58 protein-coding genes (2 of these 58 cut by a window edge) are annotated in these 54,435 nt (G+C 62.8%); 20 read left to right on the top strand and 38 right to left on the bottom strand.

The genetic code is table 11. From position 1 onward, the window contains the following. Positions 1-980, top strand: the 3' portion of a protein-coding gene (locus tag AB2B41_RS01370; RefSeq protein WP_367875945.1) for an NAD(P)/FAD-dependent oxidoreductase. 58 nt of this gene lie to the left of the window's left edge; the window shows 980 of its 1,038 coding nt (coding positions 59-1,038); its start codon lies off the left edge, out of view; it ends in the stop codon at positions 978-980. On the opposite strand, the gene AB2B41_RS01365 is transcribed toward AB2B41_RS01370, so the two are convergent. After that, positions 977-1,774 carry an HTD2 family dehydratase gene (locus AB2B41_RS01365; protein ID WP_367875944.1) on the bottom strand — a complete coding sequence of 266 codons (798 nt, stop codon included), beginning with the start codon at positions 1,772-1,774 and terminating at the stop codon, positions 977-979. The two genes, AB2B41_RS01370 and AB2B41_RS01365, sit on opposite strands and share 4 nt — an antisense overlap. A gap of 27 nt (positions 1,775-1,801) precedes the next feature. On the opposite strand from AB2B41_RS01365, the gene AB2B41_RS01360 reads away from it, so the two are divergent. Beyond that, positions 1,802-2,209: a VOC family protein gene (locus tag AB2B41_RS01360; RefSeq protein WP_367875943.1), complete on the top strand. Its 408-nt coding sequence runs from the start codon at positions 1,802-1,804 to the stop codon at positions 2,207-2,209. 92 nt (positions 2,210-2,301) lie between these two features. Here AB2B41_RS01360 and AB2B41_RS01355 read toward each other — a convergent pair whose 3' ends face one another. The 3 genes from AB2B41_RS01355 to AB2B41_RS01345 form a co-directional block, all read right to left on the bottom strand. Next, on the bottom strand, positions 2,302-2,838 hold the full coding sequence (locus tag AB2B41_RS01355) for an NADPH-dependent FMN reductase (RefSeq protein WP_367875942.1): 537 nt from the start codon (positions 2,836-2,838) through the stop codon (positions 2,302-2,304). A gap of 113 nt (positions 2,839-2,951) precedes the next feature. Further along, positions 2,952-3,620, bottom strand: a complete 669-nt coding sequence (locus AB2B41_RS01350) for a YiaD family glycine zipper/OmpA-like lipoprotein (RefSeq protein ID WP_367875941.1) — start codon at positions 3,618-3,620, stop codon at positions 2,952-2,954. Between the two features lie 122 nt (positions 3,621-3,742). After that, a complete protein-coding gene (locus tag AB2B41_RS01345) occupies positions 3,743-4,606 on the bottom strand; it encodes a methylated-DNA--[protein]-cysteine S-methyltransferase (RefSeq protein ID WP_367875940.1) in 864 nt (287 codons plus the stop codon). Positions 4,607-4,697: 91 nt separating this feature from the next. Between AB2B41_RS01345 and nth the strand changes: the two genes are divergently transcribed. From nth to AB2B41_RS01330, 3 genes are read left to right on the top strand one after another with little or no spacing between them, the layout of a single operon-like run. Then, complete coding sequence (gene nth, locus AB2B41_RS01340; protein ID WP_367875939.1) at positions 4,698-5,348, top strand: endonuclease III; 651 nt, start codon at positions 4,698-4,700, stop codon at positions 5,346-5,348. A 20-nt stretch (positions 5,349-5,368) separates the two neighbouring features. Further along, positions 5,369-6,358 carry an adenosine kinase gene (locus AB2B41_RS01335; RefSeq protein WP_367875938.1) on the top strand — a complete coding sequence of 330 codons (990 nt, stop codon included), beginning with the start codon at positions 5,369-5,371 and terminating at the stop codon, positions 6,356-6,358. Positions 6,359-6,362: 4 nt separating this feature from the next. After that, on the top strand, positions 6,363-6,953 hold the full coding sequence (locus AB2B41_RS01330; protein ID WP_367875937.1) for a GNAT family N-acetyltransferase: 591 nt from the start codon (positions 6,363-6,365) through the stop codon (positions 6,951-6,953). Positions 6,954-6,997: 44 nt separating this feature from the next. On the opposite strand, the gene AB2B41_RS01325 is transcribed toward AB2B41_RS01330, so the two are convergent. Continuing rightward, positions 6,998-7,474 carry a hypothetical protein gene (locus AB2B41_RS01325; RefSeq protein ID WP_367875936.1) on the bottom strand — a complete coding sequence of 159 codons (477 nt, stop codon included), beginning with the start codon at positions 7,472-7,474 and terminating at the stop codon, positions 6,998-7,000. Continuing rightward, entirely contained in the window at positions 7,474-7,956 is a 483-nt protein-coding gene (locus AB2B41_RS01320) for an RNA pyrophosphohydrolase (RefSeq protein ID WP_367875935.1), read from the bottom strand. Before AB2B41_RS01320 ends, AB2B41_RS01325 begins: the two co-directional genes overlap by 1 nt. A 201-nt stretch (positions 7,957-8,157) precedes the next feature. On the opposite strand from AB2B41_RS01320, the gene AB2B41_RS01315 reads away from it, so the two are divergent. The 3 genes from AB2B41_RS01315 to AB2B41_RS01305 all read left to right on the top strand — a co-directional run bounded on the left by AB2B41_RS01315 (position 8,158) and on the right by AB2B41_RS01305 (position 12,272). After that, complete coding sequence (locus tag AB2B41_RS01315; RefSeq protein WP_367875934.1) at positions 8,158-10,185, top strand: FAD-dependent oxidoreductase; 2,028 nt, start codon at positions 8,158-8,160, stop codon at positions 10,183-10,185. 102 nt (positions 10,186-10,287) lie between these two features. Further along, complete coding sequence (locus AB2B41_RS01310) at positions 10,288-11,229, top strand: zinc transporter ZntB (RefSeq protein ID WP_367875933.1); 942 nt, start codon at positions 10,288-10,290, stop codon at positions 11,227-11,229. A 137-nt stretch (positions 11,230-11,366) separates the two neighbouring features. Continuing rightward, on the top strand, positions 11,367-12,272 hold the full coding sequence (locus AB2B41_RS01305) for a LysR family transcriptional regulator (RefSeq protein WP_367875932.1): 906 nt from the start codon (positions 11,367-11,369) through the stop codon (positions 12,270-12,272). 89 nt (positions 12,273-12,361) lie between these two features. Here AB2B41_RS01305 and AB2B41_RS01300 read toward each other — a convergent pair whose 3' ends face one another. The 4 genes from AB2B41_RS01300 to AB2B41_RS01285 are packed head-to-tail and all read right to left on the bottom strand — an operon-like array spanning position 12,362 to position 15,310. After that, a complete protein-coding gene (locus AB2B41_RS01300; protein WP_367875931.1) occupies positions 12,362-13,297 on the bottom strand; it encodes an OmpA family protein in 936 nt (311 codons plus the stop codon). Then, a complete protein-coding gene (locus AB2B41_RS01295) occupies positions 13,294-13,863 on the bottom strand; it encodes a peroxidase-related enzyme (RefSeq protein WP_367875930.1) in 570 nt (189 codons plus the stop codon). Before AB2B41_RS01295 ends, AB2B41_RS01300 begins: the two co-directional genes overlap by 4 nt. A gap of 11 nt (positions 13,864-13,874) precedes the next feature. Beyond that, positions 13,875-14,594 carry a GNAT family N-acetyltransferase gene (locus AB2B41_RS01290; protein ID WP_367875929.1) on the bottom strand — a complete coding sequence of 240 codons (720 nt, stop codon included), beginning with the start codon at positions 14,592-14,594 and terminating at the stop codon, positions 13,875-13,877. Beyond that, positions 14,591-15,310, bottom strand: coding sequence for a competence/damage-inducible protein A (locus AB2B41_RS01285; protein WP_367875928.1), 720 nt, complete (start codon positions 15,308-15,310; stop codon positions 14,591-14,593). Before AB2B41_RS01285 ends, AB2B41_RS01290 begins: the two co-directional genes overlap by 4 nt. A gap of 46 nt (positions 15,311-15,356) precedes the next feature. Here AB2B41_RS01285 and sfsA point away from each other — a divergent pair, with 46 nt between their 5' ends. Together sfsA and map are read left to right on the top strand one after the other, a co-directional pair. Continuing rightward, positions 15,357-16,070 carry a DNA/RNA nuclease SfsA gene (gene sfsA, locus AB2B41_RS01280; RefSeq protein ID WP_367875927.1) on the top strand — a complete coding sequence of 238 codons (714 nt, stop codon included), beginning with the start codon at positions 15,357-15,359 and terminating at the stop codon, positions 16,068-16,070. 19 nt (positions 16,071-16,089) lie between these two features. Next, positions 16,090-16,917, top strand: a complete 828-nt coding sequence (map, locus tag AB2B41_RS01275; protein WP_367875926.1) for a type I methionyl aminopeptidase — start codon at positions 16,090-16,092, stop codon at positions 16,915-16,917. A 22-nt stretch (positions 16,918-16,939) separates the two neighbouring features. Here the strand turns inward: map and AB2B41_RS01270 are convergent, their stop codons facing one another. Beyond that, positions 16,940-17,140 (bottom strand): hypothetical protein, encoded by a 201-nt coding sequence (locus AB2B41_RS01270; protein ID WP_367875925.1) that lies wholly within the window; start codon positions 17,138-17,140, stop codon positions 16,940-16,942. Positions 17,141-17,267: 127 nt separating this feature from the next. Here AB2B41_RS01270 and AB2B41_RS01265 point away from each other — a divergent pair, with 127 nt between their 5' ends. Next, positions 17,268-18,479 carry an aminotransferase-like domain-containing protein gene (locus AB2B41_RS01265; RefSeq protein WP_367875924.1) on the top strand — a complete coding sequence of 404 codons (1,212 nt, stop codon included), beginning with the start codon at positions 17,268-17,270 and terminating at the stop codon, positions 18,477-18,479. A gap of 97 nt (positions 18,480-18,576) precedes the next feature. On the opposite strand, the gene rsmD is transcribed toward AB2B41_RS01265, so the two are convergent. Together rsmD and AB2B41_RS01255 are read right to left on the bottom strand one after the other, a co-directional pair. After that, entirely contained in the window at positions 18,577-19,131 is a 555-nt protein-coding gene (gene rsmD / locus AB2B41_RS01260) for a 16S rRNA (guanine(966)-N(2))-methyltransferase RsmD (protein WP_367875923.1), read from the bottom strand. Continuing rightward, positions 19,128-20,336, bottom strand: coding sequence for an NAD(P)/FAD-dependent oxidoreductase (locus tag AB2B41_RS01255; protein ID WP_367875922.1), 1,209 nt, complete (start codon positions 20,334-20,336; stop codon positions 19,128-19,130). The genes rsmD and AB2B41_RS01255 overlap by 4 nt, the downstream gene beginning before the upstream one ends. Positions 20,337-20,422: 86 nt before the next feature. On the opposite strand from AB2B41_RS01255, the gene AB2B41_RS01250 reads away from it, so the two are divergent. Next, positions 20,423-20,911: a peroxiredoxin gene (locus AB2B41_RS01250; protein WP_367875921.1), complete on the top strand. Its 489-nt coding sequence runs from the start codon at positions 20,423-20,425 to the stop codon at positions 20,909-20,911. A 55-nt stretch (positions 20,912-20,966) separates the two neighbouring features. Here AB2B41_RS01250 and AB2B41_RS01245 read toward each other — a convergent pair whose 3' ends face one another. From AB2B41_RS01245 to AB2B41_RS01210, 8 genes are all read right to left on the bottom strand, one after another. Then, complete coding sequence (locus AB2B41_RS01245) at positions 20,967-21,860, bottom strand: mechanosensitive ion channel family protein (protein ID WP_367875919.1); 894 nt, start codon at positions 21,858-21,860, stop codon at positions 20,967-20,969. After that, on the bottom strand, positions 21,860-22,168 hold the full coding sequence (locus AB2B41_RS01240) for a 4a-hydroxytetrahydrobiopterin dehydratase (protein WP_367875918.1): 309 nt from the start codon (positions 22,166-22,168) through the stop codon (positions 21,860-21,862). The genes AB2B41_RS01245 and AB2B41_RS01240 overlap by 1 nt, the downstream gene beginning before the upstream one ends. Further along, positions 22,165-23,352: a GNAT family N-acetyltransferase gene (locus tag AB2B41_RS01235; RefSeq protein WP_367875917.1), complete on the bottom strand. Its 1,188-nt coding sequence runs from the start codon at positions 23,350-23,352 to the stop codon at positions 22,165-22,167. The genes AB2B41_RS01240 and AB2B41_RS01235 overlap by 4 nt, the downstream gene beginning before the upstream one ends. A gap of 50 nt (positions 23,353-23,402) precedes the next feature. Beyond that, positions 23,403-24,164 (bottom strand): glycerophosphodiester phosphodiesterase family protein, encoded by a 762-nt coding sequence (locus tag AB2B41_RS01230; RefSeq protein WP_367875916.1) that lies wholly within the window; start codon positions 24,162-24,164, stop codon positions 23,403-23,405. Then, the gene (locus AB2B41_RS01225) at positions 24,161-24,619 is read right to left on the bottom strand and encodes a RidA family protein (protein WP_367875915.1); all 459 of its coding nucleotides are present in this window, start codon (positions 24,617-24,619) and stop codon (positions 24,161-24,163) included. The genes AB2B41_RS01230 and AB2B41_RS01225 overlap by 4 nt, the downstream gene beginning before the upstream one ends. A gap of 69 nt (positions 24,620-24,688) precedes the next feature. Further along, positions 24,689-25,999: an HlyD family type I secretion periplasmic adaptor subunit gene (locus tag AB2B41_RS01220; RefSeq protein ID WP_367875913.1), complete on the bottom strand. Its 1,311-nt coding sequence runs from the start codon at positions 25,997-25,999 to the stop codon at positions 24,689-24,691. Beyond that, positions 25,999-27,735, bottom strand: a complete 1,737-nt coding sequence (locus AB2B41_RS01215; protein ID WP_367875912.1) for a type I secretion system permease/ATPase — start codon at positions 27,733-27,735, stop codon at positions 25,999-26,001. The genes AB2B41_RS01220 and AB2B41_RS01215 overlap by 1 nt, the downstream gene beginning before the upstream one ends. A 113-nt stretch (positions 27,736-27,848) precedes the next feature. After that, positions 27,849-30,062 carry a transglycosylase domain-containing protein gene (locus AB2B41_RS01210; protein ID WP_367875911.1) on the bottom strand — a complete coding sequence of 738 codons (2,214 nt, stop codon included), beginning with the start codon at positions 30,060-30,062 and terminating at the stop codon, positions 27,849-27,851. A gap of 256 nt (positions 30,063-30,318) precedes the next feature. Between AB2B41_RS01210 and AB2B41_RS01205 the strand changes: the two genes are divergently transcribed. Continuing rightward, complete coding sequence (locus AB2B41_RS01205; RefSeq protein WP_367875910.1) at positions 30,319-30,657, top strand: P-II family nitrogen regulator; 339 nt, start codon at positions 30,319-30,321, stop codon at positions 30,655-30,657. 16 nt (positions 30,658-30,673) lie between these two features. After that, positions 30,674-31,987 carry an ammonium transporter gene (locus tag AB2B41_RS01200; protein ID WP_367875909.1) on the top strand — a complete coding sequence of 438 codons (1,314 nt, stop codon included), beginning with the start codon at positions 30,674-30,676 and terminating at the stop codon, positions 31,985-31,987. Positions 31,988-32,129: 142 nt separating this feature from the next. Here the strand turns inward: AB2B41_RS01200 and AB2B41_RS01195 are convergent, their stop codons facing one another. The 5 genes from AB2B41_RS01195 to smpB form a co-directional block, all read right to left on the bottom strand. Beyond that, complete coding sequence (locus AB2B41_RS01195) at positions 32,130-33,305, bottom strand: saccharopine dehydrogenase family protein (protein WP_367875908.1); 1,176 nt, start codon at positions 33,303-33,305, stop codon at positions 32,130-32,132. A gap of 233 nt (positions 33,306-33,538) precedes the next feature. Next, positions 33,539-34,723 (bottom strand): amino acid aminotransferase, encoded by a 1,185-nt coding sequence (locus AB2B41_RS01190; RefSeq protein ID WP_367875907.1) that lies wholly within the window; start codon positions 34,721-34,723, stop codon positions 33,539-33,541. After that, on the bottom strand, positions 34,723-35,577 hold the full coding sequence (gene sseA / locus AB2B41_RS01185; RefSeq protein WP_367875906.1) for a 3-mercaptopyruvate sulfurtransferase: 855 nt from the start codon (positions 35,575-35,577) through the stop codon (positions 34,723-34,725). The genes AB2B41_RS01190 and sseA overlap by 1 nt, the downstream gene beginning before the upstream one ends. 81 nt (positions 35,578-35,658) lie before the next feature. Then, the gene (locus tag AB2B41_RS01180; protein ID WP_367875905.1) at positions 35,659-36,306 is read right to left on the bottom strand and encodes a glutathione S-transferase family protein; all 648 of its coding nucleotides are present in this window, start codon (positions 36,304-36,306) and stop codon (positions 35,659-35,661) included. Further along, the gene (gene smpB, locus AB2B41_RS01175; protein WP_367875904.1) at positions 36,299-36,787 is read right to left on the bottom strand and encodes an SsrA-binding protein SmpB; all 489 of its coding nucleotides are present in this window, start codon (positions 36,785-36,787) and stop codon (positions 36,299-36,301) included. Before smpB ends, AB2B41_RS01180 begins: the two co-directional genes overlap by 8 nt. Before the next feature lie 141 nt (positions 36,788-36,928). On the opposite strand from smpB, the gene AB2B41_RS01170 reads away from it, so the two are divergent. Next, positions 36,929-38,608, top strand: coding sequence for a hypothetical protein (locus tag AB2B41_RS01170; protein ID WP_367875903.1), 1,680 nt, complete (start codon positions 36,929-36,931; stop codon positions 38,606-38,608). A gap of 5 nt (positions 38,609-38,613) precedes the next feature. Here AB2B41_RS01170 and AB2B41_RS01165 read toward each other — a convergent pair whose 3' ends face one another. Next, a complete protein-coding gene (locus AB2B41_RS01165) occupies positions 38,614-39,432 on the bottom strand; it encodes a sulfotransferase family protein (protein WP_367875902.1) in 819 nt (272 codons plus the stop codon). A gap of 139 nt (positions 39,433-39,571) precedes the next feature. Here AB2B41_RS01165 and AB2B41_RS01160 point away from each other — a divergent pair, with 139 nt between their 5' ends. Then, entirely contained in the window at positions 39,572-41,149 is a 1,578-nt protein-coding gene (locus tag AB2B41_RS01160; RefSeq protein ID WP_367875901.1) for a DUF5928 domain-containing protein, read from the top strand. Between the two features lie 47 nt (positions 41,150-41,196). Here AB2B41_RS01160 and AB2B41_RS01155 read toward each other — a convergent pair whose 3' ends face one another. The 10 genes from AB2B41_RS01155 to AB2B41_RS01110 form a co-directional block, all read right to left on the bottom strand. Further along, entirely contained in the window at positions 41,197-41,685 is a 489-nt protein-coding gene (locus AB2B41_RS01155; RefSeq protein ID WP_367875899.1) for a PAAR-like domain-containing protein, read from the bottom strand. A 178-nt stretch (positions 41,686-41,863) separates the two neighbouring features. Beyond that, positions 41,864-42,496: a DUF1523 family protein gene (locus tag AB2B41_RS01150; protein WP_367875898.1), complete on the bottom strand. Its 633-nt coding sequence runs from the start codon at positions 42,494-42,496 to the stop codon at positions 41,864-41,866. 9 nt (positions 42,497-42,505) lie between these two features. After that, positions 42,506-42,772: a hypothetical protein gene (locus AB2B41_RS01145; protein ID WP_367875897.1), complete on the bottom strand. Its 267-nt coding sequence runs from the start codon at positions 42,770-42,772 to the stop codon at positions 42,506-42,508. After that, positions 42,773-44,119: a DUF6638 family protein gene (locus AB2B41_RS01140; RefSeq protein WP_367875896.1), complete on the bottom strand. Its 1,347-nt coding sequence runs from the start codon at positions 44,117-44,119 to the stop codon at positions 42,773-42,775. It abuts the gene before it with no gap. 1 nt (position 44,120) lies between these two features. Then, positions 44,121-44,672, bottom strand: coding sequence for a hypothetical protein (locus tag AB2B41_RS01135; protein WP_367875895.1), 552 nt, complete (start codon positions 44,670-44,672; stop codon positions 44,121-44,123). 26 nt (positions 44,673-44,698) lie between these two features. Then, positions 44,699-46,633 (bottom strand): AAA family ATPase, encoded by a 1,935-nt coding sequence (locus AB2B41_RS01130; protein ID WP_367875893.1) that lies wholly within the window; start codon positions 46,631-46,633, stop codon positions 44,699-44,701. 67 nt (positions 46,634-46,700) lie between these two features. Then, positions 46,701-47,825 (bottom strand): hypothetical protein, encoded by a 1,125-nt coding sequence (locus tag AB2B41_RS01125; protein WP_367875892.1) that lies wholly within the window; start codon positions 47,823-47,825, stop codon positions 46,701-46,703. A gap of 60 nt (positions 47,826-47,885) precedes the next feature. After that, positions 47,886-48,137 carry a hypothetical protein gene (locus AB2B41_RS01120; RefSeq protein WP_367875891.1) on the bottom strand — a complete coding sequence of 84 codons (252 nt, stop codon included), beginning with the start codon at positions 48,135-48,137 and terminating at the stop codon, positions 47,886-47,888. Further along, positions 48,138-49,214, bottom strand: coding sequence for a coiled-coil domain-containing protein (locus tag AB2B41_RS01115; RefSeq protein WP_367875889.1), 1,077 nt, complete (start codon positions 49,212-49,214; stop codon positions 48,138-48,140). It lies immediately after the preceding gene. A 118-nt stretch (positions 49,215-49,332) separates the two neighbouring features. Continuing rightward, on the bottom strand, positions 49,333-50,538 hold the full coding sequence (locus AB2B41_RS01110) for an MFS transporter (protein ID WP_367875888.1): 1,206 nt from the start codon (positions 50,536-50,538) through the stop codon (positions 49,333-49,335). Between the two features lie 156 nt (positions 50,539-50,694). On the opposite strand from AB2B41_RS01110, the gene AB2B41_RS01105 reads away from it, so the two are divergent. Beyond that, positions 50,695-52,170 (top strand): NAD-dependent succinate-semialdehyde dehydrogenase, encoded by a 1,476-nt coding sequence (locus AB2B41_RS01105; RefSeq protein ID WP_367875887.1) that lies wholly within the window; start codon positions 50,695-50,697, stop codon positions 52,168-52,170. Between the two features lie 119 nt (positions 52,171-52,289). Here the strand turns inward: AB2B41_RS01105 and AB2B41_RS01100 are convergent, their stop codons facing one another. After that, positions 52,290-52,880: a hypothetical protein gene (locus AB2B41_RS01100; RefSeq protein ID WP_367875886.1), complete on the bottom strand. Its 591-nt coding sequence runs from the start codon at positions 52,878-52,880 to the stop codon at positions 52,290-52,292. 38 nt (positions 52,881-52,918) lie between these two features. Here AB2B41_RS01100 and AB2B41_RS01095 point away from each other — a divergent pair, with 38 nt between their 5' ends. From AB2B41_RS01095 to AB2B41_RS01085, 3 genes are all read left to right on the top strand, one after another. After that, positions 52,919-53,140 (top strand): hypothetical protein, encoded by a 222-nt coding sequence (locus AB2B41_RS01095; RefSeq protein ID WP_367875885.1) that lies wholly within the window; start codon positions 52,919-52,921, stop codon positions 53,138-53,140. 178 nt (positions 53,141-53,318) lie between these two features. Further along, positions 53,319-53,861, top strand: coding sequence for an RNA polymerase sigma factor (locus AB2B41_RS01090; RefSeq protein WP_420014276.1), 543 nt, complete (start codon positions 53,319-53,321; stop codon positions 53,859-53,861). Beyond that, positions 53,858-54,435, top strand: partial view of a vWA domain-containing protein gene (locus AB2B41_RS01085; RefSeq protein ID WP_367875883.1) — the start only. The gene runs 1,327 nt beyond the window's last position; 578 of the gene's 1,905 nt are visible here — the first part of the coding sequence; it begins with the start codon at positions 53,858-53,860; the stop codon falls past the right edge of the window. Before AB2B41_RS01090 ends, AB2B41_RS01085 begins: the two co-directional genes overlap by 4 nt.

Genomic DNA, 54,435 nt, shown 5'->3' with positions numbered 1-54,435 from the left:
GGCGCGCGGTGCAGCGCGGCGCGCGGGTGGCCGTGGTGGACCCCCATGGCGCGGCTTCGGGCAGCAGCGGCGGCATCGTCGGGGCATTGGCACCGCATGTGCCGGAAAACTGGAATGCCAAGAAGGCGTTCCAGTTAGAGAGCCTGCTCATGGCCGAAGGGTTCTGGACCGAGGTTGCCGAGGCAGGCGGCGGCGCGCCCGGCTATGCGCGCAACGGGCGGCTGCAACCGATTGCGGACGATCATGCGCTGGCCCTTGCGCGGCAGCGGGAAGGTACGGCGCGCACGCTCTGGCAGGATCATGCGGTCTGGGAGGTTGTCGAAGCAACCGATGCGGAGTGGGAGCCGCAAAGCCCAGGCGGCTACCTTATTCGCGATACGCTGAGCGCGCTGGTGCATCCGCGCAGGGGTTGTGAGGCGCTGGTGCGGGCGTTGGCTCAGGAAGGGCTATCCATCGCTGCGGAGAGCGATGCAGAAGGCCCGACCGTCTGGGCGACGGGTGTCGCGGGACTGGAAGACCTGAGCGCCGGGCATCGGCGCAGCATGGGTGCGGGGGTCAAGGGGCAGGCCGCGCTCTTGCAATATGACGCGCGGGGGATGCCGCAGCTTTTCGCGGGCGGCATTCACATCATCCCGCATGGTGACGGGACGGTCGCGGTGGGCTCCACCTCGGAGCGTGAGTACACCTCCGCTACGGAAACCGACGCGCGGCTCAACGCTGTGATCGAGGCCGCCCGCGCCGCCGTGCCCGCGCTGCGCGATGCCCCTGTTATCGACCGCTGGGCCGAAGTGCGTCCCCGGGCCCGCAGCCGCGCGCCGATGCTGGGGGCATGGCCAGAACGACCCGGGCATTTCATCGCCAATGGCGGCTTCAAGATCGGCTTCGGCATGGCCCCGAAGGTGGCCGAGGTCATGGTCGACCTGGTGCTGGAAGGCATCGACCGCGTTCCGGAAGGGTTCCGGGTCGAGGATAACCTCTAGGCGCGCGCCGTCATGCACTGGCGCCCGTCCGGGCCGCGCACCCAAAGCTCGCGATCCTGGAGGCAAAGCTGCGCGGTCTCGTAATGCATCAGCGGCGCGGTGGCCCGGAATTCGAAGGTCCTCAGCGGCCCGAGGTGCCTTTCCGCCATCAGCAACAGCAGTTGCGCCAACAGGGGACCGTGCACCACCAGCCCGCCGTAGCCTTCGACGTCGCGGGCATAGTCGAGATCGTAATGAATGCGGTGCCCGTTGAAGGTCAGCGCCGAGTAGCGGAAGAGCAGGGTCGAGGAAAAGCTGACCGCCTCGCAATGGCTCTCGTCGGTGCGCGCGACCGGGGCTTTGGGCTTGGGCGCATGGGGCGAAGGGTCCTCGCGGTAGACGAGATCCTGCCATTCGGTCACGCAAAGCCTGCCCTCCTGGTGCATCTCGTGGCGCAGGGTTACAAAGCCGAGAGGGCCCGAGCGGCCTTCCTTGCGCTGGTGGTTCTCGCAGACCGTGACACGCTCCGCAGGCGCGCCCACCTTCAGGGGCGCGTGAAAGGCCAGACGCCCCGCCGCCCACATGCGCCGGGGCAGGCCCATGTCGGGGATCAGCCCGCCGACCTGCGGGTGCCCGTCGCGGCCGAGGTTCGCGGGCGGCTCGGGCGACCAGAAATAGAGCTGGTGGAAGAAGGGCGGCAGCGCGTCACCCGCGCCGATACCCGCCCCCTCCCCCAGCGCCACGCGAAAGGCGTTGGCACGGGCGGGATCCATCACATCGCTTTGACGTTGGGCGGGGCTTTGATCAGACTGCATGGACAAGCACTATGCCAGGACCGCCCCATGCCGCAACCGCAACTCACAGCACTCGATCATCTTGTCCTGACGGTCGCGGATATTCCCCGCAGTATCGAATTCTATACCGGGGCGCTGGGAATGCGAGCCGAAAGCTTCGACGTTGTAGACGGATCGTCCCGCTGCGCGCTGAGGTTCGGGCCCTCCAAGATCAACCTGCACGAGGCCGGACGGGAGTTCGAACCCAAGGCGGCCCGCCCCAGCACCGGCAGCGCCGATCTGTGTTTTCTCACCGACCGGCCACTCGCCGACTGGATCGGCCACCTTAAGGCCCGGAACATCGCTGTCGAGGAAGGCCCGGTTGCACGCACCGGCGCACGGTTCCCGCTCACCTCGATCTACCTGCGCGACCCCGACGGCAATCTGATTGAGATCGCCACAGAAAGCGCGCCCTGACCGCCCTCTTTCTGGCCTCATAAAGTCCCGGGGAGTCAGCTTTGCTGACGGGGCGGAGCCCCCAAATAATGCCGTGCAGCTCTGCTGCGCAATCAGATCATCTCGCGCAGGGATGTCATCAGCTGCCCCAGCTCTTTCACGTAAATCTCGCCGGTCAGGTGGCCGTTCTCGTCGAACTGGTTGGAACTGTCGGCAAGGTGAATCTCGGGGCCCTGCAGGATGCGCGGGCGGAAGGGCACCATGAAACCGCGCAGGATCATCTGGGCGCGTTCGCCACCGGCACGGCCCGCGGCCGCCGACATCACCGCTACGGGCTTGCCGTTCCAGGGTTTGCCCTCGGCGCGGCTGATCCAGTCGAGCGCGTTCTTCAGAACGCCCGAAGGTCCCTTGTTGTACTCGGGCGTCGAGATGATCACCGCGTCGGCGGCAGCGATCTGGTCGGCGGCCTTTTGCACGGCCGCGGGCACGCCCTTTTCGGCCTCGTCTTCCGCGTCATAAAGCGGGAAGCGGATGTCGAGCAGGGTGAAATCCGCCTCGCCGAAAAGCCGCGCGGCCTCGCGCAGCAGCTTGGAGTTGGTCGCGTCGTCGCGAAGAGAGCCTGAAAGGCCGATGAGCTTGGGGGCCGCCATGGGGTGTCCTCCGGTTTGAGTTCCGTTCGCGTATACCTTGTGCGCGCGTCCCAAAAAGCAAGAAGCCCCCGCGAAATGCAGGGGCTCTGTGCGTTTGTGCGGAAAGTCCGGGATCAGGCCGCGTTGGGCAGGATCACGATCTCGACCCTGCGGTTCTGGGCCTTGCCCTGGGGTGTGAGGTTGCTCGCCACCGGCTGGCTCTCGCCGCGCCCGAAGGACTGGATGCGCTGCGGGGGCACGCCATTGGCGATCAGCGTGTTGGCCACGGACCGCGCGCGGCCCTCGGACAGCGTCTGGTTATAGGCGGCGTCACCGTCGCTGTCGGTATGGCCGATGATTTGCAGGGTCGAGTTCTGGTAAACCTGCACGTTCTGCGCCAGCGCCCGCAGATCGCCCTGCAATGTCGGGCTGAGCGCGGTGCTGTCGGTGGCAAAGAGCAGCGCGTTGGGCAGGGTCACGATGAGCCGGTCACCGGTGTTGGTGATCGTCACGTTGCTGTTCATCTGCGCGCGCAGTTCCGCCTCCTGCTTGTCGAGGCTGTAGCCGATGCCGGCCCCAAGGGCACCGCCAAGGACCGCACCAACCAGAGCGCCGTCGCCCCGGTTGCCGTCACCCTTGGACAGCGCCCCGATCACGGCACCCGAAGCCGCACCGATCAACGCGCCCTGGTTGCGCTTCTGGTTGGGATTGTCAGGGGAGGTGAATGCACCGGGATCGGTGCAGGCGCCAAGCGCCATGGCACCGGCCACCAGCGCGGCCACGGAAATTTTGGAAGAAATCATATCTACTGCCTTCATGTTTCGGGCCCCGTTCGGGCAGGGCACTTGGTCTGTGCCTTATATATGGGGCGGGTGCCCGCCGAAATCACAGGGAAAGTTGCATCGGCGAGAACCCGCCAACATGCTTACGCCTCTGCCCGCGCCGCCTCGAAGGCCAGCATGGCGCGTTTGACGGGCAAGCCCCAGTGATAGCCGCCCAGCGCGCCGGACTTGCGCAGCGCGCGGTGGCAGGGGATCAACCATGAGACGGGGTTGCGACCGACGGCGGTGCCCACGGCGCGCACGGCCCTAGGGCTGCCGATGGCGTTGGCGATGTCGGAGTAGGTCGTGACATGGCCCGAGGGGACGCGCAGCAGTGCTTCCCAAACCTTGATCTGGAAAGGCGCGCCGATGAGATAAAGCGGGGCCTTGTCCAGCGATCCGTCCTCGGCACCGAACGCGGTCAGCACCCAGGGGCGCAGCATCATGGGGTCTTCGATGAACTCCGCCTTGGGCCAGCGCGACATCAGGTCCTGCATCGCTGCGTCCTCGCCCATTTCGGCGGCGAGTGCCAAACCGCAAATGCCCTTCTCGGTCCCCATGACCAGTGCAAGGCCAAAGGGGCTGTCGAACCAGCCCCAGTATATCGTCAGACCCTCGCCCGCGCGGGCGTATTCGCCGGGGCTCATCGCCTCCCACCGCAGGAAGAGGTCATGGAGACGCCCGGTGCCGGACAGCCCCACCTCATGCGCGGCCTCCAGCGTGGTGGAGCGCTCGCGCAGCATTTCCTTGGCCTGCCCCAGTTGCAGGTATTGCTGGTAACGCTTGGGGGACACACCGACCCAGCGGGAAAAGAGACGCTGGAAATGCGCGGGTGACATGCCCATCTCGGCCGCGATCTGCTGAAGGCTGAGCGGTTCTTCGGCGGCGTCCAGCAGGTCGATGGCGCGGCGCATGACCTTGTAGTGATAGCCGTCGTCGAGGGCGGGAATAGGCGTGGTCTGGTTCATGCCCCCAATCTAGGCACATGCCCCGCCTCGCGCGACCCGAAACATGCGCAACCGCTTGCCCCCGCGCGCCCCTTCGCGCATACCGGGCATCATGGCAAAGCAGCTCGATTATCATACCATCCGGCAGATCTTTACCCGCTTTCACGAGGCAGACCCCGAACCGAAGGGGGAGCTGGAGCACGTCAACGTTTACACGCTGGTCGTCGCGGTGGCCCTGTCTGCGCAGGCAACGGATGCGGGGGTGAACAAGGCGACGCGGAGCCTCTTCAAGGTGGCGGATACACCGCAGAAAATGCTGGACCTGGGCCTTGAGGGGCTGATCGAGCATATCAAGACCATCGGCCTTTTCCGCCAGAAGGCCAAGAACGTGATGAAGCTGAGCCAGATCCTTGTCGATGACTACGGCGGCGAGGTGCCGAATTCCCGCGCCGCTCTGCAATCGCTGCCGGGGGTCGGGCGCAAGACCGCAAACGTTGTTCTAAACATGTGGTGGCATTACCCGGCGCAGGCCGTCGATACCCATATCTTTCGCGTGGGCAACCGCACCGGGATCGCACCGGGCAAGACGGTCGATGCGGTTGAACGCGCCATCGAGGATAACGTGCCTGCGGATTTCCAGTTGCATGCGCATCACTGGCTCATTCTGCACGGGCGCTATCACTGCAAAGCGCGCAAGCCCATGTGCCCGACCTGTATCATCCGCGATCTCTGTCCCTTCGAGGATAAGACCGAGACGCCCTGACCAACTCCTGAGGACTTCCCATGACGACTTACGAACTCGTTGGTATCGGCAATGCCGTGGTCGATGTGATCAGCCAGATCGACGACAATTTCCTGGCCAACATGGATATCGAGAAAGGCATCATGCAGCTCGTGGAGCGCGAGCGGGCCGAGATGCTGTACGGGGCGATGAAAGAGCGGGTGCAGACACCTGGCGGGTCCGTGGCCAATACCATCGCGGGGGCGGGTGCGCTGGGCCTGAAAACCGCGTTCATCGGGCGGGTGCGCGACGACGTGCTGGGCATCTTCTATGCCAAGGCGATGGCGGATCACGGGATCGACTTCGTTAACCCGCCGGTGCCCGATGGCGAGGTGCCGACATCGCGCAGCATGATCTTTGTGACCCCGGACGGGGAACGGTCGATGAACACGTACCTCGGTATTTCGACGGGTCTGACGCTGAAGGACGTGCCCGAAGAGGTCTCGGCCAAGGCCAGGCTGATGTTCCTTGAGGGCTATCTCTTTGACCATGACGCGGGCAAGACCGCCTTTCGCGAGGCCGCGCGGGCCACGCGGGCGGGCGGCGGGATGGCGGGGATCGCCATTTCGGACCCCTTCTGCGTAGAGCGGCATCGGGACGATTTCCTGTCGCTGATCGAGCACGATCTGGACTACGTCATCGGCAATGAGGCGGAGTTGCGGTCGCTGTTCGAGACCGAAGACGTGGAAGAGGCGATTGCCAAGACCACCGAGATTTGCGGGATCGTTGTCTGCACCCGGTCCGGCGACGGCGTGACGCTGGTACGCGAGGGCGAGCGGGTGGATGTGCCGGTTAAGAAGGTCGTGCCGGTCGATGCCACGGGCGCGGGCGACCAGTTTGCCGCGGGATTCCTCTTTGGCCTGTCGAAGGGCTGCGACCTTGAGACCTGCGGGCGCATGGGTAACCTTTGCGCGGCCGAAGTGATCAGCCACATCGGGCCGCGCCCGCAGCGCGACATGCTGGCGGAGTTCAAAGCCGCCGGGCTGGTTTGATCCCATGCTCGCCGATGGATATCACGACGTGCCACCCGGCAAGGTGGCGATGGTGGTCACGCATCTGGAGATGACCGAACCCGCCGACACGCGGGAGGTCCCGATGCCGCCGGGCGTAACCTTTGAGGCCAAGAAGCCCGATGTCGCCTGGTACCGGGACATCTTCGAACGCGTCGGCGCGCCCTGGCTCTGGTTCGGGCGGTGCAAGCTCTCGGATGCGAAGCTTGACCTGATCATCTCGGACCCGAATGTGGCGATCTTCTCGCTCAGCGTCGACGGCCGCGACGAGGGCATTCTGGAGCTTGACTTCCGCACCGAAGGTGAATGCGAACTGGCCTATTTCGGGCTCACCGACAGGCTGATCGGCTCCGGTGCGGGACGTTTCCTGATGAACCGGGCGATTGGCCTTGCCTGGACCAATCCCATCAAACGGTTCCACGTCCACACCTGTACAATCGACAGCCCCAATGCGTTGGGTTTTTATATCCGCAGCGGTTTCAAACCCTACCGCACGCAGGTCGAAATCGCTGACGATCCCCGGCTCATCGGCCTTTTGCCCGAAGACGTCGCACCGCACGTCCCGATCATCCGCTGAGTGAATGCGATCCCGGTCGCCGACGGGAACGCAAGGCCTGCCTGTCAGTCTTCCGTGCAGTTCTGATCGCGCAAACAGGCAAGTACCGCCTTCAGCATCTCGGGCTTGGGTGTGCCAAAGATCGATCCGCCGCACGGGCCGACTGCAATCGCGTAGCCGTCCGCATCTTTTCGCACGAAGGCCAGCACATCTTCGCCGTTCTGCGCCGAGCCGCACCAGGGCCCCAGGCAGGCAACCTCGAGCGTGATCGCCTGTTCGAACGGCAACTTGAAACCCTCACGGGTCAGCGAGGACCCTCGCAGCTTTGCCTCGACGTGGGTCATCGCCGGTGGCGGCGGTTCGGCGATCATGCCCTCAGGCAGGTCCCTTTCGTCGAGCGTCAAACGGCCGTGCACGACTACGTATTCCTCCTCCGCCGCGTCGAAGCGGGCAAAACTGCGCTCGACCGACGGGGCAAGGCACGAGAGCGCCAGCGCCGGCGCGGGGGCTATCAGGGCGAGCAGAAGGAGCGCGGCGCGCATTACAGGTGGTCCCGGAATTCGGCGAGGACGGCCTCGTAGACCGATCGCTTGAAGGGCACGATGCTGTCGAGGACCTGGGCGGTCGGCATCCATTTCCAGGCCGAAAATTCCTGGTGCTCGGTGAAGATGTTCACCGCGTCGTCCGTCCCGTGAAAGCGCATCAGGAACCATTTCTGCTCCTGCCCCTTGAAGCGGCCCTTCCAGAGCTGCGGCACAAGATCGTGCGGCAGATCGTAAGGCACCCAGCCGCTGGTTTCGGCGATAACGGTGACCAGATCGCGGCTGACGCCGGTTTCCTCTTCGAGCTCGCGCAGCGCGGCCTCCTGCGGGGTCTCACCCGGATCGATCCCGCCCTGCGGCATCTGCCAGGCCTCGGTATAGCGGTCCTTGCGCTGGCCCACGAAAACCTCGCGTGCCTCGTTCATCAGCATCACGCCGGCGCAGGGACGGTAGGGCAGTTTGTCGATCTCTTCGGGGCTCATCGCGGCGCGGTCTCCATCTGATTGCGGCCTGTCTGACCGGTAACATGATTGCGGTTGGGCAAAAAGCCAGCGCTTGACCCTTGTCACCGATCCGCGCCTGTTATCCCATAGCAGACATGATGACGCCGCGTTCAGCGTGACTCGGCCCCCGTTTTCCGATGTTGTCCCGTGCAACATCGCCAAGGCCAGAAAGGTAGCCCCATGTCCGATTATCCCCACATGCTTGCCCCGCTCGATCTTGGGTTCACGACGCTCAAAAACCGTGTGCTGATGGGTTCCATGCACACCGGGCTGGAAGAGACCAAGGACTGGGACCGTGTGGCGGAGTTCTATGCCGCGCGCGCGCGCGGGCAGGTGGGGCTGATGGTAACAGGCGGCATCGGGCCGAACCGCGAGGGATCGGTACTGCCGGGGGCGGCGATGATGGTGTCGGACAAGGACGTGGCGAACCATTCGGTGATCACCAAGGCGGTGCATGACGCGGGTGGCAAGATCGCCATGCAGATCCTGCACGCGGGCCGCTATGCCTACAGCCCCGAATGCGTGGCGCCCTCGCCGGTGAAATCCCCGATATCTCCTTTCCCACCGAAAGAGCTGGACGAGGACGGGATCGAAAAGCAGATCGCCGATATCGCCGCCTGCGCGGGTCGTGCCAAGGAGGCAGGATATGACGGGGTCGAAGTGATGGGTTCCGAAGGGTATTTCATCAACCAGTTCCTTGTCACCCACACCAACAAGCGGACGGACCGCTGGGGTGGGTCCTACGAGAACCGGATGCGGCTGCCCATCGAGATCGTCAAGCGCGTGCGCAAGACGGTAGGGGAAGAGTTCATCATCATTTACCGTCTGTCGATGATCGACCTTGTCCCCAATGGCTCGACCTACGAGGAGGTGGCGCAGCTGGCCAAGGAGATCGAAAAGGCGGGGGCCACGATCATCAACACCGGGATCGGCTGGCACGAGGCGCGCATCCCGACGATTGCGACATCGGTGCCGCGCGCGGCCTTTGCCTGGGTGACGAAAAAGCTGATGGGTCAGGTGTCGATCCCGCTGATCACCTCGAACCGGATCAACACACCCGAGGTGGCCGAGGAAGTGCTGGCCGATGGCTGCGCCGACATGGTCAGCCTTGCGCGGCCGATGCTGGCGGACCCGGATTTCGTGCTGAAGGCGATGGAGGGGAAGTCGAAAACCATCGCGCCCTGTATCGCTTGCAATCAGGCCTGTCTGGATCATACCTTTAGCGGCAAGATTTCCAGTTGTCTCGTGAACCCGCGCGCCTGCTACGAGACCGAGTTGAAGCTGGAACCCGTGGAAACGCCCAAAACCATCGCTGTGGTCGGCGCGGGACCGGCTGGGCTCTCGACCGCGCTCGCGGCGGCGGAGCGGGGGCACAAGGTCACCGTGTTCGACCGCGCGTCCGAGATCGGCGGGCAGCTCAACATGGCCAAGCAGGTGCCGGGCAAGGAAGAATTCTGGGGCTTTGTCGACTGGTACCGCACCATGGTCGATGAATTGGGCGTGACGGTGAAGCTGAATACCGAAGTCAGCGCCAATGACCTTGATGGTTTCGACGAGGTGATCATCGCCACGGGCGTGATCCCACGCGACCCGCAGATACCGGGGCAGAACACGGGAAATACCGTGAGCTACGTCGATGTGCTGAAAGGCACGGCCAAGATCGGGAACCGTGTCGCGGTGATCGGTGCGGGCGGCATCGGGTTCGACGTGTCGGAGTTCCTTGTTCACGAGGGGGAAAGCCCGACGCTGAACCTGCCCGAATGGATGACGGAATGGGGTGTCGCGGACCCGGCAGAGCATCGGTCGGGGCTTGCGCCCGAGGGGCCGCAGCCGCATGCGCCCGCGCGGCAGGTCACGATGCTGCAGCGCAAGGCGTCGAAGCCCGGCAAGGGGCTGGGCAAGACAACGGGATGGATCCACCGCGCGGCGCTGGACATGAAGGGCGTCAAGATGGTCGCAGGGGTGAATTACGAAAAGATCGACAAGGACGGTCTGCACATCACCTTCGGCGAGGCGCGCGAGAAGCCGACGCTGATCGAGGCGGATACCATCGTTCTTTGCGCCGGGCAGCTGTCGGACCGCTCGCTCGCCGATGCGCTGGAGGCGAAGGGCAAGACCTGTCACGTGATCGGCGGGGCGGATGTGGCAGCCGAGCTTGATGCGAAACGGGCGATCAACCAGGGCACGCGGCTGGCGGCGACGCTTTAGGGCTATGACGCTCCTCCCACGGGGCTTGTCGGTTTGGTGGAAATCGCCGTTTTTGAGTTGCTTTTCATTGCGCTTCGTCGCGGGCCGATGAAAGGATAAGACATGGCCATCTGCGTCTTTGATATTTTGCCGGACGGCACAATCACCGTGCCCTCCGATACCGGCCTCACCGGGAAGGGCACCTATCGCTGGTGGCATTTCGATCTGTCTGAGGCCGGTCTTTCCGACTGGATCAACGCGAATTTGCCCCCCATCCCCGGCGGATCGCTTCTCCAGCCGGAAACGCGGCCCCGCTGTGACCGTTTCGAAGAAGGGCTGATCCTGAACCTGCGTGGCATCAACCTCAACGAGGGACAGGATGCCGATCACATGGTGTCGGTGCGCATGTGGGTCGAAGACAATCTCGTGATCACTGTTCGGCTGCGCAAACTCTTCGCGCTGGAAGACATCCGTCAGGACATGATTGCCGGCAAGGGGCCAGCGACGACCGCGGCCTTTGTCGAATTGCTCGTGGGCAAACTTACCGCCCGGGTGCAGGAGGAAGTGGCCCGCATTTCCGAGCTGACGGAGTTCTACGAAGACGACCTCGAGGACGATAGTACCCCGATCCCAACGGAGTTGTCGGTGACACGCCGGCAGGTGATCCGGCTGCGCCGCTACCTTGACCCCCAGCGCGTGGCCCTTACCAAGCTTGCGGCGGTCGATCTGCCGATCATTCCCGAACCCGACGGGCTGAAGCTGCGCGAGCTCGCGAACCGGACAACGCTTGCGGTGGAAGAGCTGGATTCCATGCGCGAAAGGCTGGTGACGGTGCAGGACGAGCACGACCTGCACGTCGCCTGCAGCCAGGCGCGGCATTCCTTTATCCTGTCGCTGGCGGCTGCGGTGTTTCTGCCGCTCAGTTTCCTGACCGGGCTTTTCGGCGTGAACATCGCAGGCATGCCAGGGATGGAGAACCCGGCCGCCTTCACGATCCTTTGTCTGGGGATGGCTGTCCTGGCGCTTTTGCTGCTGCTGCTCTTCCGCCTGCGCCGCTGGCTGTAGGGAAACACAGCGTTCGCGCGTTTCCTGCGGCTCAACGATCCGCGCAAATACCTTGCTACTGTCTCACCGCTGCCCAGTTCCTGCCTGAATTCGCCGCCATACCGTTCCAGAACGTGCAGTGATGTGAAGGAACGGCTATGGACCGCCTTACGGAAATGGAAGCTTTTGCCACGGTTGTGGACCAGGGAGGCTTCACCGATGCCGCCAAGAAGATGGGGATTTCGAAGTCCGCCGTCTCGAAACACGTCTCCTCGCTCGAAGCGCGCCTGGGCGCGCGCCTTCTGAACCGCACGACGCGCCGCGTCTCCCCGACCGAGATCGGCCTGGCCTATTACGACCGCGCGCGCCGCGTGCTGAACGACGCGGGCGAAGCGGATGCGCTGGTCACCTCGATGCAGTCGGCACCCTCGGGCATGCTGCGCATTTCGGTCGCTACGGACTTCGGCGTGAACCATCTGTCGCCGGTGCTATCGGACTTCCTGACGGATTTCCCCGACATCACGGTGAACATGGTGCTGAACAACCGCTACGTGGAGCTGATTTCCGAAGGCTTCGACATGGCGGTACGCATTGGGGAGCTGGAAGACAGCACCCTGCGCGCCCGCAAGCTGACCGAGACGACGAAACGGATGATCGCCTCCCCGAAGTATTTCGCGGAATACGGCCGGCCCGAGAAGATCGACGATCTGAACGAACACAAGCTTTTGCATTATTCCAGCCAGTCCAGCGGCAACGTCTGGAAGCTGACCGCGCCCTCGGGTGAAAAGCGCCAGGTGCGCACGGCGGGCTGGCTGTCGGTCAACGACGGGCAATCGTTGCTAAACGCGGCCATTTCGGGCCTTGGCATCGCTTACCTGCCCAGCTTTCTCTATTCCGACGCGATGGAGAAAGGCCTGGTCCAGGACGCGATCCCCGATCTGCCGATTGAGACTCAGGGCATCTATGCCGTCTACCCGCCGGGTCGCTTCACGCAGCCCAAGGTCCGTGCCTTCATTGATTTTCTGGTCCACGCCTTTGCCGACAAAGGCCCCAACGACTGGTAAGACATCACCAACACCACTTCCCTCGGTGAAACTGGGCCTCCGGTGCCGTTCGCGGTGTCCGGAGGTCTTTTTCGTTTTTCGGTTGAGCGCTATTCGCTGCCCAAAAGCACCACTTCGACCCGGCGGTTCGCGGTGCGTCCCGCCTCTTCGAGATTGCTGGCAATGGGGGAGAGGTACCCCATGCCCTCGGCATCCATGCGGTCGGCATCGACATCGTAGACATCTATCAGCCGCTGGCGAACGGACCGGGCCCGCGCGCGCGAGATGGCGATATTCGGTTCAAGCCCGCCCACGGTGTCGGTATGCCCGACCAGCGCAATCCGCATGGTCGGCTGCGCGGTCATGAAGGCGGCCAATTGCTCAAGTGTTTCAAACGTGCCGGGCCCCAGATCGGTGCTGCCGACGTCAAAATCCAGATCATCGAGCACCGTATGCCCCAGCCGCAACAGCCGTGCGGCAAAGCCTTCTTCCGTCGCGGCTGTCTGAATAGTCAGCGGCAGGTCGGCGGTGGTCTCGATCGTCTCCTGCGCAACGCCCAGGTTGCCGGCGTGGATGATCTGCACATAGGCCGAGGTGGCCGAAGTGCTGGCGAGCAGGGTAATGACCTCGCTGACTTTTCCGCCTGCCGACCTTGCGCCCGTGACCACATGGAAAGCCCGAATGTTCACGTACATATTCGGCCCCGGCAACGTTTCGATCGCGAAACGGAAATCGAAATCACCACAGGTCTTTGCGGCACAGTCTAGTTTGACTTCGAACCCCGCTTCTAGCAGTTGTGCCCGCAACGGTCGCATCACCTGGAACGGTGTGAGTCCCGGCGAATCGAGTCGCCAGGCGCTACGTCGCACATCCCCTTCCACGACCACGGACGGCACCTTTCCATCTGCGTAGACGCCAATTGGAGCGGCGAATGTGTCGGGTGAGGTATTGCGTTCAACCGTCTGCCGGGCGGTAGCGGGCAGGGTGAAATCCAGCGCCATGGCAGGACCCGCCAGCATGATCAGCAGAGCGGCAGCGCGGATCATCTGGCCTGTGCGTGGTATTCGGGGTTCGGGCGCATGTCGGTGGCGCTGGCCACGCGGTTCGTCATGTTGAAGAACCCGGCGACCGAGGCGATGTCCCAGATGTCCCGGTCAGTGAAGCCCACGTCGCGCAGCGCCTGACGGTGGCTTTCCTCGACGCTGGCACTTTCCTTGGTCAGCAGGACCGCGAAGTCGAGCATGGCACGCTGTTTCTCGGTCAGCTTGGCAACCTTGTAGTTCATCGCAATCGCTTCACCGAGTGCCGGATCGCCCGACAATTCCCGCACCGCCGCGCCATGGGCGACAAGGCAGTAGAAGCACTTGTTGACCGAGGACACCGCCACCGCGATCATCTCGCGCTCGAGCTTCGAGAGATTACTGTCACCCAGCATCAGGTCGTTGTACATCGCCGTGAAGGCGTTCAGCTTGTCGATATCGAAGGCATAGGCGCGCAGGACGTTCGGGATCATCCCGAGCTTTTCCTGGCAGATGTCGAAGTATTTCTGCGTGGCCGGGGGCAGCGGGTCTACCATGGGCAGATCGAGGGCGGTGGGCATGTCGTCGGACATCGGTATTTCCTTTATTCTGGCCTTACACGGTAATGGTAACGGCCCACTTCCTCAAAGCCCAGCGCGCGGTAGAGCCTGTTTGCGGGTTCGTTCGCTTCGACGCAGAGCACCGAGAGATGCGTCGCCCCTTGCGCCTGTCCCCAGAAGGCGGCAGCGCGCATGATCCATTCGGCGACACCCTGCCTGCGCTGGTGGGGCAGCACGACGACGCCGTGTACCATGCAGACCTTGTCGTGCACCCCGGCAAAAGCGACGCCTGCCGGTTTCTCGTTCCAGCGGGCCAGCACGCCAGTCTTGCGCCTCGCCCGCTCCATTACCGCCAGACGCGCGGGGCCGATGCCGTCTGTGGCCCAGATTTCCTTCATGATCGCCAGAGGCTCCCAGATGGTGAAGGCGGTCACGCGGGGGATCGGTTTGTCGGTCAGCTTTTCGATGGGCAGGACATAGATAAGCGTCGGGTCCTTGATCACATAGCCACGCGCGGCAAGCGCCGCGTCGAGGTCGGGTGTCTGGCCGCGCTCGCAGAAGATCGGGTTTTGCCCCATGGCGCGCATCGCCTCTTCCGCCGCGCCGATCTGGGCCTCGGTCACAGGGCCAGTGGCGGTGGCAGCCGACACGCGCTGTCCCCCGCCCTGCCCGTCGCGCAGGGTGAAGCCGTCCTGTTCCCACGTTCTCACAGCGGGCCATGTCGCCTCGGAGGCCGCGAAGAGGTCAGGCAGAGTCGGTGTCATGCAAAGGCCACTTCGAGCCTGCCCAGTGCCGCGTCGATCTCTTCCTCGTTATTGCCACGGATCACGACATGGGCACCGTATTTGCCATCCTTCTGGAAAGGATAGGAGCCGATGGAGAGAAGCGGGAAGGCCTTGGCAATCTCACCGAGCGGCCCGGCGATATCGCCCTCGCCCCGCTCGATCCGCATGGTCTTGCTGATCAGCGGCGCGCCGCCCGTGAGTGTCGGCAGGACCGAGGCCACCATTGCCTCGAAGACCGAAGGCACCCCCGCCATGACATGCACGTTCTCAAGCCGGAACCCCGGTGCGGCAGAGACCGGGTTTTCGATCAGTTCCGCCCCGTCAGGAATACGTGCCATGCGCAGGCGGGCAGAGTTCAATTCGGAACCGGTTTTCGCGTAATGCGCCGCGAGGATCGCGCGGGCGTCGTCGCGCACGTCGATATGCGCGTCAAAGGCCGCCGCGATGCAATCGGCGGTGATATCGTCGTGTGTTGGCCCGATGCCGCCGCTTGTAAAAACGTAGTCATAGACCTTTGCCATGGCCTGAACCGCCGCGATGATCGTGCCGCGTTCGTCGCCCACCACGCGCACCTCCTTAAGGTCGATCCCCGCCTCGGTCAGCCGCCCGGCAAGATGGTGCATGTTGCTGTCCCGCGTACGGCCCGAGAGAATCTCGTCTCCGATCACGATCATGGCGGCGGTGGGGTTCGACATCGGCTTCTCCTTGAGCAGGCTTGCGCATCCGTATAGGCCCTGCCCCATGCGCTTTCAAACTGATCTTGTCCCCGCGCGGCTGATCCGCCGCTACAAACGTTTCCTCGCAGATTGCCTGCTTGAGGACGGGCGCGAGGTGACGGCCCATTGCGCCAATCCCGGCTCGATGATGGGGCTGGCGGAGCCGGATACGAAAATCTGGCTGGAGCCCAATGACGATCCCAAGAAAAAGCTGAAATACGGCTGGAGGCTGGTCGATCACGAGAACGGGCATTTCACCGGGGTGGATACCAGCCTGCCTAACAAGGCCGTTCGCGCGGCCCTTGAGGCTGGGGAAATCGACGCACTGGCAGAGTACGAGAAGGTCCGTGCCGAGGTGAAATACGGCACCAACTCCCGGATCGACTTTCTGCTGAGCGGTGCGGGGCTGCCCGACGCCTACGTCGAGGTGAAATCCGTGACGCTTTCGCGCCAGCCGGGGCTGGCCGAATTCCCCGACAGCGTCACTGCGCGCGGGGCAAAGCACCTCGGTGAACTGGCCGATGTGGCACACGCCGGACACCGTGCCGTGCTCCTCTACCTTGTCCAGCGCACCGATTGCACGCATGTCGATGTGGCCCATGACATCGACCCCGCCTATGCCGTCGCCCATAAGGCCGCGACAACGGCAGGGGTGGAAACCCTTTGCATCGGCACCCATATTTCCCGGGAAGGGGTGACAATTGCCGCCCCTCTGGCCCTTGCGCGCTCATCGCGTTAGGTAAAGGGCAGGGAACCGAATGGAGAACCCGGTGAACGAGCTGCACCGAGGCCGTCAGACCAAGGACGGCATCCGCATTTACGACCCCGCCGATTTCGCGGGCATGCACGCCGCAGGCAAGCTTGCGGCGACCATTCTGGATGAGATCGCGGAACACGTCTTTGTCGGCCAGACCACCGGCGAGATCGACCGCATCATCGAGGATAAGGTCAATGCTGCAGGCGCAAAATCGGCCACCATCGGGTACAAGGGCTATCAGCACGCAAGCTGCATTTCGGTCAATCACGTGGTCTGCCACGGCATTCCCGGCGACAAGAAGCTGAAGGATGGCGATATCCTGAACATCGACGTCACGGTGATCGTGGACGGCTGGTTCGGGGATTCGTCGCGGATGTACGTGGCGGGTAAGCTTTCGCGCAAGGCGGAACGGCTGTTGCAGGTGACACATGATTCGCTGATGCGCGGCATCGAGGTGGTGAAGCCCGGAAATACCTTTGGCGACATCGGCCACGCGATCCAGAGCTTTGTTGAAGGCCACCGCATGTCGGTCGTGACCGATTTCTGCGGGCACGGGCTGGGCCGCGTATTCCACGCACCGCCCAATGTGCTTCACTACGGCAAGCCGGGCACAGGTGCGGTCCTTGAGCCGGGGATGTTCTTTACCATCGAGCCCATGGTGAACCTTGGCCGGGCCGAGACCAAAGTGCTGGCCGATGACTGGACAGCGGTGACGCGGGACAAATCCCTGTCGGCGCAGTTCGAGCATTCGGTTGGCGTGACCGAGACGGGGTGCGAGATTTTCACCCTCTCGCCCGCCGGCAAGTTCCATCCGACCTACGAAAGCTGAGCAGCCTCGGTTTCGCCGCTTATCAGACGCGGTCGTCGGGTGCCTCACTCTCCTGCATCATCTTCTTCATCAGCAGAGACAACAGCGTCTCTCCGCCTGCCGGGATGATGCAGTCCGGAATAAAGACCGGCCCGTCAAAGGGGCGCGGCGGGGGCATGGGAAGCGCCTCGGCCTCGGCCTTCGAACCCGCGCGGAATCCGGCGATGTATGCGGCATCGGTCATGCGAAGAGCCTACACCAAAAGGACCTTGGGCAGAAGATGGCGATATATTCTGTCGCAGATAGGTAATAATTATTGCCATAAATTACGATCCGTGCTCATGTCGCGCAAATAGGGAAGGGATTCTGACATGAATTGGCACGACATCTTCGCCACCCGCATGAGCCGGATGAAGGCGAGCGAGATCCGCGAGCTTCTGAAGCTGCTTGACCAGCCGGACATCATCTCCTTCGCCGGAGGCATTCCCGACCCCGCGCTCTTTCCCGTCGCGGCCTTTCAGGAGGCCATGACCGACGCGCTGTCGCCTGCAAAAAGCAGCAGCGCCTTGCAGTATTCCGTCTCTGAAGGTTACGGCCCTTTGCGCGACTGGATCGTTGACCAGATGGCCAGCCTCGGTGTGCCCTGCACGCGCGACAACGTGCTGATCACCTCCGGCTCGCAACAGGCGCTCGACTATCTGGGCAAGCTCATGCTGTCGCCCGGTGACACCGCGCTGGTGGCCTGGCCCACCTACATGGGCGCGCTGGGGGCCTTCAACGCCTATGAGCCGAACTATGACAGGCTCAGCCCCGGCGGGAACCGGTCAGCCGAGGACTACGCGCAGGCGGCGGCGGATAAAGGCGGCAGGGTCAAGTTCGCCTATGCCTCGGTCGATTTCGCCAATCCGACGGGTGAGACGCTGAACCTGCGCCAGCGGGAGAATATCCTCGCGCTGGCGGATGAGCTGGACATCGCGGTGATCGAGGATTCCGCCTACCAGTCCCTGCGCTACGACGGCGAGGCGATCCCGCCGATGCTGGCGCTGGAGATCGCGCGCAAGGGCAGCATCGAGGAGTGCCGGACGCTCTACTGCGGCAGCTTTTCCAAGACGCTCGCGCCGGGTTTACGCGTGGGCTGGGTCTGTGGTGCGGCCTCGGTCATCTCGCAGCTGGTGCTGATGAAACAGGCGGCTGATCTGCATTCCGCGACGCTGAACCAGATCGCGATCAATACCGTGGCCCGCAACGTGTTCGAAGACCATACCGCCATGCTGCGCCGCACCTACGGTGCTCGGCGGGACGCGATGCTGGCAGAGCTGGAAAAGCACATGCCCGAGGGGGTCAGCTGGAACCGGCCTGAAGGTGGGATGTTCGTCTGGCTGACCTTGCCCAAACATATGGATGGTGGCGATCTGCTGCGCGCGTCGCTGGAAACCCAGCGCGTGGCCTTCGTGCCGGGGCAAGCGTTCTTTGCCGACCGGTCGGGGGCGAATACACTGCGGCTGGCGTTCTCGCTCGCGCAGGATGCGCAGATAGAGGAGGGGATGAAGCGGCTGGGGGAAGCGATCCGGGCGATGATGTAGGTCGGACAGGGATGTCCGACTTGTGGGCGGTGGGCGTGTCGGACCAATTTGTTCGGCCTTTGGTGTACCGTTTGTAGGTCGGACAAGATTGTCCGACCTACCCGTCAACCTCAAACACCGTCACATGGGTATCGCCGTACTTCCGCGTGTCCCGCCGCGTGAACCCTTCGGGTGCTTGCATCGGCGCGTTCTCTTCCCAAACCACCGTTGCCCCCGCAGCCAGCCAGCCACCGCCCCGTGCGGCGGCCAAAGCCTTCTCTCCCATCCCCTTCCCGTAGGGCGGATCGAGAAACACCAGATCGAAAGGCGCGTTCGGCCAAGACCCCAGCCGCGTCGCGTCGTTGCGCATGAGCACCGTTTTCGCCTCGACCCGCAGCTTGGCGATATTCTCGGTGATCAGCCGCTGCCCCACGCGCCCGTTCTCGACAAAACAAACCTCCCGCGCGCCGCGCGACAGCGCCTCGAGCCCCAGCGCGCCGGTGCCCGCGAACAGGTCCAGAACCCGCGCACCTTCGATCACGTCGAGATGGGTGAGCATGGAAAAAAGGCTCTCGCGCACGCGGTCAGACGTGGGGCGCAGATGCGCCCCGGCGTCGCCCTTCCCGACATTGGCAAGGGTCACGCCCCGAAACCTGCCCGCGATGATCCTCACGCGCGGAGCAGGGTCTTGAGGTCGGTCGCGGGGTCGGCGATGGCCTCGGGCGCAGGCGACTTGCCGACCTCGATCAACCGCTTGCCCACCATGTAGCCGCGCGGATCGTTCATCGCGTCGACCGCAAGCAGTACGCCGCCCCGGTAGTACCAGAAAGACACGGCTCCCTCGTCGCCCGCCCGTGTCACCACGCGGTCATAGCCGGTGTTCAGCCCCGCGATCTGGAGTTTCACGTCGTACTGGTCCGACCAGAACCACGGTTTCGCGACATACTCCTTGCCCGCCCCCATGATGTTCTCGGCCACGCATTCCGCCTGATCGATGGCGTTGGGGACCGATTCAAGCCGGATGCGTCCCCCGCGATAGGGGAAGGACGCGCAATCGCCCGCGGCCCAGACATGAGGGGCCGAGGTGCAGCCCTGTGCGTCGGTGCGAATGCCGTTCTCGGTCTCTATCCCCGCCGTTTCTGCCAGCACTGTCTCGGGCCGGATACCGACGCCGACGATGACGAAATCGACGTCGAGCGTGCTGCCGTCCGAGAGCCGCGCGCCGGTGACGGACCCGTCTCCCGTGAGTGTCTCAAGCCCGACGCCCTCGCGGATGTCCACGCCATGCTGCCGGTGCAGCGCACGGAAAAAGTCGCTCGTCTCGGGGCAGGCGACACGTTGGAGAATACGGTCTGCCATTTCCACCAGCGTCACCTGCAGCCCCAGCTTGGCCGCCACCGCAGCGGCCTCGAGCCCGATGTAGCCGCCGCCCACGATCAGCACGCGCGCCCCTTCCGTGAAGCGCGGCGCCATGGCGTCCACGTCCGCTAATGTGCGGACGACAAATACGCCTTCAAGATCACCGCCGATTGCTGGGGGCAAGTGGTTCGGCGTCGATCCCGTCGCAAAAACCAGATCATCGTAATGCAATACCTCACCGCCGACGGTCACGGTCTGCGCCGACGTATTGACCGCCTCGACCGTCTGGTCCAGCCGCAGGTCGATGTCGTTCTCCGCATAGAAGCTCTCGGGACGCAGGAACAGCCGCTCCAGCGACATCTCGCCCAAGAGATATCCCTTGCTGAGGGGCGGGCGCTGGTAGGGTGGCACGGGCTCGGCTCCGATCAGCGTGATCTCCCCGTCGAATCCGCCATTGCGGAGCTTGGCAACACAGGACGCGCCCGCCTGCCCCGCCCCGATCACGATCACATGGCCCATTATCCTCTCCGAATGACTGGTCGCGCTTTTCGGCGGACCCTATATGCTCGCCGAAGGCAAACGCAATCATGTGAAAGGAAATAGCGATGGCCATCTCTCAGGGAGACAACCTGCCCGACGCGACATTGGTGCAAATGGGCGCTGAAGGACCAGCACAGGTCAAAATGGCGGACAAGGTCAAGGGCCGCAAGGTCGTGATCTTTGCCGTGCCGGGTGCCTTTACCCCCACCTGCCACTCGGCACATGTCCCCAGCTTCGTGCGGACCAAGGACCGGTTCGATGCCAAGGGCGTGGACGAGATCATCTGCGTGTCCTGCAACGATCCCTTCGTCATGAAAGCCTGGGGCGAGGCAACGGGTGCGGCTGCGGCAGGCATCACCATGTTGGCCGACGCGCAGTCCGAGTTCACCAAGGCCATCGGCATGGATTTCGACGCGCCGCCCGCCGGTCTGATGGGCCGCTCCAAGCGCTACGCGATGCTGGTCGAGGACGGCAAGATCACGCTGTTCCAGCCCGAGGAAAGCCCCGGTGTCTGTGAGGTGTCAGCGGGCGAGGCGTTGCTCGCCAACATGTAAGACCAAAGGGACGCCCCGTCGGGCGTCCCTTGATCTGTCCGATGGCACGAGTGAATCAACCGTTGGCCGCTGCCTGAATGATCGTTCGGGTCGGAAAGGGAATATCTACCCCGCCCGCATCCAGCGCCTCTTTTACCTTGCGCGTCATATCCGCCTTGAAGGCAAAGAAATCGCTGGAATTGCACCACACGCGCACGAGAAAATCCACCGAGCTGTTGCCGAGGTTCGTAACCTGAATAAAGGGCTCAGGCTCCGTATGTGCGCGTGCGTCGGCCATGATCGTCTCGCGAATGATCGTCTCGGCGTCCTTGAGGTTCGCACCATATCCCACACCAAAAGTCCATTCCGCACGGCGTTTGTCGTTGCTGGAATAATTGGTGATGATGTTCCCCCAAACCTCCGAATTCGGCACGATGACCTGAACGTTGCTCATGTCAGCCAGTTCGGTGAAGTTGAGGTTGATGTTCTTGACGGTCCCCATCTGGCCTGCGACTTCGACGAAATCGCCGGTCTTGATGGGCCTGAACAGGATCAGCATCACGCCCGCCGCGACATTTGACAGCGTCCCCTGCAAGGCCAGACCGATGGCCAGACCGGCGGCACCGATGACCGCCACAACCGAGGTTGTACGCACCCCGAAGGTATTGAGCACGAAGAGGATCGTGAAGCCCAGCACCACGTAGCGGACGATGGAGGCCAGGAAATCAAAGAGCATCTCGTCGAGGTGCTTGTTCTTGCGCCCAAGGTTCGACACGCGCCGTTGCAGCCACGCCGAGATCGTCCAGCCCATCAGGATGATTAGGATTGCGCCAAGCAGGGAACCTGCAGCGCTGGCGAGGAATTCGAGCGTCAAAAGATCGGCGAGCGTCTTGCCCTGCCAGATCTCGGTCGTCATGAAATTTGCGACAGTGTTCTCAACTTCTTCCAAGGTATTCTCAACTTCTTCCATCAGTCTTCAGCCCGCTCCGCGAGGCTGTCCATCTTACGCGCCATTTTCGCGTCAAGCGCGCTCAATCCACCCACGTCATGGGTGGTCAGCGTAACGTTGACGGTCTTGTAGACGTTGTCCCACTCGGGGTGGTGGTTCCATTTCTCGGCCCAGATCGCGACCTGGGTCATCCAGCCGAAGGCCTCGACGAAGTCCGCGAAGACAAAGGTCTTCTTGATCGCATCGCGACCCTCCACCATTTCCCATCCGCTGTCGAACAGCGGTTTCAGCACGGTGCCGCGCGTCTCTTCACTCAGTTTTTCTGTCATTCCTGTTCCTCTACATGGGCGCGCTTGAACGGCCCGTATTCTGTCAAAACCTCGATCTCGTGGTCCACCGCGTCCCTTTCGGCCCGCAGATAGTCGCCGACCGCGCGGGCAAACCCCTCGTCCCGCATCCAGTGCACCGACCACGTGGGCGTCGGAAGGTACCCGCGCGCCAGCTTGTGTTCGCCCTGCGCGCCCGCCTCGACCGTGGAGAGCCCGTGGGCAATGGCAAAGTCGATGGCGCGGTAGTAGCACAGCTCGAAATGCAGGCAGGGATGATGCTCGATACAGCCCCAATACCGGCCATACAACGCATGAGCCCCGATAAAGTTCAGCGCACCCGCGACCCAGCGGCCCTCGCGTTCGGCCAGCACCAGGGCAATGTCGTCACGCAGCGTCTCCTGCGCGATGTCAAAGAACTGGCGTGTCAGGTAGGGCGAGCCCCATTTGCGCGCCCCGGTGTCCTGGTAGAACATCCAGAACGCATCCCAGTGTTCGGGACGCAGCGCGTCTCCGGTGAATGTCTCGATCGTCCCGCCGAAAGCCTGCGCCTGCGCGCGTTCCTTGCGGATGTTCTTGCGCTTGCGGGAATTCAACGTGGCGAGGAAGGCTTTGAAATCCGCATAACCGTCGTTCTTCCAGTGAAACTGCTGGCTCTTGCGGACCATCATGCCCATCTCGGCGGCAAACTCCGCTTCTTCCTGCGTGCAGAAGGTCACGTGAACCGAGGAGAGACCGTTGTTTTCCGTCACCTTGAGCGCACCCTGGATAAGCGCGCTCATCCCGACGTCCTCGAAACCGGGGCGGGTCAGGAACCGCCGCCCCGTTGCGGGCGTGTGGGGCACGGCGATCTGCAGCTTTGGGTAATAGCGCCCGCCCGCGCGCTCCCAAGCGTGGGCCCAGTTGTGATCGAAGATGTATTCGCCCTGGCTGTGCATCTTGGCGTAAAGGGGCGCCACCGCGATCACCTCGCCCCCGATGGAGGCCACAAGGTGTTGCTGCTGCCATCCGGTGCCGGGGCCCACACTGCCGCTTTCCTCCAGCGCGGACAGGAAACGGTAGGTGGTGAAGGGGTCGTTGGGCCGCCCGCCATCGGCGGCCTCGGGGCAAGCGCAGGCATCCCAGTCGGCCTGACCGATCTCGGCCAGGCTCGGCACCAGCCTGATTTCTATCTCCTGCGTGCTCATGTTCTGCCCGTCTTTCCTGCCGCTTACATGTGTGGCGGGAGAGCACGAGATCAAGGATGCAGCGCCGCCCGATAACCTTCGAAAGTGATGTTATGCGCGACCTTGCGCGCCTCTGCTTCCTGCTCGGGGCTGCGCACCGTCCAGCAACAGATCATCGCGCCATGGTCCTTCAACGCCGCCACGCGCGCACGGTCCAGGTCGTCGCGCTCGTGCGAGATGAAACAGGCGCCCACGCGGTCGTAGTCCGGGATGTCCCGCAGCCGGTCGCAGGTTGCCCTGGACAGCGGCCAGTCGTCGTAGCGATAGGCGCTCGTCACCAGCCCGCGCGGTACCTCGGGAAGGAGTTCGCCTATCTTCGCGACAGAATGGGGATTGAAGGACATCACCGCCACCGGCCCGCCGTAACCCTGCAAAGCCTGCGCGGTCGCACGTTCCAGCGCGCCGATGTCCGGCCCCATGCCGCCGTCCTGATCCTTGAGTTCGATCACCAGCGGCACCCGCCCCGCGATGATTTCCAGCACCTCCGGGAGATCGGGAATGCCCTCGTCACCGCCCAGCAGCGAGATACCCGCCAGATCGCTTGCAGAACGCAGTCGCACCGCCCCGTTTTCGCCCGTCAGCCGCTCGAGCGCATAGTCGTGAAACACCATCGCGGCGTCATCGGCGCTCAGCTGCAGATCGATCTCGATCCCGTAGCCCGCCGCGATGGCCGCGCGGATCGCCGCGCGGCTGTTCTCGGGCCGCCCGTCGCTGCGGTCGTGCAGCGCACGGTGCGCCAGCGGAACGTGATAGAAGGCCTCGGGCAGGGTCATTTGATCTCGAAGATACCCTCGATCTCAACGGCGACCCCAAGGGGAAGCGAGGGGGCCGAGACCGCCGAGCGCGCATGACGCCCCCGGTCGCCCAGTGCGTCGACCAGGAAATCGGAGCAGCCGTTGATCACCTTGGGCTGGTCGGCGAAATCCTGCGTGGAGTTGACGAAACCGGTCAGCTTCACAACCCGCACCAGCCGTTCAATGTCACCGCCACAGGCCGCCTTGACCTGCGCCAGAAGGGAAATCGCGCAGGTCTTGGCCGCTGCCGCGCCGGCTGCCACGTCTATATCCGCGCCCAGCTTGCCGGTAATCAGCCCATCGGGCCCGTTCGATATCTGTCCCGACACGTAGACGGTGTTGCCGACCTGTACGAAGGGCACGTAATTGGCCGCCGGTGCAGGCGCGTCAGGCAGGGTGACACCAAGTTCGGCAAGTCTTTCGGTAATGCTCATGGCGCGGGTCCTTTCCACATTGATCTGCCCGGACGCTAGCGGTCTTGCGGGACGACGAAAAGGGCCAGATCAGCTTTCGCGTAGCGCGCGCGCGAAATAATCCGCGATGGGCTTCACGAGGAAGGCCATCGGCGTGCGCTCTTGGGTCTTGATGAAGGCTTCGACCGGCATTCCCGGCAACAGGAGCACGCCCTCGGGCAGGCGCGAAAGCTCGGCGCGCGGCAGTGACACCTCGACCCGGTAGTGATCCTCCTGCGTACGATCGTCCAGCACCCGGTCGGCCGAGAGCTGCGACACATGTCCCGTGATCTCCGGCGTGATCCGCTGGTCTAGCGCGGACAGCCGCAGCTTCACCTCCTGCCCCATGACCACCTGGTCAATGTCGCGGGGCGGGACACGCAGAACTGCCAGACCGCCGCCCCCCTGCGGCACGACGTAGAGCAGCGGCTCGGCCGGGCGGACCACGGCCTGGCCGACAGTGACGGCAAGGCCAAAGACAACGCCCTGAACCGGCGCGCGCAATTCGGCCGCCGCGATCTCGGCCTCGAGCCTCCGCGCCTCGGCGCGATGGTCACGAAGCGGCTGTTCCAGTTCGCGCGCCCGAGCAATCGCCTCCTGCCGGTAAAGGGACGCGCGCTGCGTTATCTCGATTTCTATTTCGGCGATTTGTTCGCGCGCCTGCGCGCGCGACGCGATCAATTCGCCCATCTGCCCCTGCAACACCGATTCCTCGCGCTGGAATTGCAAGACCGTCGCCGCGGGCACAAGGCCCCGTGCCTTCAGGTCCTGCTGGCTGGACAGAGCGCTCTCGATCAGTTGCCGCTGCACCGCCAGCGCTGCGATCTGCGCCTCGATGCCTTCGATCCGGGCCTGCCCCTGTCGCTGGCGCTGGCGCAGTTGGCTCGTCTGCTCTCGCAAGGTCTCGCGACCCGCTCGAAAGAGCGCCCGCTGACCGTCGAGGATGGCGGCAAGCTGTGCCTGCGTTGCCGCATCTTCCTCAAGTGCCCTGCCAAAACGCACTTCCGAAGACCCGGTGTATTCGGCCCGCAGCCGTTCCAGCCGCGCCCTTATCTCAAAAAGCTGCTCCTCGACGTAGGCCAGCTCGGCGCGTGCCGCCTCTGTATCGAGACGGATCAGCGGATCGCCCGCCATGACCGCATCGCCCTCCCGCACCAGTACCTCGGCCACCTTGCCCCCTGTCGGATGCTGGACGATCTGGCGGCTTTCGCGGGCCTCGATCACGCCGGGGGCAAGGATCGCGCCAGAGATGACGGTCGTGCCGCCCCACATCGCAATCCCCAGCAGCATGACCGCCAGCGCCATGGTGCCAAGCAGCACGAAAGGCCGCGCGGTAGCCAGCTCCATTGTCCGCTCGGCCATTACCGCATCCCGGATGCGGCGGCAGGTGTCGCCTGGATTGCCTTGGCGTTCCGGACCATGCCGGTCAGCACCTCGTCCTTGGGGCCGAAGGCCACGCGCATCCCAGCATCAAGCATCAGGATCATGTCGCATTCCTGGATCGCACCGGGCCGGTGTGCCATGATCATCACCGCCCGCCCGCTGGCCTTGATCTGCCGGATCGCGCCGTTCAGCGCGGCGGACCCCGCGTTGTCGAGGTTCGCGTTCGGCTCGTCCATCACAACCAGTACCGGATCACCGAAGAGCGCCCGCGCTAGTCCAATGCGCTGCAACTGCCCCCCCGAAAGGCGCGGCTGATCGGGGATCACCCGCGTGTCATAGCCCTGTGGCAAGGCAAGGATCATCTCATGCGCCCCGGCCATCTGGGCCGCCGCGACGACAGCTTCGTCACAGCAATCGGATGCGAGCCGCGCAATATTCTCTGCAACCGTCCCGTGGAAAAGCTGTACCCGCTGCGGCAGGTAGCCGACGTGCTGACCCAGCGCCTCGGGCCCGTATTGGTCAAGCGCCGCACCGTCGAGGCGAATGTACCCCCCCGCCGCAGGCCATGCTCCGACAAGGGCGCGGGCCAATGTGGATTTGCCCGCGCCGGAAGGACCGATCACCCCAACAGCTTGCCCCGGTTCCACAATGAAACTGAGGGATTTGAGTGTCGCCAGCCGCTCCCCCGGCGGCACCACGGTAAGCGCGTGCACCTGCAATCGCGCGCGGGGCTTGGGGAGGGAAAGGCGTGGCTCTTCCTCGGGCACCTCGCCCAGAAGGGCGGCAAGGTCCGTCCAGCTTTGCATCCCTGCCTGCGCGAGCGGCCATTGGTTCAGCGCCGCCTCGACCGGCGACAGCGCCCGCGCCAGCAAGATCGAGCCCGCGATCATACCGCCGGGCGTCATCTGACCCGCGATCACCAGCCAGGCCCCCAGACCCAGCATCGCCGACTGCAGGAACAGCCGCAGCGTCTTGGTCAGCGTCGCGAAGGCGCCACCGGTGTCCTGAGCGGCGATATCCCGTGCGTCGGCCCTTGACTGGTATGCGCGCCACCGCCGGTAAGCCGCCTGCCGCATCCCCATGGCGCGCAGCGTCTCAGCTTCAATCCGGAAATGATCTGCAGCGCTTTCCGCCGCATGATGGCTCGCGCCTGCTTCGCGCTGCGCGCGGCGGGTCAGGAGCTGGTTCGCCAGCGTGATAAGAACCAGCGACAGCGCGCCGCTCAGTGCCAGCGCCCCCAGAAGCGGATGAAAGACAAAGATCGTGCCGATAAAGATTGGTGTCCAAGGCATGTCGAGCAGCGCGATGATCAGCGGTGCCGCGATCAGCCGTTGAAGGTTCTCCAAGTCCTGCAAGCCGCCGCTGGTTCCCTTGTCGGGCAGGACAGCCGCCTTGCGCATCACCGCGTGAAACACGCGCGCCTGCAGGTCCTGCGCAAACCGCAGCGCGATCCGCGCCATGATCCGTCCCCGCGCGAAATCGAGCAGGCCCATCATGATGTAGAGAAACACCATCAGCAACGACAGCGCCACCAGCGTCTCGACCAAGCCCGACATGAGCACGCGGTCATAGACCTGTAGCATGTACATCGGTCCGGTGAGCATCAGCAGGTTGGCGAAAAAGCTGAACACGGCGACCACGGCGTAAAGCGGCCTGCTTTGCCGGGCGATGCCGCGCAACTCTTCCCTGCCCCGTCTTGCGAATTCCGCGCGCATGGCTTTTGTCCCGCTCGATCGGGGGGCTGACTGCTTGGCTGGCCGCTTCCCCGCTGGCGTGCAGGTAGAGCAGGGTTTGTTTAAGATAGAATTGCCGCGACGCCGTGCTTGCCTCAGCGGTCCCCGGCGCGCGGTGCTGGCGCGTTGCTGCCTTGGCCACCACCACCAAAGATGTCACGCAACACCTGGTCGATGATGCTGCCGCCGGAATTGCCGACAGGGATCGGCCGCGAGCCCTGCACCTCGCCCAACCCGCTTGCCGGATCGGGGTTGGTCATGGGCAATGGCATCAGCGGCAGACCTTCGTGGACACGGCTCATCGTCTCGCGCCAGATGTCGGTGGGCAGCCCGCCGCCGGTCACGCCGGTCAGGGGCGTGTTGTCGTCATAGCCCATCCACACGCCCGTCACGTAATCGGCGGAGAAACCGATAAACCATGCGTCCTTGGCTGCAGAGGTGGTCCCCGTCTTGCCGGCGAGCTGCCGCCCGCCAAACTGCGCACGCGAGCCCGTCCCTTCCGAGATCACTTTCTCCATCATATAGACAAGCTGACCTGCCGCATCCTCCTGGATCACCCGCTCACCGATACCGCCACCGGTGCCCATTAGCGGTTCATCGTCTCCCAGCAGCGTAAGTTCGATCAGGCCGTAGGGCGTGACCGAAGAGCCACCGTTGAGTATCCCCGCGTAGGCACCGGTCATCTCGATCAGCGTGCTTTCAGACGCACCCAGCGCCAGCGCCGGGCCTGCTGCAAGGTCATTCCGGATGCCGAATTGCGTCGCCACATGGCTCACCGTTTCACGGCCCACGCTTTCGGAAATCTTCACGGCAGGAATGTTGAGCGAATTCATCAGCGCCGTGGTCATGGTCACCGGTCCGTAGTGCCTGTTCGTATAGTTGCGCGGGCACCACTCGCCAGAGCCGGGGATGTTCAGGCAATAGGGTTCATCGACGATCAGATCATTCGGCGAATAGCCCAGATCGAGGGCCGCGGCATAAACGAAGGGTTTGAAAGCCGATCCGGTCTGCCGCAGCGCCTGCGTGGCGCGGTTGAAGGCACCTGCCACCTTGGTCTTGCGCCCGCCCACCATGGCGCGCACCGCGCCGTCGGATGACATGACCACGATAGCCGCCTGCGCTTCGGACCCTTCGCGTACCTTGTTCTCGAAGACCCATTTCAGCCCCTCTTCGGCAGCTGTCTGGATGCGCTGGTCAAGCGTGGTGCGGATGCGCACGTCCTCGGTTGTGTTGCGGGTAAAGAATTCGGGTCCCGTCGACATCACCCAGTCGGCGAAATAGCCGCCCGCACGCGCCTCGGCCGCTTCCGACAACTCTGCCGGGTTGGCCCGGGCGAATGCCGCCTCCTGTTCGGTCAGGTACCCCTGCTCGCGCATCAGGCGGATCACCGTCGCCGCGCGGTCCTGCGACCGGTCGAGGTTGTTTGTGGGCGACAGCGTGGTCGGCGCCGTCAGAAGGCCTGCCAGCATCGCCCCTTCAGCGGCGTTCACCGCGGCGGCGGGCTTGCCGAAGAACCGCTGCGCGGCAGCTTCGGCCCCGTAGGCCCCACCGCCCATGTAGGCGCGGTTGAGGTAGATCGACAGGATGTCGTCCTTGGAATACTTCAGCTCCATCGCCATGGAGAACAACGCTTCCTTCGCCTTGCGGCGGATCGAGGTGCGGCGGCAATCAGCCTCGTATTCCTGTTCGGTGATCCCCGCGCCAGGATCGAAGGGCTCACCCAGACAGATCAACTTGGCCACCTGCTGGGTGATGGTCGACCCGCCGTGCCCCTGCAGAGGCCCCCGCCCTTCGGAAAGGTTGATGCGAATGGCCGAGGCAATACCGCGTGGGCTGACGCCAAGATGGCGGTAGAAGCGCTTGTCCTCGGTCGCGATCACCGCGTTCTTGAGATGGGGCGACACCGATGCGGCGGTCACGACCCCGCCGAACTGATCCCCCCGCCAGGCAAAAACCTCGCCGTCCCGGTCCAGGAGCGTCACCGATCCGCGCGCGCGTCCGTCCAGCAGTGCCTCGAGCGGCGGCAGGGTCGTGTATAGGTATCCGACCGCCAGCACGAGGATCAGCGCGGCAACCGCCGTCAGGCGCCATGTGATCTTCCAGATCAACCTCAGAACCCAGCCGATGATCGCCTGGAAGAAGCCAATGATCCCGCCGCGCCGGGGCCTTTGCGGCTTGCGGGCGCGTTTCTTGGGTGCGGCCGGTTTCTTCGCGGCCTGTCGGGCAGCAGGCTTGGCCCCCGTCTTTGCCTTCGACGGATAGCGTTTGTCCGCCACCAGGGGTCGCTTGCGCTTGGATGAATCAGTCATGTGCCGCCTGATGCCTGCCCTTTTTTCACGAAGATTACCGGGTTTCCGCGCCCTTGTTTAGCTGTGGATGGATGGTTTATCGGTCAACTACATGATTAATATTTATGCATTCTAAATCAATCGCATAATTTTTGAGCATATTTCTCGAACTTACCTCGCGAAATCGGGGCGAAAATCTTCCAACTCGCTCAAAAATACCAGTTTCTGCAGCGGCACACTGCAGGGCCTGCCTGCCAACTGGAAGAGGGAACCAAAGGTGAAACTCATCATTGCAACAATCAAACCATTTAAGCTGGAGGAAGTGCGTGAAGCGCTCACCGAAGCGGGTGTCCGCGGCTTGATGGTCACGGAGATCAAGGGGTTCGGCGCGCAGTCGGGCCATACAGAGATTTATCGCGGCGCGGAATACGTCGTGAATTTTGTTCCGAAAGTGAAGCTGGAGCTGGTCGTCGCCGATTCCGTGGCCGACCAGATGGTCGAGGTCATCTCGCGCACGGCACAGACCGGCAAGATCGGCGACGGCAAGATCTTTGTGCTCGACGTGGAACAGGCCGTGCGCGTGCGCACCGGCGAAACCGGCGAAGACGCTCTCTAACTCAAAGGACAAACCGATGAAAAAGACATATCTCCTCCCCCTCGCCGGTTTGGCAGCGATGATGCCATCGCTGGCACTGGCGCAGGATGCGACGCCGGGCTTCGACGAAATCGGCCCATATATCATGACCACCCTGCTGTTCCTGGTGGGCGGCTTCCTGGTGTTCTGGATGGCGGCGGGCTTTGCTATGCTCGAGGCGGGCCTCGTGCGGTCCAAGAACGTGACGATGCAGCTGACCAAGAACATCGCGCTCTTCTCCATCGCGGCCATCATGTACTGGCTTTGCGGTTACGGGATCATGTATCCCGGTGACTTCAACGGCTACCTGTCCATCGGCGGCTTCTTCACCTCGCTTGAACCCGTGGGCCTCGGTGCCGCGGATGCGGACCTTGGCTATGCCTCGGTCGCGTCGGACTTCTTCTTCCAGCTAATGTTCGTGGCGGCAACCGCCTCCATCGTGTCCGGTGCGCTGGCCGAGCGGATCAAGCTCTGGCCCTTCCTGATCTTCGTCGTCGTGCTGACCGGTATCATGTACCCGATTTCCGGCTCCTGGCAGTGGGGCGGCGGCTGGCTCTCCGAGGCGGGCTTCTCCGACTTCGCCGGTTCCACCATCGTGCACTCCGTGGGTGGCTGGGCCGCTCTGGCCGGTGCGATCGTGCTGGGTCCGCGTCTGGGCAAGTACAAGGATGGCCGCGTGAACCCCTTCCCGGGCTCCAACCTCGCGCTCGCAACACTTGGCACGTTCATCCTGTGGCTCGGCTGGTTCGGCTTCAACGGCGGCTCCCAGCTGGCAGCGGGCACCGTGGGTGACATCACCGACGTGGGCCGCATCTTTGCCAACACCAACATGGCCGCCGCTTCCGGTGCCGTGACCGCGCTGATCCTGACGCAGCTGGTGTACAGCAAGGTCGACCTGACCATGGTGCTGAACGGCTGTCTCGCCGGTCTGGTGTCCATCACCGCCGAGCCGCTGGCGCCCTCGCTCTTCGGTGCGCTCTGGATCGGTGCCATCGGTGGCGTGATCGTGGTCTTCACCGTCCCGATGCTGGACAAGTTCAAGATCGACGACGTGGTCGGTGCCATCCCGGTCCACCTGATCGCGGGCATCTGGGGCACCATCGCCGTGGTGTTCTACAACAGCGACGCGTCGCTTGGCACGCAGATCACCGGCATCATCGCCTACGGTGTCTTCACCTTCGTGGTCTCGCTGGTCCTGTGGTTCATCCTCAAGGCGGTCATCGGCATCCGCGTCAGCGAAGAGGCAGAGATCAACGGTCTCGACACCTCGGAGCTGGGCATGGAAGCCTATCCCGACTTCTCCAAAGGCTGAGTTCTCCCCCTCGGCAAGGGAAAGGCCCGGAGCAATCGCTCCGGGCCTTTTCATTGCCGGGCGGCATTTCTCGAATGGTGGGGTGAACCCCACCTTACGGCATCGCGCAGGGCGGGACTCACCCCGCCACTTTTCCTGCCGCCTATACCTTCGCCTCGAAGGTAAGCACGCCCGCATCGCTCAACCGCTTCACCACCGTCTCGCCCATCGCCGCACCGGGTGTCCAGATGCCGCCCCTGGCCTCTGTCCCATCGCGCAGCAAGCACAGCGCCGCCTGGCTGATCATCATCGAGGTACAGCCATAACCTGGGTCCTTGTCCCCCGACACCCGCACAACCCCGGTGTGTCCGTCCAGCCCCGAGCCATGCAGCGCGATGGTGAAGAACCCGTTCTCGCGCTCTTCCTTGGAAGGACCGTCGCCCGGCTTTAGCTTGGACTCGCCCATGCCGCCGCCGGGCCCCATCGACGCGATCTGCTTGGCCATTTGGGCCCCTTTCTCACCCGGCCCCGTAACCATCATCTCGTCGTAGACAAAGCCCTCACCCCAGGGCAGGCCCGCCAGTACGTTCGTTCGGTGCACGTTCTTGACGTTGATCACCGCCATCACGAAGGGCGCGGCCCAGGTGCCAAGGTCCTCGTCTTCGACCGGTGCCTGTCCATGCGGCTGTTTCGGCCCCTGGAAACCGGGCGTCAGGCCGAAGGGGCTGATCATGACGTCGCGCACCGCGGGGTCCGCAGCCGCAGCTTTGGTCGAGCCGATGAGGCTTGCCACCGTGCCGCCCGATGGGCCGCCCTGAATGCGTTCAACCCGGCCTTTCACGCGGGGGAAGGCACCGCCAAATTTCTCTTGCGCGAGGGTTTGCAGATGCACGACCCCGAGGTCCGAGGGAATGGAGTCGAACCCGCAGGAGAACACGATCCGCGCACCGGTCTCTTCGGCCCGAGCCTGATGTTTCTCGATCATCTCCCGCATCCACTGCGGCTCGCCGCAGAGATCGACGTAATCCGTCCCCGCCTCGACGCAGGCCCCAACAAGCTGAGAGCCATATTGGGCGTAAGGCCCCGCCATGGCGATCACCACCTTGCTGCGCGCCGCCAGCTTGTCGAGTGCTGGCCGGTCCGTCGCATCCGCCTCGATCAGCGTCACCCGGTCGACGCAATCATTGGCCTCGGCGACCGCGCGCAGCTTGTCGCCGTTGCGCCCCCCAAAAGCGAGCCTGAGGTCAGGGTCGTTCATCCCGGCCAGGTATTCCGCCACGAGCGAGCCGGTAAAGCCCGTCGCCCCGTAGATGGTGATGTCGATGTCACGTGCGCTCATGGTCCAGTCCTTTCCTTTGGGTCAGCACTATCCATGACAGGGCGGGATGCCTGCCGTCAAAGGGTGAAGAGGCGAAATTCCGCCCGAACCGAAAAGACGTCGCGTCGCCAGCCGTTCACCCGACACTGGACGTTGCGCGCAGGGCAGGTGTTGGAATTGAGTTGTATCTTGAAAGATGAAGCGGGACGCAGCACTTCATCTTTCCCCTACAACTCAAATGCGCGACGGGTGGGTCATACACCCACGTCGATGATCGCCTTGGCCAGGATGGGCACCGTCAGCTCGTTCAGACCCGCGATGTTCATCCGGCTGTCCCCGATCATGTAAATGCCGTGCTCGCGGCGCAACTGCTCCACCTTCTCTGGCGTCGTGCCGAGGCGTGAGAACATGCCGCGATGCTGGGCGAGAAAGCCGAAGCGGTCAGAGCCCGAGAGCCGCTGCAATTCGTCTGCCAGTTGCTGGCGCAGGCCGAGCATGGTGTTGCGCACTTCCTCCAGCTCGGCCATCCAGTCGGCCTTGAGGCCTTCGTCGTTCAGGATCGTCGTGACGATCCGCGCGCCGTGGTCGGGCGGGAAGCTGTAGTTCTGGCGGTTGAGAAACGCCAGCGTGCTTTGGTTCAGATCGTGCCGCGCGGGGTCAGAGGCGATTGCCATCAGCAGCCCGGTGCGCTCGCGGTAGATGCCGAAGTTCTTGGAGCAACTCGCCGCGATCAGGCATTCCGGGACCGCCGCCGCGATCTTGCGCGTGGCGGCCGCGTCCGCGTCCAGCCCGTCGCCAAAGCCCTGATAGGCGATGTCGATCATCGGGGCGGCACCGGTCTCTTGCAGCAGCTTGATCACCGCGTCCCATTCGGCGCTGTTGAGGTTCGCGCCCGTCGGGTTGTGACAGCAGCCGTGCAGCAGGATCACGTCGCCCGCATGGGCCTGTTTGAGATTCGCCATCATGCCGTCGAAGTCCACGCCGCGTGTCTCGTTGTCGAAATAGCGATAGGGGACGACCTCCATCCCGAGGTACTTCAGGATCGACAGGTGGTTCGGCCAGGTGGGATCGGAGACAAAGACACGCGCATCGGGCTTGGCCATCTGGATCATCTCGAAGGCCTGACGCACCGCCCCGGTGCCCCCCGGCGTCGCCGCCGCCGCAACCGTGTTGCGCGGCACCGCATCGCCCAACACCAGATCGATCATCGCGTTGGCGAAAGCCGGATCGCCCGCGAGGCCGGTATAGACCTTGGTATCCTGCGCCTCCCAGATCCGCTGCTCGGCGGCCTTGACGGCGCGCATCACGGGCGTCAGCCCCGTCGCATCCTTGTAGACCCCGACGCCCAGGTCGATCTTGGTGTCGCGCGGGTCCTCGCGGTACATCTGCATCAGCATGAGGATCTTGTCCGCAGGCTGTTCTTTCAGCGTTTCAAACATCAGGCATCTCCCGTTGCCACGGGCACCGTGGGGAAGGCGCCCCACTCGGCCCAGGAACCATCGTAAAGCGACCAGTCGGTGTGGCCCATCCGCTCGAGCGCGAGCGCGAGGATCGCCGCCGTCACGCCGGAGCCGCAGGTGGTGATCACCGGTTTCGCAAGGTCAATCCCCGCCGCCTCGAAAACCTTGCGGCATTCCTCGGGCGACTTCATCGTCTGGTCGTCGTTCAGAAGCGTGTTGAAGGGCACGTTGCGCGAGCCGGGGATATGGCCCGAGCGCAGCCCCTCGCGCGGCTCGGGCGCCTCGCCCCGGAACCGCGCGGCGGAACGCGCATCTACGATCTGGGGATCGCCCAGTTTCGAGGCATGGGCCACCTGTGTCACGTCCCGCACCAACTGGTTCTGCAACCGCACCGTCATGTGCCGGTCGCGGGGGATGGGCGGCATGTCCTCTGTCTCGCCGCCTTCGGCCACCCACTTGGGCAGGCCACCGTCCAGCACTGCGACATTGTCTTGACCCATCAGCTTGAAGAGCCACCAGACACGCGCCGCCGATTGCAAACCTGCGCCGTCATAAACCACCACTTGGTGCCCGTCGCCCACGCCCATGGCGCGCAGGCGCGACATGAACTTCTCGACCGGCGGGGCCATATGCGGCAGGTCCGACCGCGCGTCGGAAATATCGTCGATATCGAAGAACCGCGCGCCGGGGATATGGGCCGCGTCGTATTCCGCCTTTGGGTCCCGTCCCGCGTCTGGCAGGTACCAGGAACCATCCAGCAGCCGCAGGTCCGGGTCCTTGATGTGTTTGGCCAGCCATTCCGTGGACACGAGCGTTTTGGGATCGTCAGCCATGCGGGGAATCCTTTCGACAGAGGTTAATCGTGCCTATCCCCGCAGGAACATGCTGGCAAGGGCAGGCAGCCCCCGAGGCCGCTAGAAACCCGCCAGAGGATCGGTCTGCCGCAGGGTTTCGCGCGCCGATATCCATGCCCACCAGTCGTGCAGCGCCGAATAGGACCGCAACGCGGTATCGCCCTCGGGCAGGCGGGTGAAATAGGAGAACATCGGCGCAAGATGCAGATCGGCCAACGACAGCGCACCGCCTGCCAGTTGCCGCCCCTCGCCCGCGATCTGCTCAAGCACCGACAGCACAGGGCCAGCGCGCCGCAGACCCTCCGCAACCCGCGCCGGATCGGCGCTGCCGCCCAGCACGACCGGCTGATAATACCCCGGCGAGAACACCTGCCGCACCATGACCGGATAGACATCCGCATCCGCCAGCCCGATCACCTGCAGCATCTGCGCCTGCGCCTTAGGGTCGTCTAGCTGCAAGGATGGCCCGCCGCTGATCGCATCGAGATACCGCAGGATCGCCGCCGTCTCGGTCAGCCGGAACCGACCGTGCTCCAGCACCGGCACGCGGTTCAGGGGCGTGTAGCGGGCCAGTACCGGATCAGGCGGATCGGCGAAGGGGTCCGCCTCGACGTACTCCGCCGAAAGCCCCATCTCGCGCAGCGCCAGCCGCACGATCCAGGTATAGACCGAATGTTCGAAACCGATGAGGCGCAGCGCCTCAGCCATGGTCCTTCAGCAAACGCTGCTTCTGCCGTGACCAGTCACGCTTGGCCGTGGCCTCGCGCTTGTCATGGGCCTTCTTGCCCTTCGCGATGCCGATCTTGATCTTGGCCATGCCGCGATGGTTGAAATACATCACCAGCGGCACCAGCGTCATGCCCTTGCGCTGGGTCGCGTTCCACATGTCGGAAAGCTGCTTGCGGCTGACCAGCAACTTGCGCCGCCGCCGTTCCTCGTGGGTAAATGTCTTGGCCTGCTTGTAGGGCGCTATGTAGGAGTTCACGAGCCATAGTTCCCCGTCCTCGACCGCCGCATAACTCTCCGCGATGTTCGCCCCGCCCTCGCGCAGCGACTTCACCTCGGACCCTTCCAGAACGATGCCGCATTCCACGTCCTCTTCAATCGCGTAATCGAACCGCGCGCGGCGGTTCTCGGCGATGACCTTGTAGTTCGGATCGGATTTCGTGGATGATTTGACCTGTGCCATGAGGAGGGATGTAGAGGGCAGGTTGCCTTGGCGCAAGGCTGGAAGCGGCGCGCCGACGGGGGACCTCCAGACAAAGTCACTCCGCCGTCCCAATAACGCCGCATATCGACTTCAGGTTGTGCGAAACACGCGGAGGCACCCATGCGTTTGATTTCTACGGTTCTGGCGCTTGGCCTGACGTTTGCAACACCCGCTCTCTCCTTTTCCATCGACGATCTTCACGCCGCCGTCGCTGATGAGGATTTTGCACTGCTGGAGCAGGGGCTGGACACGGCCCAGTCGGAATATCTCGATGGGGACCGGTCTGCGGATGACATCAGGGCGTTGTACATCGCGCTGTCACGAAGCGCGCCAAAGATGGCAGACTTCGTGAAGTCCTGGTTCGAGAGCGACAGGTCAAACCCTCAGGCGCAGATCGCAAGAGCCTGGAGCCTATACAACGGATCATTGCAGATCGCCCTCGCCGACAACGAATACTCACGGGAAGTCGTCCGTTCGATGCAGGTCGATATGAACGAATTAATCCGCGCGGCGTGGAAGACAGCACCCGACCTTGTGCCGGTCGAGGATGCGATGATCCGCGGTCATGGTCTTCACATAGATTCACAGACGCCGCTCGAAGTGATGGATCTTGCGCTGGAGCGCGATCCAAACTGGGGGTCCATTCTGAGAGCTCTGCACGAGTTGCACGTCACCTCCGCAGAAGTGCAGAAAAACTTCTGTATGTCGGTGGCCGAGGATTTTCCGCCGGTTGATTTTGGACTGATCCGGCATCGCTGCCTGATGACCCTCGCGCTTTGGTATGGGCATCCGGAAATGCTTGATTACGCCTACAAACATCTATGGGACGAAAGCGATCCCGAACTGACCGTGACACGCGTGGCACATTTCGTCACCTGGACGAATTTCACCGGATGGACGCCAGAACAGATCGACTGGGCCGAGCGCATCTTGCTGACCCACCCCGTCGATCAGTTTGAGCTGGTCTATCTCGCTCAGATTGCTGACACGTTTCAGCACAAGGTCAGACATGCGCATGGCCGACACCTGGGTGGCAATAACTCCGTTCACTTCGTGGATGTGTTTCGCCAGGAAAGACTGGCGGTCGCCGAGGACTATTTGGAAAAAGATCCGCTCAATATCGGCCTGATCGATCTGGTTGACGGTGTGGCCCACGCCCAAGAGATGGAGATGTTCCTCGGCAAAGACGGCAACGTCACCTATCGGCCCGTTGCCACGGACCTGTCGGCAGATGAAAAGCGTGCGCGGAACAAGGCTGCGGCGGACCAGCGACACTTCCTCAACCTTCAGAGGCTTACGGCATCGCCCTATCACGCGGAATATTGGCGTGAATATGCAAATTCGGTCGCCCGCAGAAATCTGCCCCATTCCCTTTTCGATGGTCAGGCCGCGCGCCAGAACGCCGTGATCTTTTCAAACGATCCCCTTGCCCAGTTGGAAGGCTTGATTGGCGAAATTGAATCTAACTTTCGAATGATCGAACAAGTCGAAGCCATGCCGAAGGACGAGCTGGATCGGATCCCAAACTGGAAAAGCTTCTACCGCAACACCGACATCTCGCAAAAGGTGCTTTGTCCTTATCTGCGTGCCCGCGCGCTCAAGAAGCATCTTTGCGAAAGCTACCCTGCCTCTGACACCAGATGCCGCGAAAGTGTGCTTGGCCCGGCTGAGCGGCAACAGAGGCTGCTGGATCGCGCGAACGGTGCCCCGGACTGTCAGGGGATCCTGTCTGCATCGCCGGAAGAGCTTTGGTATGATCTGACCGATTTCTCTACTGCGACCAATCAGTCCCGGCAGTAGACTTCTCAATCCCCCAGCTTCGCGTGCACCTCGTCGAGGTCGATCTCTCCTATCGGCATCTTGTTGCCCGGATTGTCGAAGTCGTACTTGAACAGCTCAAAGTCCCGCTTGTAGATCTCGCGGACCAGATGCATCGACAGGTCGTCGAAGTAGTCCTCCACCGGATGGGCGCGCTTGGGCCCGTGGCCCTCGCTTTCGTTGAAGCGCGGCACGTCCTTCAGCTTAACCTTCTTGGGCGTCTTGATCGCGCTCAGGACCTCCTGCATGCCCTCGTTGAACTTCTCGGTCCAGATGATCTTGTCATAGGTCCCGCCGTTCACGATGAAGGTGCTCACGTGGCCCGACATGGCGGACCAGTGGATATCCGGGTCCATCGGGCGGCGCCAGCGTATGGTATCGCGGGCGAAAAGCAGGAAGCGCCGGAAGCTCTGGATCTGGTCGAACTCCTGCTTGCCGTCCTCGCCACCCACCTCGATCCCGTATTTCTGGATCAGGAGCGGCACGAGGTTGCCCCGGTACCGCTTGCCGTTGCGCTGGATGCCGCAGATCTTGTCGAAGAACGACGACAGGATGCGCGTGTAGGGATTGCGCACGCAGGTGAAGGCATAGGAGGAATGGTTGATCACATTCGCGGTGATCGGGGCCTGCGAATGCTCCAGCGCCCACTTGTGCATGCCTGACTGCGCGTCGTGGATATCGCCGTCAAAGAAAGAGCCATGATCCGAATAGAACATGATCTGCCCAATGGTCGAGCAGGCGCACTTGGGGACAACGCGGTAAACGACGCTCTCGCTCTCGGTCATCCAGGTTCCGGGGAAACCCATCCTGTGTCCTCTGCTCGTCTGACTGTTTTTCGCAACAGTTCTGCCTTGCCTCAAAAAAGCAAATTAATGGTGTTTATTCAATCTGTCTTCATCATTATCAACGTAAACAACCATAACAAGTCGTGCAGTACCCGTCTGAATGGCAAAAATCGCCTATATCCTGCTCTGTCACAAGGACCCTGACGCTGTCATAAGACAGGCGCAGCGTCTGACGGCAGTGGGCGACTACATGTCGATCCACTTCGACGCCTCGGCCAGCCCCGTGCACTTCAGCCAGATCACCGAGGCGCTCAAGGACAATCCCAATGTCACCTTCCCCAAGAAGCGGGTAAAATGCGGCTGGGGAGAATGGTCGCTTGTCCAGGCCACGATCAATGCCATGCAGGCTGCCGTCGATGCCTTTCCCAGGGCCACCCATTTCTACATGCTCTCGGGCGACTGCATGGCGATCAAATCCGCCGAATATGCCCACAAGTTCCTCGATGAAAACGACGCCGATTTCATCGAAAGCTTCGACTACTTCGAGAGCGACTGGATCAAGACCGGCTGGAAGGAAGAGCGGCTGATCTACCGCCACTTCGTGAACGAGCGCGAGCGCAAGAAGCTGTTCTATTTCCTCTTCGAAGTGCAGAAGCGCCTTGGCCTCAAGCGGGAAATCCCCGAAGACCTGCAGATCATGATCGGATCGCAGTGGTGGTGCCTGCGCCGTCACACGATCGAGGCACTTCTGGACTTTATCCGCAAGCGTAGAGACGTGGTGCGCTTTTTTCGCACCACCTGGATTCCCGACGAAACCTTTTTTCAGACCCTTGTCCGCCATCTGGTGCCCAAGGAGGAAATCCGCTCGCGCACGCTGACCTTCCTGATGTTCACCGACTACGGGATGCCGGTGACCTTCTACAACGACCACTACGATCTGTTGCTGAGCCAGGACTACCTCTTTGCGCGCAAGATCAGCCCGGAGGCGCAGGACCTCAAGCGCCGCCTCGGCCTGCTCTACCTCGCCGAAGGTGTGAAGTTCCAGATCAGCAACGAGGGGCGCAGCCTGTTCCAGTTCCTGTCGGGGCGGGGCCGCATCGGACGGCGGTTCGCCACCCGTTTCTGGGAAACGGAATCCACTCTCGGTCGCGAGCGAGAGATGCTGATCGTGGTCTGCAAGAAATGGCACGTCGCCAAGCGCGTGCTCGAGCGCATCCGGCAACTGACCAATGTGCCGGCCATCGAATATCTCTTCAACGAAGAGGACACGCCACTGCCCGATCTGGGTGGCATCCAGAAAACGCTCGAGAAACGCCACCGCCATCGTCGCGCCCTCATGCGGATGCTATTCGACTACTTTGAAACGGATAAGCTGATCGTCTGCATGGACCCTGCGAACATCGAGCTGTTGAACGATTTCGCCTCGGACCGCTCGGTCACCCGGATACTCGAGATCGAATGCCAGTTCAGCGATGAATACCTGATTGGCCACGCCATGCGCGTCGGCCTTGCGGGCGACCAGACCTCGACAGAGACGCTTGAGCGCCTTCTGCCCACGATCCGCAACGACATGGTCCACGAAAGCGACCGCATCCGAGATGCCCAGTTCGAGAACCTCACCCGGATGCGCGAGATCGCCGGTCCGGATAGCAATGCCAGCGCGTTGTCGGAGTTTCTCTCTATCCCGCCGGAAAAGGCGCTGGAGGTCTCGGCGACGGAATATCTGTTTGCCGACTGACATCGCGGAAGTTGTGACCGAGGGTCAAGCTGGCTCACAGGAACGGCTCAGATCGGATGCCCGCGCGCAGCACTTCCCACCATGGCCACCAGCGATTTCGCGATCTTCTCCTGATCCTTGTTCCCCTTGCAGGCCTTCAGCAGATTATCGCATTCCTTCTTGAGCTGCTTCTCGAAGGTCTTCTGCTGCTTCTGCGCCTGCTGAAAAACCTTCACCGCCTTGTTCGGCATCATCGGTTTCGTCACCTGCTTGCCAGTGGCCTTGACCGTGCTGGAATGCTTGGCAAAGATCGAGGCGATCTTGTTCACCGACGCCATGATCCCCTTCAGCGTGCCCGCATCATTGCCCTTGGATTTCTCGAAGTTCTTTCCGAAATTCCTCACTTTGACCGACGAGACCTTCATCTTCGACGACGCTATCTCGATGTTCGGATAGGGGATCGGAACGAAGGGCGCAGGTGGCGCCGGTGTCTTGCACACGTCCGGAAAGGTGATTGAGACACCGCTTTTCTTCTTGTTTGATGACGCCGGGAACATGGTTTGAAGAGTACCACTCAGGGACCTTCCGGTCCACAAAACCAGACTGCGGGGAAGACGGTTTCAGGCTTTTCGCTACCCTTGGATGATCCCGACAACCAGCCCTGATTGGTGCATCGGTACGCTGCCACAATCAAGAGATGTCTTGCGACGCAGCAGGGCTCCTACAGCACTTCTTCTAGTGCTTCCCCGTCCACGTCCCCAGCCACCGCCGGAACGCACCGCGCTTTTCCTCGAAGTCATCCTCGATCGCCTCCAGCGTCGGATCAATCCGTGACTGCCGGAACCGCCGCCAGCGCACGTAGATCGCCCAGAAGAACGCCGCGATCAGCAGCAGGATGAAGATGTTCAGGACCGGTATGCCCTTTGAGGCATCCGGCCCCTCGACCGGTGTGATGGAAATCGCGTTGGGAAAGATCGAGAAATAGAAGTTCCGCCAGCCGTAATGCTTGACGATGTACCACTCCGGCGCGGCCTTGGTCGAAATCGCGTCATTGGCCTCGGTGTAAAGGTTCGCGGTATCCAGCTTGAAATAGGGCGGCCAGCCCCAGCCGGTATCCTCGTTGCGGTAGACAATCGGAGACCCGTCCGGCCGCACCGCCTGGATGAACTGCACGTCCCGGTTCGACAGCGTCACCGACTGATCGTCCGGATCGGACCAGAAGATGCGTGTCCAGTCGCCAAGGTCCTGCCGTTCCTCATAGGTGTTGACGATGCGCACCACGTCCTTCTGCGGCAGCGTGTAATGCAGGAACGCCGCAAGGATCAGCCAGAAAGTGATCCAGAAGGTCCATTTGATTATCCGAAACATCTCAACCCCTCAGTAGTGATTGGTCAGATAGATGATCACCCCGATCACCACCAGCGGTACGACATAGACCAACAGGATCAGCTTGCGCCTGATCGACCCATCGTAGCGCTCAAGCCCCCGCTGCACAAAGGTGTCCCGGTCCACCAGCTGCTTACCCTCGTGCCATTTCTTCCTCAGCTTCGACCGCCTGACCGCGCGTGAATAGAACGACAGGCTGACGTAGATCACCGTCAGCGCGACGAAAAGCATCACGATCAGTCGGACAAATCCCAGCATCTATCTCCCTCTCACCGCGCCCCAGGGGCCCACGCGGGCGATCATGTCGGGCACCGGCTCCGGCCTTGGCTCTTCCATCGGCGCGTCATGGCCGAACAGCGTCTCGCGCGCACCCGCCTTGTCCACCTGATACTCGGCCACGAGGAAATCCACAACGAAAGCCTTCTTTTGCTCCGGCCAGCCCGCATAGGTGCGATAAAACAGCTCTTTGTGGCAGATGAACATCTGCCGCGCGTCCTTGGGCGCAAGCTCGGCCAGCAGCATGTTGACCAATTCCGCGTCCTTGGTATCCGCCGCGCGCAGCGTGTAGAAATACGCCGGATGGTCCGAGGATATCCGCGGCCAGCTTCCCCCGTTCTCGGCCCAGCGCACCAGGGCGGCCAGAGCATGAAACTCCTCCGGCAGCATGTCGTGATACTGCCGCGCCAGCCTGCGCATGTCCGCGCGTGTCACCCCCGTCAGGTCCACACCCCGATCCGCCACCGCATCGACAAGGATGAAATCCATCTTCTGCCGCAGGATCGCCGCCGCATGGTCGCGGCGCCCCTCGACGATGGTCTCGGTCAGGTCGTTGTATTCAAAGAACTTCGCGATCTGGTTTCGCTGGCTGCCGTCAAAGACATACTTGATCGGCAATTCCCCCAGATGCCCCGCCCCCGCAGGTGCGATCACCGCCGGATGCTGCACGTCCTGAAACAGGTACAGCCCCCCGAAATGCGCCGTCCAGTAATTCCGCTGGTCGAACCCCATCTGCTTGAGCCTCACCGGATTGCGCACCACGTCCCCGGTCCTGCCCGCCAGCTCGATCATCTGCGCGATCAGCACATCGTCGTACCACCCGTCCGGCTCCGTCTTGAACCGCTCGACCATCTCTCCCAGCTTCTCGGCGTCGCGCACCGTGCCGCCCACGGTATCCGCCTCCACCTCGACCCGCCGGATATCGAACAGCCTTTGCGGCGTGGAGACGTCATAGACCGAGTTCACCAACTCCCCCGCCACCGCATCCCGAGCCGTCAACGCAAAAAGCTGCGCCTCATTGGCATCAATGAACTGCCGCAGGATGCCGCGCGAGGTGGAGAACTTGGTGTTGAGGAGCGGGCAGTGCCGCTGCTCGACCGAGAGCAGGATAAACTGCCGGTTCACGCCCGCGTGGTTGAGGTAGAGGTGGTCTAGCAGCTCATCCCCCACCTCGGGAGAATAGCCGGAGATGTCTATGTGGAAATCGGTGAGACCTGTGGTCTTGCCGGTGAGATGTTCGAGCGCCCGGTTGTAACGGTCGATGAGCGCGGGGGAGGCAACGTGGAAGAGGTTGCCGAACATGAGGCCGTGGCGGATGAGGCGGTTCATTTCATTCTGACCCCAAGATCTGGGCAGAGGCAATGTCCTCTTTTAGCCTTTTCCATTCCGCTTTCAGATACTTCCGGCTGGCGACGGTTAAGTTCGATAGGGCTAGATGGTGCTTGGCGTCATTGCCAGAGGTTTCAGAAACTTGCAAAAGAGATTCCGAAACGGCCATCGCCAATGGCTCAGCAGGGTTCAACCGCATTTCAATCTTCATCGAGAGCCCATAGGCTTTTGCCACATCCTGCGCACTCTCAGGAGAATATGACAGACGAAGCAGTTCAGAGATATCATTTCGCATCTCTGATATCCAGATTTGCCGAAATTCCGCCAACTTCAGCTGGGCGGAAATGCTTCGATTAACTCTATCTCTACGTTCAGCGTACCACCCTGCAAGGTAAGTCGTGTAGATCGCAATCACACTGACTACGAATATCGTCCCTAGAGATAAAAATATTGCGTTGTAGCGCTTCAGAAAGGCATTGGGATTTTCCAGAACCCCAGGGGCCGCAAAACTCATGGCCGCCCAGACAATCAAAACCACCAGGATTAGAAGCATTATACCTCTGAACATCTGGTCCAAACTCACCGCTCACCCCCCAAAAACCGCTTCTTAGCCTCTTCCATCCGCGACATCTCCCGGACCGCGTTCTCAATCGCCACCTCATCCGACTTGTCCGCATAGCGGAACTCCGAATCCGCGTAGCGGTTGATCTCCTGCACCACCATCTCCACCGTGATCGGCTGGCGCATCTCCGCGATCATCGCTTTCTTCTCCTCGTACCCCTTGAACAGGAACCGCTCCGGCTCCTCCATCCACTCATCCGGCAGTTCGAAATCCATCGCCCGCACCTTCACCGCGTCCGTGATGTTCTTGATCGCCCGCCCCGTGAACCGCTCATCCGCCTCCTGAATGCCCTTCAGGTACGTCCCCAGCTTGTTGATCGTATCAAGCTCCCCCACGCGCTCCCGCACCGCCTCGAACACCTTCAACAACCCTTCCTCATGCGGCTTCGAATGCGATTCAAACGACGCCGCCACCGCCCGCTTGATCTCCTGCGCCTCGAACACGTTGTGATCCCCCAGCGGAATATCGTGGTTCTTCCCCATCAGCAGCCAGAGGATATCGACGTAATCCTCCCGCGTCTGCGGCCCGTCCACGAGGAACCGCGCCCCCGCCCGCTGCCGCAGGGCATCGTCCACGTTCTCCGGATAATTCGAGAACATGCCAAAGGTGCAATTCCCCCGCACCAACGTATTGGCCCCTGCAAAGCTCTCCATCAGCACGGCGGTAATCTCCAACTGCCCCGCCGAAGACTGCCGGTCCCCCCGCTTGCCCGCGAGCTGATCAATGTCGTCAATCGTCCCGAACCCGATCACCGAAGGGTCGATGATATTGTTAACAAACGCCTTCGCATTCTGCCCTGACTTGCCCTGATAGCTGTCGATATTGTCGGTCGAGAGGTTCTGATACCGGAACGGATAGCCCGCGTTCTGGCAGTACTCGTTGATCAACCCCGCCATCATCTGGATAAGCGTCGTCTTCCCCGTCCCCGGCTTGCCATCCCCCATGAAGGTAAAGATGAACCCGCCCAGATCGACAAAAGGGTTCAGCCGCCGCTCGAAGTCATAACACATCAGCATCTTGCTGAGCTTCAGCGCCTGGTACTTCGCGATATGGTTCCCCACCACCTCGTTGGGCTTCTTGAAGGTCATGGTCAGCGTGGTCGACTTCGCCTTCGACGCCGGCGTGAACCCCCGCACCGTGAAATCATCCGCCTCCACCCGCCAACTCGCCGCCTTGAACCCCTCCAGCCGCGGCATCGTCTGCGCCCGCAGCGCCACCTTCTCCATCAGGGCCTCCGCAAAGGCCGAAACCGTCGCCACCAGCTTCGCATCATCCGTCCCGTGAACGGAGATATCCTGATCTAACTCCCAAAGAACCCCATGCAAGGCCGTCTGCCCGTTATCCACGAGCACTTCCTCCACGTCCCCCACCTCGACCGCCGCCTCCGGCAGATGCGGCGACAAGAGATAGGCCGTTGCATTCCCAAACACGTAAAGCGTCACTACGGCTTCCGCCGCCAGCAACTCCCCGAACTCCGCCTTGCGCGCGGCAGGCAGCGACCCTTCCAGGTTCGCCCGCTTCAGATCGCCAAGTCCCGAGGTCTCGGCCACGTTCTCCGCCACCGCCAGCGCAATCGCGATTCCCCGCCGCAAGGCGTGCAGCACGGTCGACTGCAAAGGGGTCATCAAGGCATCGTCATCCGCGCCTTCGACCCGGCCGATCAGTGAAACCGCCCCCGCCGCCACCCGCCGCTGGGTGACCAGCCCCGGCGTGGTCGAGCGAAACCGCCGCCGCGTCCCGATCCCCAAGGACCGCTCAACCGCGTCACCCTCCCCCCGCGCCGTCCCGATTCGGGGCGCATGATCGAACCCCTCCAGAAGCGCCTGAGCCACCGCCACATGGGCCGCAATATCCTCTTCCCGCAACTCCATCGCGTCAGACGTCTGGCTCATCGCACTCCCCAATCTCTTTCTGGCTGAATAAAGTCCCCGCCGGAGGCTGAGGATCGTGAAGCGATCCTCAATATTGCAACACCCGCCCCCCGGCGCTCACCACGAACTTGCGCACCCCGGCAAAGCCCGCCGGTTTCTTCTCTTCAAGCACCTGGAACACCCGCGCCGGCAGGATGATCGACCGCTCCTGCCGCGTCGCCCCCAGGTCCTCCCCCCGCGCCTGCGCGAAGGGATCAAGCGCAAAGACCTGCCGCTCGACGGTGGAAAACCACCCCGCCTTCTGCTCGATCACGCGGTCACTCAGCAATTCCTCCTCGGTCCAGACCAAGGCCCAGTCCTGACCCTCCGGCGCCTTCGCCTCCGCCAGCACCTCGCGCAGCGGCCCCGCCTGCCGGGTGTAGGCGTCGGAATACATCGGCCCCAGATGAAACCGCCGCAAACGCTTGGGATGCAGATCGTCGAAATCCTCGTCGAACCCCTTGGCGATGGTCAGCAGTTTCAATCCGCCCAAGGCCTGCGCGGCCAGATGTGCCTGTACCTCGGGCCAGCGCCGCTGGTCCTTGGGCAGCCCGATCTTTCCGGTGTCCTCCAGTTCCATAAGGTAGATCACCGGCAGGTTCACCTGGCTGTCATAGGTCGCCCAATGCAGCCGGAACTGCCGCCGCCGGTCCTCGACATTGCCCAGCCACTGCGATTGCGGATCGTTCTGTACCCAAAAGAGATCGCCCTTCGCCAGCTCCTCGTAGTAAAGCCGCTGCGACAGCGAGAACTGCAGCTTCGTCGGGATTTGCCGGTCGCCCAGGATGGTCTGCACCATCTGGTCTTTCAGCCCCTCGACGCTGACCATCCCGTCAAGATGCGATGCCGCCTGCTGCGCGTCATTGGCCATCTTCATGATTTCCTCGGCCACTGGGAACCCACTGTCGCGGGAGTCCATGGTGAGCGAGCCGAAAAACCGCCCCGTCTCGCGCCCCGCCAGCAGATACTTGAAGCCCAGCGCCCGGAAGGTATGCGTCAGCTTGACGGCATAGCGGGTGAGGATTTCGACCTCGTCATCATTGAGCCGGCCCTCCGCCCGCAGCACGCCCGCCACGTCCAGCATATGCCGCATGATGCCTTCGAATTTGCGGAAATACCGCCGCGAGGCGTAGGTGTCGGACAGGCCGACATGGTCGCGGGTCAGATCGGTCATAAGCCCCCGTTAAAGGGGCGAAGAGGCCCCGGCGCATGGCCGGGGCACGATGAGCCGTGGTCAGCCATTCACTTCATTCTGGGACGACATCTCGCCCGCCCGCCAGGCAGACCAAACAGTCCAGACCAGCAGTGCCGCCCCGAGGATCAGGCTCGCCCCGCCGAAAATATCGAAAATCGCACCGGCATATCCGGCAATCGTGTCAAGCGCGGTCCCCGCACCGGCCCCCGCGAAAAAGGCCAACACCAGCGGCAGGCCGATCATCCACAGGGAAGTCATCAAGGGCGCGTAACGTGTCTCAAGAAGTCGCATCTAAGCTCCATAAGCATTGCTGTCGTGTTTCTCGACGATCTTCTGGAACCTGCGCGCGAACCGCTCGTCTGCCTTGGCTTTCGCCTCCAGAACCTCGCGCGCAAAGACCATGTGATCCTCGTGTTTCTCCATCATCTCCGCCATGCGCGTGTTCGTGGCAGCACCGATCCCCGCCATGGCCGACTGCGCCTCCTGATCCGTCTTCACTCCGATCTCGTTGATCCGGTGTGCGACGTCCTGCTGCTGCGCGGTCTTCAATGACTCAGTCAGCGCGTCATAGAGGACAACCCGCTGCTTGGTGTCAGTTTGAAGCTTGTTGATCAGGACCATCTGCGTCGCCGCCTGGTTCTGCAATGAATCGATCCAGGTCTTGCCCTTCTCGATATACCGTTCCAGCGTCTGGGATTTCGCAAGCTTCACCTGCTCCTCCTGCACCAGCGCGTTGTAGCGGGTGTTGGCCTCGGCCAGTTGCGTCTCCAGCTTGGTCCGCTTGGCTGCATCGGTCTCCGACGCAATCGCGTTCTCAAGCTTGATGATCTCCGGGTCCATGCCCTGAATGTCCGCGCGGATTGTTTCCAGCTCGGAAATAGTCATTTCCCGCTCGTCCAGCGTCTCGCTCAGGTTGCCCTCCACCTTTGCCTTCTGCTCTTCGAGCATGGTCAACTGCCCTTCCAGCAGGCTCACAATGGTGTCGGACTTCGCGATCAGATCCTGCAACTTGTCGTCAATCGACGCGCTGCGCACCCGCTCCTGCCGCATCGAATCCGACTTCGCGCGGGAAAAGACACCGACGAAACTCTCCCATCCGGTCTTGTTGCGCATCTCGTCGAAATCGCGGCTGAACCCGGCCGTCACATCGTCCAGCCCTATGATCAGCTCGGCGATATTGGCGTTCATCACCTCGGTATGGGCGTGCACGTCCTCAAGCGTGGCATTCTCGATGTCGATCTCGACATCGTCGCCCGCCTTCAGCTTGGCGCGCGCTGTCTCGATCCGGCTGGTCAGTTCCGCGATCTTGCTCTGCGCCGCCGCAACCTGTTCCTGAGATTCCCGTACCTGTGCATCCAAGTTCGCCATCGCCATTCCCTGTTTTTCAATGCGTTAAACTCAATATAGGGAATGTTACGACTGTTTACATCCCCTGCTATTCCAAGTGTGACAAAACCCCGGTGCGTTGAAAAGGAAAACTGCGGGCTCAGCCCTTGCGGACAGGCTCCACACCCGCGCGCTTTGCCGTCAGCGCCAGCCCTGCCCAGATCAGCGCCCCCGCCCCAACGTACCAGCCCAGGATCATCTGGATATCCCCATGGGGCATCTCGGCCACGTCCGAGGCCGACCCTGCCGCGAACAGCAGCGAGACGGAGAACGCGAGCTTCCCGGCAAGACTCTGCATCGACACGTAGGTCGCCCGCACCTCGTCGCGCAGCAGCGGCTGGATGCGCCCCATCTGGAAGGGCCGCGACAGCGCGTCCGGCACGATGCGCAGGAACAGCACTGCGATGGCGAGCCAGCTGTCCGTCACCGCCAGCACCGCGATCAGGGCAATCTGCATCCCGAAGGCCAGAAGCAGCATCGCCGTCAGCCCGATCTTGCCCCGCAGCCGCAGCGCGAAAAGCGAGGCGACCACCGACAGTCCCATCATCACCGCCGAGACGCTCCCGCTGACCAAAGGTGCCTCACCGCTCAGCCCCACGTCCTGCAATGCCGCCGCAATGAAGGGCTGACCGAACACGAAAGGCAGATGGCTGAACCCGTACATCACCACCGCCAGCAAAAAGATCCAGCGCAGCACCGGCCGCGCCAACGCCGCGCGCAGCGCCGCCCAGAACGCGGCGGGTGTGCCGGTCTCCATATGGCGCGGTGGCTCGACCATGCGCAAAGCGATCAGCGCCGAGATGACCATCGCCGCTGCGGCCGCCCAGAAGGTCGACGGGAAGGACCACAGCGCCATCGCGCCTCCAATTGCCGCCGAGACCGCGAACCCCCAAAGCGAATACTGCAGCGCCCGGGTCTCTTCAGCCTCCACGTCGTCCTCGCGCCCCTCGCCAGCCAGCGATTCAAACAGCATCGCGCTGTCGGTGCCCGAGGCAAAGGCCGCCCCCGCCCCGATGCAGAACTGCCCCAGAGCAAAAACGGCAAGGCTGTCCCCCAGCGCCAAGAGTACCGATCCCAAAGTCCCGGCCAAACCCGACAGGATCAACGTCTTGCGCCGTCCGATCCGGTCCGACAGCACCCCCAGCGGCACCTCCAGCACGGTGACCGAGATGTCATAGACCGCGTACATCGCGATGGCCGCCGCGGGCGATATCGTCTGCTGGAAATAGAGAAACCACACCGCCTGCCAGAACAGCAGCGACTGCGCGAACTTGAACCACGGGTAAAGCGCAAGATTGCGCGCCAATCCTGTCCCCTGAACCCCGGCACCCGTCATGTTTGCATTGCGCCCCGCAATTTGATCAAATCCCGCCTGCATCCCGCTCAATCGAGCGAAGGGAACTGGACAAACATAGCCTTTATTGATTTGGAAGCCACAAACGAAACGCGAAAGGACTCACCCATGGCCGACGCTACCGATCTGAAATCCATCCTAAAGGACCCCAGCCTGCTGGAAACCCGCGCCTACATCAACGGCGAATGGGTCGATGGCGACGACGGCACCTTCGATGTGATCAACCCCGCACGCGGCGACGTGGTGGCCAAGGTCGCCAACCTCTCCCGCGCGCAAGTGGCAAAGGCCATCGGCCACGCGGAGAAAGCGCAGAAGGAATGGGCTAGCTGGACCGGCAAGGAACGCGCTGCCGTGCTGCGCAAGTGGTTCGACCTGATGATGCAGAACCAGGATGACCTTGGCGCGATCCTGACCGCCGAACAGGGCAAACCGCTGGCCGAGGCCAAGGGCGAAATCGCCTATGGCGCCGGTTTCATCGAATTCTTTGGCGAAGAGGCCAAGCGCATCTACGGCGAGATGATCCCCGGCCACCAGCGCGACAAGCGCATCATGGTGCTGAAACAACCCATCGGCGTCGCCGCCTCCATCACGCCTTGGAACTTCCCCAACGCGATGATCACCCGCAAGGCCGCGCCCGCGCTCGCCGCAGGTTGCTCTTTCGTCGCCCGCCCCGCCGCTGAAACCCCGCTTTCCGCCATCGTCATGGGCGTTCTGGCCGAACGCGCGGGCATCCCGGCAGGCGTCTTCAACGTGCTGCCGTCCAAGTCCTCCTCGGCTGTCGGCAAGGAATTCTGCGAGAACCCGGCGGTGCGCAAGCTCACCTTCACCGGCTCGACCGAGGTGGGCCGCATCCTGCTCAAGCAGGCCGCCGATCAGGTCATGAAATGCTCCATGGAGCTGGGCGGCAACGCGCCCTTCATCGTCTTCGACGACGCCGACCTCGACGCGGCGGTCGAAGGGGCGATCCTGTGCAAGTTCCGCAACAACGGCCAGACCTGCGTCTGCGCCAACCGCATCTACGTGCAGGCGGGTGTCTATGACGCCTTCGCCGAGAAACTGAAGGCGCGGGTGGAAAAGATGAAGATCGGCGACGGTCTCGAATCAGGCACCGACCTTGGCCCGCTCATTAACGCCGACGCCATCACCAAGGTGCAGGAGCACGTGGCCGATGCCAAGGCGAAGGGTGCCAAGGTGATCCTCGGCGGCGGCGACCCGATCCAGGGGCCCGGCTACTTCCTGCCCCCGACCATCGTCACCGGCTGTACCCAGGACATGCAGGTCGCCACGGACGAAACATTTGGCCCCATGGCCCCGCTCTTCAAGTTCGAGGATGTCGATCAGGTGATCGAGATGGCCAACGACACGATCTTCGGCCTTGCGTCCTACTTCTACGCCAAGGACCTGTCGCGCGTGTACAAGGTGGCCGAGGCGCTGGAATACGGCATCGTCGGCGTGAACACCGGCATCATCTCGACCGAGGTCGCCCCCTTCGGCGGCGTCAAGCAGTCCGGCCTTGGCCGCGAAGGCAGCCACCACGGGATCGAGGATTACCTCGAAATGAAATACGTCTGCATGAGCGTGTAACAAAAAATGGGGCCGGCACGCCCCCGTGCCGACCCCGCTGCATTGCTCCGGCGGCAGCCCCCCGCCGCCGGACGCCCTTCTCCGAAACTCTTCCGGGCTACTCCCGAAACCCGGGTGGATCAGTGACGGGCGTTCATCCAGATCAATTTCTTGATCTGCCTGTCGGTTAGCTGCAACCGAACCGTGGTCCCCTCTCTGGGACGTCCCTGCGTCTTGAATGTCACACGCCGCGCTTCCGAGTTGAACGGATGCACGAGGTGTACGGTGTACCGCACCTCGTTGTTCTTGAGGCACTTGATTCTCTGGATATTGCCGACGTGGGTGCCCTCCGCGCTCAGCAGTCCGGCATTGGGCCGCTGACATTTGCCCTTCAGCGGAGAGTAGCCGTACTTCTCACCTGCTCTGCCGCCACCGGGCGTCCCGGTTGAGGTATCGGTATCGGTGTCTGTATCCGTGCCCGGATCGGTGCTTGGATCGGTATCCGTATCGGTGTCCGTGTCCGTGTCTGTATCGGTATCCGTGTCTGTATCCGTATCGGTATCGGTGTCCTGATCGCCCTTGTCTGTCCCTTTGTCGCCCTGATCCTTACCACCGTCATCTTTCGATGTGTCGCCGCCGTAGTTGCCACCACCCGCGACGACAGGACCGGACAGGCCAAGGACCAATATGGACACCATTGCCAGCGCACTCAGAAACTTAAGACTATTCATAGCGAAACCCGCTTTCGACGATTCCAGAAGGCGGACAGATGTCCGGCACGGGACCAACCTACCTCGTTCCGGTGCTGACTCGATGGCAAAATGGCGGAATTGAGGCAAAGTTGTTGCAATCATGGGGCAGCGCGCTTGTGCCGAAAAATGCTAACTTACTGTTTCATTTAGGCTTCTACACTTTCCGAAATCTGATCGTTCGAAAAGATCCCGGCCAGAGCCTTGCGGGCCGACTTTGCCTTTCTGTCAAGGAACCATGATCAATCGCTGGTGAACGGGGCCATTGTTCACCCTGTCCGTGTCGTGATCCGCCGAATCCCGCCAATTGGCCGGCTTTCGAGAGGCAAAGATTCGCGCGTCCCCGCATCATTCCGATGCCACGAAAAAATCTGGTGCGCCCGCCAAGGATTGACCCTTGCCGCGCGTCATACTCATGTGATGCTGATGGAAACCGATGACGACACGCTGGCGCTTGCGGCAGCAGGGGGCGATGCAACCGCCTTTGCCACGCTGATTGAGCGTCAGTATGACCGTCTCTACCGCCTCTGCTTCCGCCTCACCGGCTCACAGGCCGAGGCAGAGGACCTCACACAGGACATCTGCGCCGCCCTTCCCGCCAAGCTGCGCAGCTACAGGGGCGAGGCGCGCTTTACCACCTGGGCCTACCGGCTTTGCGTCAACGCCGCCCACGACCGCCGCCGCCGCGCGGCTACGCACGCCCGCGCCGCCGACGGCTGGGGCGACTGGGAACAGAACCGCCGCGCCGCGAACGCCGAAACCGATGCCGCCCTCGACTGGCTCACGCAGGCCATGCGCGCCCTGCCAGAGCCGCTCCGCGACACGCTGGCGCTGGTGCTCGACGACGTGACCCACAGCGACGCCGCCGACATCCTCGGCATCTCCGAAGGCACCGTCAGCTGGCGCATCTCGGAGGCCAAGAAACACCTCGCCGCCCTGCGGCAACAGGAGGAGACGTCATGACCGACGACCTCGACGATCTGAAACAGGCGATGAACGCCGCCACGCCGCGCCCTGATCCAGGCAGGCGGGCGGAAAACATCGCGCTGGCCCAAAAAAATTTCGCCGACCTCCAAGGATCGCGTTCCGGCGCGCGTCCTACTTCCGATCGCCCCTCTTCGGGCCTTTGGACAGGAGTCAAGATCATGCTGAACACCCTCACCTCCCGCGCGGCGCTGACCGCCACCACCGCTGTCGTCGCCGTGGGCCTCGTGATGCTCTCGCCGCTGGGCGAGCGCCTCATGCCGCAGGCCCCCGACTTCCCCTTCACCCCCGCCGTCGAGCGCGAGCAGGCCGCAACCCAACTGCAAAAGGTCTCCCCCGCCCCCGTCCTGGCCGATCAGGCCATGCCCATGGCCGAACCGCAGATCGCCGAAGAAACCATGACCATCACCGCCCCCATGGCCGGGCGCAGCATGGCAAGCGATCCCGCCACCAGCTTCATCGTCGCCGAACCCCCGATGATCCAACCCGAAAGCGACACCGAGGCCTTCGCCAACGGCGACACCAACCCCGTGCAAGTCACCATCGAGAACCC

Origin of the sequence: Sulfitobacter sediminis, from assembly GCF_040811725.1 — a bacterium.
GTDB lineage: Bacteria > Pseudomonadota > Alphaproteobacteria > Rhodobacterales > Rhodobacteraceae > Sulfitobacter > Sulfitobacter sediminis.
This window is presented reverse-complemented; position numbering and strand designations above follow the sequence as displayed.

What these genes read in the sequence shown, in the direction of transcription:
- AB2B41_RS01290 (WP_367875929.1), bottom strand. Translation starts at nt 14,594, where the DNA reads ATGACACCGACTCTGCCTGACCTCTTCGCGGCCTCCGAGGCGACATGG.
- AB2B41_RS01240 (WP_367875918.1), bottom strand. Translation starts at nt 22,168, where the DNA reads ATGACAGAAAAACTGAGTGAAGAGACGCGCGGCACCGTGCTGAAACCG.
- map (WP_367875926.1), top strand. Translation starts at nt 16,090, where the DNA reads ATGGAGAACCCGGTGAACGAGCTGCACCGAGGCCGTCAGACCAAGGAC.
- AB2B41_RS01170 (WP_367875903.1), top strand. Translation starts at nt 36,929, where the DNA reads ATGCGTTTGATTTCTACGGTTCTGGCGCTTGGCCTGACGTTTGCAACA.
- AB2B41_RS01145 (WP_367875897.1), bottom strand. Translation starts at nt 42,772, where the DNA reads ATGCTGGGATTTGTCCGACTGATCGTGATGCTTTTCGTCGCGCTGACG.
- AB2B41_RS01135 (WP_367875895.1), bottom strand. Translation starts at nt 44,672, where the DNA reads ATGCTTCTAATCCTGGTGGTTTTGATTGTCTGGGCGGCCATGAGTTTT.
- AB2B41_RS01230 (WP_367875916.1), bottom strand. Translation starts at nt 24,164, where the DNA reads ATGACCCTGCCCGAGGCCTTCTATCACGTTCCGCTGGCGCACCGTGCG.
- AB2B41_RS01360 (WP_367875943.1), top strand. Translation starts at nt 1,802, where the DNA reads ATGCCGCAACCGCAACTCACAGCACTCGATCATCTTGTCCTGACGGTC.
- AB2B41_RS01160 (WP_367875901.1), top strand. Translation starts at nt 39,572, where the DNA reads ATGGCAAAAATCGCCTATATCCTGCTCTGTCACAAGGACCCTGACGCT.
- AB2B41_RS01345 (WP_367875940.1), bottom strand. Translation starts at nt 4,606, where the DNA reads ATGAACCAGACCACGCCTATTCCCGCCCTCGACGACGGCTATCACTAC.
- AB2B41_RS01295 (WP_367875930.1), bottom strand. Translation starts at nt 13,863, where the DNA reads ATGTCCGACGACATGCCCACCGCCCTCGATCTGCCCATGGTAGACCCG.
- AB2B41_RS01320 (WP_367875935.1), bottom strand. Translation starts at nt 7,956, where the DNA reads ATGAGCCCCGAAGAGATCGACAAACTGCCCTACCGTCCCTGCGCCGGC.
- AB2B41_RS01310 (WP_367875933.1), top strand. Translation starts at nt 10,288, where the DNA reads ATGGCCATCTGCGTCTTTGATATTTTGCCGGACGGCACAATCACCGTG.
- AB2B41_RS01250 (WP_367875921.1), top strand. Translation starts at nt 20,423, where the DNA reads ATGGCCATCTCTCAGGGAGACAACCTGCCCGACGCGACATTGGTGCAA.
- AB2B41_RS01200 (WP_367875909.1), top strand. Translation starts at nt 30,674, where the DNA reads ATGAAAAAGACATATCTCCTCCCCCTCGCCGGTTTGGCAGCGATGATG.
- nth (WP_367875939.1), top strand. Translation starts at nt 4,698, where the DNA reads ATGGCAAAGCAGCTCGATTATCATACCATCCGGCAGATCTTTACCCGC.
- AB2B41_RS01315 (WP_367875934.1), top strand. Translation starts at nt 8,158, where the DNA reads ATGTCCGATTATCCCCACATGCTTGCCCCGCTCGATCTTGGGTTCACG.
- AB2B41_RS01115 (WP_367875889.1), bottom strand. Translation starts at nt 49,214, where the DNA reads ATGGCGAACTTGGATGCACAGGTACGGGAATCTCAGGAACAGGTTGCG.
- AB2B41_RS01140 (WP_367875896.1), bottom strand. Translation starts at nt 44,119, where the DNA reads ATGAACCGCCTCATCCGCCACGGCCTCATGTTCGGCAACCTCTTCCAC.
- AB2B41_RS01300 (WP_367875931.1), bottom strand. Translation starts at nt 13,297, where the DNA reads ATGATCCGCGCTGCCGCTCTGCTGATCATGCTGGCGGGTCCTGCCATG.
- smpB (WP_367875904.1), bottom strand. Translation starts at nt 36,787, where the DNA reads ATGGCACAGGTCAAATCATCCACGAAATCCGATCCGAACTACAAGGTC.
- AB2B41_RS01150 (WP_367875898.1), bottom strand. Translation starts at nt 42,496, where the DNA reads ATGTTTCGGATAATCAAATGGACCTTCTGGATCACTTTCTGGCTGATC.
- AB2B41_RS01195 (WP_367875908.1), bottom strand. Translation starts at nt 33,305, where the DNA reads ATGAGCGCACGTGACATCGACATCACCATCTACGGGGCGACGGGCTTT.
- AB2B41_RS01265 (WP_367875924.1), top strand. Translation starts at nt 17,268, where the DNA reads ATGAATTGGCACGACATCTTCGCCACCCGCATGAGCCGGATGAAGGCG.
- AB2B41_RS01235 (WP_367875917.1), bottom strand. Translation starts at nt 23,352, where the DNA reads ATGAGCACGCAGGAGATAGAAATCAGGCTGGTGCCGAGCCTGGCCGAG.
- AB2B41_RS01180 (WP_367875905.1), bottom strand. Translation starts at nt 36,306, where the DNA reads ATGGCTGAGGCGCTGCGCCTCATCGGTTTCGAACATTCGGTCTATACC.
- AB2B41_RS01305 (WP_367875932.1), top strand. Translation starts at nt 11,367, where the DNA reads ATGGACCGCCTTACGGAAATGGAAGCTTTTGCCACGGTTGTGGACCAG.
- AB2B41_RS01255 (WP_367875922.1), bottom strand. Translation starts at nt 20,336, where the DNA reads ATGGGCCATGTGATCGTGATCGGGGCGGGGCAGGCGGGCGCGTCCTGT.
- AB2B41_RS01105 (WP_367875887.1), top strand. Translation starts at nt 50,695, where the DNA reads ATGGCCGACGCTACCGATCTGAAATCCATCCTAAAGGACCCCAGCCTG.
- AB2B41_RS01155 (WP_367875899.1), bottom strand. Translation starts at nt 41,685, where the DNA reads ATGTTCCCGGCGTCATCAAACAAGAAGAAAAGCGGTGTCTCAATCACC.
- AB2B41_RS01270 (WP_367875925.1), bottom strand. Translation starts at nt 17,140, where the DNA reads ATGACCGATGCCGCATACATCGCCGGATTCCGCGCGGGTTCGAAGGCC.
- AB2B41_RS01165 (WP_367875902.1), bottom strand. Translation starts at nt 39,432, where the DNA reads ATGGGTTTCCCCGGAACCTGGATGACCGAGAGCGAGAGCGTCGTTTAC.
- AB2B41_RS01245 (WP_367875919.1), bottom strand. Translation starts at nt 21,860, where the DNA reads ATGGAAGAAGTTGAGAATACCTTGGAAGAAGTTGAGAACACTGTCGCA.
- AB2B41_RS01210 (WP_367875911.1), bottom strand. Translation starts at nt 30,062, where the DNA reads ATGACTGATTCATCCAAGCGCAAGCGACCCCTGGTGGCGGACAAACGC.
- AB2B41_RS01095 (WP_367875885.1), top strand. Translation starts at nt 52,919, where the DNA reads ATGTCCGGCACGGGACCAACCTACCTCGTTCCGGTGCTGACTCGATGG.
- AB2B41_RS01125 (WP_367875892.1), bottom strand. Translation starts at nt 47,825, where the DNA reads ATGACCGATCTGACCCGCGACCATGTCGGCCTGTCCGACACCTACGCC.
- AB2B41_RS01355 (WP_367875942.1), bottom strand. Translation starts at nt 2,838, where the DNA reads ATGGCGGCCCCCAAGCTCATCGGCCTTTCAGGCTCTCTTCGCGACGAC.
- AB2B41_RS01130 (WP_367875893.1), bottom strand. Translation starts at nt 46,633, where the DNA reads ATGAGCCAGACGTCTGACGCGATGGAGTTGCGGGAAGAGGATATTGCG.
- AB2B41_RS01325 (WP_367875936.1), bottom strand. Translation starts at nt 7,474, where the DNA reads ATGCGCGCCGCGCTCCTTCTGCTCGCCCTGATAGCCCCCGCGCCGGCG.
- AB2B41_RS01365 (WP_367875944.1), bottom strand. Translation starts at nt 1,774, where the DNA reads ATGCAGTCTGATCAAAGCCCCGCCCAACGTCAAAGCGATGTGATGGAT.
- AB2B41_RS01100 (WP_367875886.1), bottom strand. Translation starts at nt 52,880, where the DNA reads ATGAATAGTCTTAAGTTTCTGAGTGCGCTGGCAATGGTGTCCATATTG.
- AB2B41_RS01285 (WP_367875928.1), bottom strand. Translation starts at nt 15,310, where the DNA reads ATGTCGAACCCCACCGCCGCCATGATCGTGATCGGAGACGAGATTCTC.
- sfsA (WP_367875927.1), top strand. Translation starts at nt 15,357, where the DNA reads ATGCGCTTTCAAACTGATCTTGTCCCCGCGCGGCTGATCCGCCGCTAC.
- AB2B41_RS01120 (WP_367875891.1), bottom strand. Translation starts at nt 48,137, where the DNA reads ATGCGACTTCTTGAGACACGTTACGCGCCCTTGATGACTTCCCTGTGG.
- AB2B41_RS01350 (WP_367875941.1), bottom strand. Translation starts at nt 3,620, where the DNA reads ATGATTTCTTCCAAAATTTCCGTGGCCGCGCTGGTGGCCGGTGCCATG.
- AB2B41_RS01335 (WP_367875938.1), top strand. Translation starts at nt 5,369, where the DNA reads ATGACGACTTACGAACTCGTTGGTATCGGCAATGCCGTGGTCGATGTG.
- AB2B41_RS01190 (WP_367875907.1), bottom strand. Translation starts at nt 34,723, where the DNA reads ATGTTTGAAACGCTGAAAGAACAGCCTGCGGACAAGATCCTCATGCTG.
- AB2B41_RS01090 (WP_420014276.1), top strand. Translation starts at nt 53,319, where the DNA reads ATGCTGATGGAAACCGATGACGACACGCTGGCGCTTGCGGCAGCAGGG.
- AB2B41_RS01220 (WP_367875913.1), bottom strand. Translation starts at nt 25,999, where the DNA reads ATGGCCGAGCGGACAATGGAGCTGGCTACCGCGCGGCCTTTCGTGCTG.
- sseA (WP_367875906.1), bottom strand. Translation starts at nt 35,577, where the DNA reads ATGGCTGACGATCCCAAAACGCTCGTGTCCACGGAATGGCTGGCCAAA.
- AB2B41_RS01330 (WP_367875937.1), top strand. Translation starts at nt 6,363, where the DNA reads ATGCTCGCCGATGGATATCACGACGTGCCACCCGGCAAGGTGGCGATG.
- AB2B41_RS01215 (WP_367875912.1), bottom strand. Translation starts at nt 27,735, where the DNA reads ATGCGCGCGGAATTCGCAAGACGGGGCAGGGAAGAGTTGCGCGGCATC.
- AB2B41_RS01225 (WP_367875915.1), bottom strand. Translation starts at nt 24,619, where the DNA reads ATGAGCATTACCGAAAGACTTGCCGAACTTGGTGTCACCCTGCCTGAC.